At 71.7% G+C, this 41,936-nt stretch carries 36 protein-coding genes and 1 pseudogene; 22 read left to right on the top strand and 15 right to left on the bottom strand.

All coding sequences use genetic code 11. The features are described 5' to 3' along the window. Nucleotides 1–157 precede the first annotated feature (157 nt). The 5 genes from ACIPFH_RS33400 to ACIPFH_RS33380 all read right to left on the bottom strand — a co-directional run bounded on the left by ACIPFH_RS33400 (nucleotide 158) and on the right by ACIPFH_RS33380 (nucleotide 5,856). Nucleotides 158–1,387, bottom strand: coding sequence for a branched-chain amino acid ABC transporter substrate-binding protein (locus tag ACIPFH_RS33400; RefSeq protein ID WP_401832413.1), 1,230 nt, complete (start codon nucleotides 1,385–1,387; stop codon nucleotides 158–160). A 271-nt stretch (nucleotides 1,388–1,658) separates the two neighbouring features. Then, nucleotides 1,659–2,486 (bottom strand): Tat pathway signal sequence domain protein, encoded by an 828-nt coding sequence (locus ACIPFH_RS33395; protein ID WP_401832411.1) that lies wholly within the window; start codon nucleotides 2,484–2,486, stop codon nucleotides 1,659–1,661. Then, complete coding sequence (locus tag ACIPFH_RS33390) at nucleotides 2,483–2,908, bottom strand: hypothetical protein (RefSeq protein ID WP_401832408.1); 426 nt, start codon at nucleotides 2,906–2,908, stop codon at nucleotides 2,483–2,485. The genes ACIPFH_RS33395 and ACIPFH_RS33390 overlap by 4 nt, the downstream gene beginning before the upstream one ends. A gap of 81 nt (nucleotides 2,909–2,989) precedes the next feature. Next, nucleotides 2,990–3,478, bottom strand: a complete 489-nt coding sequence (locus ACIPFH_RS33385) for a hotdog fold thioesterase (RefSeq protein WP_401832405.1) — start codon at nucleotides 3,476–3,478, stop codon at nucleotides 2,990–2,992. An 83-nt stretch (nucleotides 3,479–3,561) separates the two neighbouring features. Continuing rightward, on the bottom strand, nucleotides 3,562–5,856 hold the full coding sequence (locus ACIPFH_RS33380) for an FdhF/YdeP family oxidoreductase (protein ID WP_401832403.1): 2,295 nt from the start codon (nucleotides 5,854–5,856) through the stop codon (nucleotides 3,562–3,564). A 187-nt stretch (nucleotides 5,857–6,043) separates the two neighbouring features. Between ACIPFH_RS33380 and polA the strand changes: the two genes are divergently transcribed. Next, complete coding sequence (gene polA, locus ACIPFH_RS33375; RefSeq protein WP_401832401.1) at nucleotides 6,044–8,770, top strand: DNA polymerase I; 2,727 nt, start codon at nucleotides 6,044–6,046, stop codon at nucleotides 8,768–8,770. Nucleotides 8,771–9,055: 285 nt separating this feature from the next. After that, nucleotides 9,056–9,457 carry a hypothetical protein gene (locus ACIPFH_RS33370; protein WP_401832399.1) on the top strand — a complete coding sequence of 134 codons (402 nt, stop codon included), beginning with the start codon at nucleotides 9,056–9,058 and terminating at the stop codon, nucleotides 9,455–9,457. Here ACIPFH_RS33370 and ACIPFH_RS33365 read toward each other — a convergent pair. Next, nucleotides 9,423–10,304 (bottom strand): DUF4184 family protein, encoded by an 882-nt coding sequence (locus tag ACIPFH_RS33365; RefSeq protein WP_401832397.1) that lies wholly within the window; start codon nucleotides 10,302–10,304, stop codon nucleotides 9,423–9,425. The genes ACIPFH_RS33370 and ACIPFH_RS33365 overlap by 35 nt on opposite strands. A gap of 362 nt (nucleotides 10,305–10,666) precedes the next feature. On the opposite strand from ACIPFH_RS33365, the gene ACIPFH_RS33360 reads away from it, so the two are divergent. The 3 genes from ACIPFH_RS33360 (at nucleotide 10,667) to ACIPFH_RS33350 (ending at nucleotide 13,736) form a co-directional block, all read left to right on the top strand. Then, nucleotides 10,667–12,409 carry a lytic transglycosylase domain-containing protein gene (locus tag ACIPFH_RS33360; RefSeq protein WP_401832394.1) on the top strand — a complete coding sequence of 581 codons (1,743 nt, stop codon included), beginning with the start codon at nucleotides 10,667–10,669 and terminating at the stop codon, nucleotides 12,407–12,409. A gap of 160 nt (nucleotides 12,410–12,569) precedes the next feature. Continuing rightward, nucleotides 12,570–12,704 carry an SPW_0924 family protein gene (locus ACIPFH_RS33355; RefSeq protein ID WP_401832652.1) on the top strand — a complete coding sequence of 45 codons (135 nt, stop codon included), beginning with the start codon at nucleotides 12,570–12,572 and terminating at the stop codon, nucleotides 12,702–12,704. Nucleotides 12,705–12,743: 39 nt separating this feature from the next. Continuing rightward, nucleotides 12,744–13,736: a DUF3068 domain-containing protein gene (locus ACIPFH_RS33350; protein ID WP_401832393.1), complete on the top strand. Its 993-nt coding sequence runs from the start codon at nucleotides 12,744–12,746 to the stop codon at nucleotides 13,734–13,736. Here ACIPFH_RS33350 and ACIPFH_RS33345 read toward each other — a convergent pair. Continuing rightward, nucleotides 13,726–16,488, bottom strand: a complete 2,763-nt coding sequence (locus ACIPFH_RS33345; protein ID WP_401832650.1) for an ATP-dependent RNA helicase — start codon at nucleotides 16,486–16,488, stop codon at nucleotides 13,726–13,728. The two genes, ACIPFH_RS33350 and ACIPFH_RS33345, sit on opposite strands and share 11 nt — an antisense overlap. Nucleotides 16,489–16,590: 102 nt before the next feature. Next, a complete protein-coding gene (locus ACIPFH_RS33340) occupies nucleotides 16,591–17,565 on the bottom strand; it encodes a class I SAM-dependent methyltransferase (RefSeq protein ID WP_401832391.1) in 975 nt (324 codons plus the stop codon). Nucleotides 17,566–17,793: 228 nt separating this feature from the next. Here ACIPFH_RS33340 and rpsA point away from each other — a divergent pair, with 228 nt between their 5' ends. From rpsA to ACIPFH_RS33320, 4 genes are all read left to right on the top strand, one after another. Continuing rightward, a complete protein-coding gene (gene rpsA, locus ACIPFH_RS33335; RefSeq protein ID WP_401832390.1) occupies nucleotides 17,794–19,299 on the top strand; it encodes a 30S ribosomal protein S1 in 1,506 nt (501 codons plus the stop codon). Between the two features lie 379 nt (nucleotides 19,300–19,678). Further along, entirely contained in the window at nucleotides 19,679–20,617 is a 939-nt protein-coding gene (locus tag ACIPFH_RS33330) for a PAC2 family protein (protein WP_356249797.1), read from the top strand. A 128-nt stretch (nucleotides 20,618–20,745) separates the two neighbouring features. Then, entirely contained in the window at nucleotides 20,746–21,366 is a 621-nt protein-coding gene (gene coaE / locus ACIPFH_RS33325; RefSeq protein WP_401832387.1) for a dephospho-CoA kinase, read from the top strand. A 50-nt stretch (nucleotides 21,367–21,416) separates the two neighbouring features. After that, nucleotides 21,417–21,797 (top strand): tetratricopeptide repeat protein, encoded by a 381-nt coding sequence (locus tag ACIPFH_RS33320; protein ID WP_356249801.1) that lies wholly within the window; start codon nucleotides 21,417–21,419, stop codon nucleotides 21,795–21,797. Nucleotides 21,798–21,855: 58 nt separating this feature from the next. On the opposite strand, the gene ACIPFH_RS33315 is transcribed toward ACIPFH_RS33320, so the two are convergent. Further along, nucleotides 21,856–22,122 carry a DUF6343 family protein gene (locus ACIPFH_RS33315; RefSeq protein ID WP_356249803.1) on the bottom strand — a complete coding sequence of 89 codons (267 nt, stop codon included), beginning with the start codon at nucleotides 22,120–22,122 and terminating at the stop codon, nucleotides 21,856–21,858. 259 nt (nucleotides 22,123–22,381) lie between these two features. On the opposite strand from ACIPFH_RS33315, the gene ACIPFH_RS33310 reads away from it, so the two are divergent. From ACIPFH_RS33310 to ACIPFH_RS33295, 4 genes are all read left to right on the top strand, one after another. Continuing rightward, the gene (locus ACIPFH_RS33310; protein WP_401832384.1) at nucleotides 22,382–22,681 is read left to right on the top strand and encodes an acyltransferase domain-containing protein; all 300 of its coding nucleotides are present in this window, start codon (nucleotides 22,382–22,384) and stop codon (nucleotides 22,679–22,681) included. 61 nt (nucleotides 22,682–22,742) lie between these two features. Further along, on the top strand, nucleotides 22,743–23,435 hold the full coding sequence (locus ACIPFH_RS33305; protein ID WP_401832382.1) for a class I SAM-dependent methyltransferase: 693 nt from the start codon (nucleotides 22,743–22,745) through the stop codon (nucleotides 23,433–23,435). 252 nt (nucleotides 23,436–23,687) lie between these two features. Continuing rightward, nucleotides 23,688–24,161, top strand: coding sequence for a DoxX family protein (locus ACIPFH_RS33300; protein WP_401832380.1), 474 nt, complete (start codon nucleotides 23,688–23,690; stop codon nucleotides 24,159–24,161). A 329-nt stretch (nucleotides 24,162–24,490) separates the two neighbouring features. After that, the gene (locus ACIPFH_RS33295) at nucleotides 24,491–25,138 is read left to right on the top strand and encodes a uracil-DNA glycosylase (RefSeq protein ID WP_401832648.1); all 648 of its coding nucleotides are present in this window, start codon (nucleotides 24,491–24,493) and stop codon (nucleotides 25,136–25,138) included. Between the two features lie 40 nt (nucleotides 25,139–25,178). Here ACIPFH_RS33295 and ACIPFH_RS33290 read toward each other — a convergent pair whose 3' ends face one another. Together ACIPFH_RS33290 and ACIPFH_RS33285 are read right to left on the bottom strand one after the other, a co-directional pair. Then, the gene (locus ACIPFH_RS33290; RefSeq protein ID WP_401832378.1) at nucleotides 25,179–26,198 is read right to left on the bottom strand and encodes an endonuclease/exonuclease/phosphatase family protein; all 1,020 of its coding nucleotides are present in this window, start codon (nucleotides 26,196–26,198) and stop codon (nucleotides 25,179–25,181) included. Then, nucleotides 26,195–26,875, bottom strand: coding sequence for a GntR family transcriptional regulator (locus ACIPFH_RS33285; protein WP_401832376.1), 681 nt, complete (start codon nucleotides 26,873–26,875; stop codon nucleotides 26,195–26,197). Before ACIPFH_RS33285 ends, ACIPFH_RS33290 begins: the two co-directional genes overlap by 4 nt. A gap of 153 nt (nucleotides 26,876–27,028) precedes the next feature. Between ACIPFH_RS33285 and ACIPFH_RS33280 the strand changes: the two genes are divergently transcribed. The 5 genes from ACIPFH_RS33280 (at nucleotide 27,029) to ACIPFH_RS33260 (ending at nucleotide 33,196) form a co-directional block, all read left to right on the top strand. Further along, a complete protein-coding gene (locus tag ACIPFH_RS33280; RefSeq protein ID WP_401832373.1) occupies nucleotides 27,029–28,507 on the top strand; it encodes an NCS1 family nucleobase:cation symporter-1 in 1,479 nt (492 codons plus the stop codon). Between the two features lie 12 nt (nucleotides 28,508–28,519). Beyond that, nucleotides 28,520–29,260 (top strand): aspartate/glutamate racemase family protein, encoded by a 741-nt coding sequence (locus tag ACIPFH_RS33275; protein WP_401832371.1) that lies wholly within the window; start codon nucleotides 28,520–28,522, stop codon nucleotides 29,258–29,260. Between the two features lie 156 nt (nucleotides 29,261–29,416). Further along, on the top strand, nucleotides 29,417–30,148 hold the full coding sequence (locus ACIPFH_RS33270; RefSeq protein WP_401832369.1) for a hypothetical protein: 732 nt from the start codon (nucleotides 29,417–29,419) through the stop codon (nucleotides 30,146–30,148). 596 nt (nucleotides 30,149–30,744) lie between these two features. Continuing rightward, nucleotides 30,745–32,634, top strand: coding sequence for an FUSC family protein (locus tag ACIPFH_RS33265; RefSeq protein WP_401832368.1), 1,890 nt, complete (start codon nucleotides 30,745–30,747; stop codon nucleotides 32,632–32,634). Between the two features lie 385 nt (nucleotides 32,635–33,019). Further along, nucleotides 33,020–33,196, top strand: coding sequence for a hypothetical protein (locus ACIPFH_RS33260; RefSeq protein ID WP_401832366.1), 177 nt, complete (start codon nucleotides 33,020–33,022; stop codon nucleotides 33,194–33,196). Between the two features lie 4 nt (nucleotides 33,197–33,200). On the opposite strand, the gene ACIPFH_RS33255 is transcribed toward ACIPFH_RS33260, so the two are convergent. The 3 genes and pseudogenes from ACIPFH_RS33255 to ACIPFH_RS33245 all read right to left on the bottom strand — a co-directional run. Next, nucleotides 33,201–35,066, bottom strand: coding sequence for an ABC transporter ATP-binding protein (locus ACIPFH_RS33255; RefSeq protein ID WP_401832646.1), 1,866 nt, complete (start codon nucleotides 35,064–35,066; stop codon nucleotides 33,201–33,203). Between the two features lie 277 nt (nucleotides 35,067–35,343). Beyond that, nucleotides 35,344–35,790 (bottom strand): hypothetical protein, encoded by a 447-nt coding sequence (locus ACIPFH_RS33250; protein WP_401832363.1) that lies wholly within the window; start codon nucleotides 35,788–35,790, stop codon nucleotides 35,344–35,346. Between the two features lie 281 nt (nucleotides 35,791–36,071). After that, a pseudogene (locus ACIPFH_RS33245) lies at nucleotides 36,072–36,773 on the bottom strand (ATP-binding protein); the annotation flags it as partial. Between the two features lie 260 nt (nucleotides 36,774–37,033). Here ACIPFH_RS33245 and ACIPFH_RS33240 point away from each other — a divergent pair. The 3 genes from ACIPFH_RS33240 to ACIPFH_RS33230 all read left to right on the top strand — a co-directional run bounded on the left by ACIPFH_RS33240 (nucleotide 37,034) and on the right by ACIPFH_RS33230 (nucleotide 39,149). Then, nucleotides 37,034–37,894, top strand: a complete 861-nt coding sequence (locus tag ACIPFH_RS33240; protein WP_401832360.1) for a helix-turn-helix transcriptional regulator — start codon at nucleotides 37,034–37,036, stop codon at nucleotides 37,892–37,894. Next, on the top strand, nucleotides 37,895–38,170 hold the full coding sequence (locus tag ACIPFH_RS33235; protein ID WP_356249827.1) for a DUF397 domain-containing protein: 276 nt from the start codon (nucleotides 37,895–37,897) through the stop codon (nucleotides 38,168–38,170). It abuts the gene before it with no gap. A 166-nt stretch (nucleotides 38,171–38,336) separates the two neighbouring features. Further along, complete coding sequence (locus ACIPFH_RS33230; RefSeq protein ID WP_401832357.1) at nucleotides 38,337–39,149, top strand: SAM-dependent methyltransferase; 813 nt, start codon at nucleotides 38,337–38,339, stop codon at nucleotides 39,147–39,149. Between the two features lie 539 nt (nucleotides 39,150–39,688). Here the strand turns inward: ACIPFH_RS33230 and ACIPFH_RS33225 are convergent. Next, a complete protein-coding gene (locus ACIPFH_RS33225) occupies nucleotides 39,689–41,167 on the bottom strand; it encodes a PLP-dependent aminotransferase family protein (protein WP_401832355.1) in 1,479 nt (492 codons plus the stop codon). A gap of 140 nt (nucleotides 41,168–41,307) precedes the next feature. On the opposite strand from ACIPFH_RS33225, the gene ACIPFH_RS33220 reads away from it, so the two are divergent. Beyond that, nucleotides 41,308–41,808, top strand: coding sequence for a carboxymuconolactone decarboxylase family protein (locus ACIPFH_RS33220; protein WP_401832645.1), 501 nt, complete (start codon nucleotides 41,308–41,310; stop codon nucleotides 41,806–41,808). Nucleotides 41,809–41,936: the final 128 nt, after the last annotated feature.

Genomic DNA, 41,936 nt, shown 5'->3' with positions numbered 1-41,936 from the left:
CTGCCGGCGGCGGTCGCCGCGGGGGGGGGGGGGGCGGGGCCCGGCGGGCCCCCCGGGGGGGGGGGGGGGTTGGGGGGGGGGGCGGGGGGGGGGCCGGGGGGGGGCGCGGGGCCCCCCCCCCCCCCCGCGGCTCAGCTTTGTGGTGCGGGTGTGGGTGTCAGCCGGTGTAGGTGCCGGACTTGACGGCCTTCCAGGCACCGTTCTCGATGGCGTAGACGGTGAGCTGCTTGTTGGTGGCGTCGCCGAACTCGTCGAAGGAGACCTTGCCGGTCACGCCGTCGAAGGAGACGTTCTGGACGGCGGCGGTGATCTTCGCGCGGGCGTCGTCGGGGAGCTTGCCGTCGTTGTCGTCGACGACCTTCTTGACGGCCTCGATGATCGACCAGGCGGAGTCGTAGGAGTAGCCGCCGTAGGCGCCGTACTCCTCCTTGTAGCCGCCGGCCTTGTAGTTGGCGACGAACTCCTTGGCGGAGGCGAGGGTTTCGACGGGTGCGCCGACGGAGGTGGCGAGGTCGCCGGCGGCGGAGGCGCCGGCCAGCTTGATGTAGTCCTCGGCGTAGATGCCGTCGCCGCCGACGACGGGGATCTTGGCTCCGGCGGCCTTGATCTGCTTGCTGAGGGGGCCGGCCTGGGGGTATTCGCCGCCGTAGTAGACGACGTCGGCGCCGGAGTTCTTCACCTGGGTGGCGACGGCGGAGAAGTCCTTGCTGTCCGGGTTGATGTGCTGGGTGCCGGCGATGGTGCCGCCGAGCTTCTTGAACTCCGCGGTGAAGGTGCCTGCGAGGCCGGCGCCGTAGGTCTTCTTGTCGTCGATGACGAAGACCTTCTTCTTCTTGGCGTCGTTGAAGACGTACTGGGCGGCGAACGGGCCCTGGATGGCGTCCGTGGTCGCGGTGCGGAAGTACGACTTGTAGGTGCGCTTCTTGCTGGTCGCCCAGTCGGTGCCCTGGGTGAGCGCCGGGTTGGTGTTGGCCGGGGAGACCTCGACCAGTTTGGCGTCGTCGAAGACCTTCTGCATCGACTCGGCGACGGAGGAGTTCAGCGGGCCGACCACGCCGAGGACGCTCTTGTCGGCGACGAGGGCGGTGGCGTTCTGCTGGCCCGCGGAGGGCTGCGCCTGGTCGTCCTTGGCGACGATCTTGAAGGTGACGCCGGTGACGTACTTCTGCTTGTTGGCCGTCTTGGCGGCGAGGTCGACGGAGTTCTTGATACCGAGGCCCAGCGCGGACAGGTCGCCGGTCAGCGGGGCGTCGACGCCGATGGTGACGACGGTGCCGTCGCCGGAGTCGCTGCCCTTGTCGTCGCTGTCACGCGAGCCGCAGGCGGTGAGGGTGAGAGCTCCCGCGGACAGCGCGGCGGTAATGGCGATGAGCGAACGTTGACGCACGTTCCAGTCCTTTCCCTGGGCGGCCCTCCCCCCTGGAAGAGGCCGAGTCGAGCGCTGCGCCGAAGGGGTATTCCGGTCGCGCGGTGACTGGGCGTGACTCTAAGCGGGTGAAGCTGACGGGGAGGAGGGTCTGACCGATGCTGTGACGCTCTTGTTATGACACGAGGTAATGCAGAGCGGTACTTGGTGGGTGGAAGGGCTGAATTCAGGCCGATTCGCCCTGTCCGCATGCTGAGAACGTGCAGGACGAACCCGGGTGGGTTCAGGCGTCTCAGGCGTTTTGGTGATTACCTGAATCGTTGCTGCAGGCGACTTGAAGGGCCTCTGACAGGTCGTGCGCATAGCGCGTGCCCAGGATGAAACTGTGAACCTGTATTGCGCGCGCATTACGTAGAGTTACGTCTATGAAAGGCAGTCCGGCGTCTCTCGGGACTTTTTCGCATTCCGTTGCGTGCATGGTGATGACGAGCTTGCGGACGGAACCCGCTTTCGTCCGGAACGGAGCCCGCGGGGCCGACGTCAGGGAAAGCCCGGCATACGGCTGGGCCACTCGCGTCACGGTGACCGGCGGGCCGGAGTCCACGCCGAGCAGCACCTCGAAGGCGAAGGTGTGGGGGCGGGTGCCGGGCGGCACGGCGACCTGGCCCAGGTAGGTGACGTCCACCACCTGGGACGGGAACGGCGGTGCGGGCGTTGCCTGTTCGGTGTCGTGCGGCCGGGTCGCGTAAAGGTAGCCGCCGCCCGCGAGGAGCAGGGCTGCGGTCAGGGCGGACAGGGTGGCCCGCCGGTGAGCGGCGTAGAGGCGGGCGGGGCGACGGAGCAGGCGGCCGAGGGGGGCCGGGGCGTGCGCGCCGAGGCGGCCGGGGAGGCCGAGGAAGCCGCGGAGGCCCGGGGCGCGGTGGGGACCGGGGAACTGCCGGGAGGCGGGGGAGTGGTGGGAACCGGAGGGGCCGAGGGCGGCGGGGGCGTCGGCGTGGCCGGCGAGGCGGGCGGCGTCGGTGGGGTCCGGGCCGCCGTGCGGGTCGAAGGCGCCGCTGGGGTCGGGGGCGTCCCACGCGTGCGTGCCCTCGCCGGGCTCCACGGGCCCTACGCCGCTCACTGCCAGGGTCCCTTGCCCGGGCCGCCGGAGCGGTACCAGGCGGCGCAGCCCTCGCCCGCCTCGCGGCCGATCAACTCGTCGGCGGCCTCGGCTCCTTGGCGCTTCTTCGCGGTCCGCGCGGCGTCCACGACGGTCCGCAGGATCTCGTACTGCCCGTTGGACAGCCCCATCGACTGGTAGTCGCCGTAGGTGGTGCCGTCCAGGACCTCGCGCGACCAGTGGGCCACGATGCGGGTGCACAGCTCCTCGGGCGAGGTCGTGGACGTCGGCATGGACGGGGACGGCGACCGAGGCGGCGAGGGGGTGCCGTTCGCGCCGGCGGTCGCGGAGGCTGCGCAGCCGGTCGCCAGCAGGCCGGCGAGTAACGCCGGTCCGAGCAGCCGTGGCGCGGCCCCCGCCCGTGGGGCTCCTCCCGTGGTCATGCCCTGACGCTAGGCCGCCGCGGTGCCGGGGGGCAACGGGTGTGCGCCCGTGCCCCCTGGAGCGCGCCGTCGGCGGGGCCGTCAGCCGGCGGTGCGTGCCTGCGGTCCGTCGCCGGGCCGCACGTCCCGCAGCAGACAGGTGAGCCGGGCGGTGCACACGCGGCGCCCCTCCGGGTCGCTGATGACGATCTCGTAGGTCGCCGTCGCGCGTCCTCGGTGTACGGGCGTGGCGACGCCGGTGACCAGGCCGGAGCGGGCCCCGCGGTGGTGGGTGCAGTTCAGGTCGACACCGACGGCGATCTTGGAGCTGCCGCCGTGCAGCATGGCGCCGACCGAGCCGAGGGTCTCGGCGAGGACCGCGGAGGCGCCGCCGTGCAGCAGTCCGTAGGGCTGGGTGTTGCCCTCGACGGGCATGGTGCCGACGACCCGGTCCGCTGAGGCCTCGACGATGTCCACGCCCATGCGGGTGCCCAGGTGTCCGGCGGAGAACAGGGCCAGGATGTCGATGCCGAGGGCCGCGTACTCGTCGATGACCTCTTGCGGGAACTTCACGTGCTGCTGCTCGCCCATGGGGCCCGGCTCCATTCGTCGATCACAGTCCACCGTGGACACGGTCCAGTGTGGATCACAGTTCAGCGAGGCTGAGCAAACGCTCAGTCGGTAGCCGATTGTTCCAGACGGACGACGACGGACTTGCTGGCCGGGGTGTTGCTGGTGTCGGCGGTCGCGTCCAGCGGGACCAGGACGTTGGTCTCCGGGTAGTACGCGGCGGCGCAGCCGCGCGTGGTCGGGTAGAACACGACCCGGAAGCCGGGCGCCCGTCGCTCCACGCCGTCGCGCCACTCGCTCACCAGATCCACGTAGGACCCGTCGGCGAGCGCGAGGGCGCGCGCGTCCTCGGCGTTGACGAGGACGACCCGGCGGCCGTTCTTTATGCCCCGGTAGCGGTCGTCGAGGCCGTAGATCGTGGTGTTGTACTGGTCGTGCGAGCGCAGTGTCTGCAGGAGCAGGCGGCCCTCGGGCAGCCGCGGGTACTCGACGGGGGCGGCGGTGAAGTTGGCCTTGCCGGTCGCGGTCGGGAAGCGGCGCTCGTCGCGCGGGGCGTGCGGGAGGGTGAACCCTTCCGGGCGGGCCACGCGCGCGTTGAAGTCCTCGAAGCCGGGGATCACGCGCGCGACGCGGTCACGGATCGTCGCGTAGTCCTTCTCGAACTGCTCCCACGGCGTCTTGCTGTCCTCGCCGAGCACGCGGCGGGCGAGGCGGCAGACGATGGCCGGCTCGGACAGCAGGTGCGTGCTCGCGGGTGCGAGGCGGCCGCGCGAGGCGTGCACCATGCCCATGGAGTCCTCGACGGTCACGAACTGCTCCGTGCTTTTCCCGTTCGGGCCGACCTGGAGGTCGCGTTCGGTGCGGCCGAGCGTCGGCAGGATCAGGGCCCGCGCGCCCGTCACGACGTGCGAGCGGTTGAGCTTCGTCGACACGTGCACCGTCAGCCGCGCGCGCCGCATGGCCGCCTCGGTGACGTCGGTGTCCGGGGAGGCGGAGACGAAGTTGCCGCCCATCGCGAAGAACAGCTTCGCCTCGCCGTCGCGCAGCGCGCGGATCGCGCGGACGACGTCGAAGCCGTGCTCGCGCGGGGGCGCGAAGCCGAACTCCTTCTCCAGGGCGTCCAGGAAGGCCGGCGCGGGCCGTTCGAAGATGCCCATGGTGCGGTCGCCCTGCACGTTCGAGTGGCCGCGCACCGGGCACACGCCCGCGCCCGGGCGGCCGATGTTGCCGCGCAGCAGGAGGAAGTTGACGACCTCGCGGATCGTCGGCACGGAGTGCTTGTGCTGGGTGAGGCCCATGGCCCAGCAGACGATGGTGCGCTCGGAGGCGAGCACCATGCGCAGGGTTTCCTCGATCTGCGCGCGCGTGAGGCCGGTCGCGGTGAGCGTCTCCTCCCAGTCGGCGGCGCGGGCCGCCTCGGCGAACTCCTCGAAGCCGTGGGTGTGTGCGCCGATGAACGCCTCGTCGAGCGCGCCGTCCGTCTCCAGGACGAGCTTGTTGAGGAGGCGGAAGAGGGCCTGGTCGCCGCCGATGCGGATCTGCAGGAAGAGGTCGGTGAGCGCGGCGCCCGCGGTGAGGCCCTTGGGCGTCTGCGGGTTCTTGAAGCGCTCCAGGCCGGCCTCGGGCAGCGGGTTGACGCTGATGATCTTCGCGCCGCCCGCCTTGGCCTTCTCCAGCGCGGAGAGCATGCGGGGGTGGTTGGTGCCCGGGTTCTGCCCGGCGACGATGATCAGATCGGCCTGGTAGAGGTCCTCGAGCAGGACGCTGCCCTTGCCGATGCCGATGGTCTCCGAGAGCGCCGAGCCGGACGACTCGTGGCACATGTTGGAGCAGTCCGGCAGGTTGTTGGTGCCGAGTTCGCGGGCGAAGAGCTGGTAGAGGAACGCGGCCTCGTTGCTGGTGCGGCCCGAGGTGTAGAAGACGGCCTCGTCGGGGGAGGCGAGGGCGGCCGTCTCCTCGGCGATGATGTCGAAGGCCCGCTCCCAGGTCACCGGCTCGTAGCGCTCTCCCCCTTCGGGGAGGTACATGGGGTGGGTGAGGCGTCCCTGCTGGCCGAGCCAGTAGCCGCTGCGGCCCGCGAGGTCGGCGACCGGGTGCGCGGCGAAGAACTCGGGGGTGACCCGGCGCAGGGTCGCCTCCTCGGCGACCGCCTTGGCGCCGTTCTCGCAGAACTCCGCGGTGTGCCGGTGCTCGGGTTCGGGCCAGGCGCAGCCCGGGCAGTCGAAGCCGTCCTTCTGGTTGACGCGCAGCAGGGTCAGCGCGGTGCGCTTGACGCCCATCTGCTGCCGGGCGATCCGCAGGGAGTGCCCGACGGCCGGAAGTCCGGCCGCCACGTGTTTCGGTTCGGCGACCTGGGGAGCGTCCTGGACCGGATCGGCCTTGGGCGGCTTCGTTGCCATCGCGCTCTCCTTCGCTCACCTCTGCCACACAACTCCGCGATCCTCGCACGAGGTACCGACACCGTTCACGTGCGGTCCGGCAGGCGAGCGGCGGCGCGGCCTGCGGCGGTCGGCCGGCGGCCGGGGGATCCGGGTGAGCCGAGGCGGCGGGGACCGGGTGTCAGTGGGGCGTGGCAGGATCGGGGGCGTGGCAGAGACAGCAGCGAAGAAGACCGACACCCGCTCCAACGAGAGCCGCCCGCGCCTGATGCTCATGGACGGGCACTCGCTGGCCTATCGCGCGTTCTTCGCGCTGCCCGCGGAGAACTTCACCACCGCGACGGGTCAGCCGACGAACGCGATCTACGGGTTCGCGTCGATGCTGGCCAACACCCTGCGTGACGAGGCGCCCACGCACTTCGCGGTCGCCTTCGACGTGTCCCGCAAGACCTGGCGCTCCGAGGAGTTCACCGAGTACAAGGCGAACCGCTCGAAGACACCTGACGAGTTCAAGGGTCAGGTCGAGCTGATCGGCGAGCTGCTCGACGCGATGCACGTGTCCCGGTTCGCGGTGGACGGCTTCGAGGCGGACGACGTCATCGCCACGCTCGCCACCCAGGCCGAGGCCGAGGGCTTCGAGGTACTGATCGTCACCGGCGACCGCGACTCCTTCCAGCTGGTGTCCGAGCACACCACGGTGCTGTATCCGACGAAGGGCGTCTCGGAGCTGACCCGGTTCACCCCGGAGAAGGTCGTCGAGAAGTACGGACTGACGCCCGCCCAGTACCCCGACTTCGCGGCGCTGCGCGGTGACCCGTCCGACAACCTGCCGGGCATCCCCGGCGTCGGTGAGAAGACGGCCGCGAAGTGGATCAACCAGTTCGGTTCGTTCGCGGAGCTCGTCGAGCGCGTCGAGGAGGTCAAGGGCAAGGCCGGGCAGAACCTGCGCGACCACCTGGAGGCCGTCAAGCTCAACCGCCGTCTCACCGAGATGGTCCGCACCGTCGAGCTGCCCCGGACGGTCGTCGACCTGGAGCGCGCCCCGTACGACCGCACGGCCGTCGCGATGATCCTGGACACCCTGGAGATCAGGAACCCGTCGCTGCGTGAGCGGCTGCTCGCCGTCGACCCGGGCGGTGCGGAGGCCGAGGCGACACCGGTGATCACCGGCGGGGTGGAGATGGACGGCACGGTGCTGGGCACCGGCGAGCTGGCCGGCTGGCTCGCCGAACACGGCACCGGGACTCTGGGCGTGGCCACCGTCGACACCTGGGGGCTGGGCGTCGGCTCGGTCGCCGAGGTCGCGCTCGCCGCGGCCGGGGGAGCCGCCGCGTGGTTCGACCCGGCGGAGCTGGACGAGGCCGACGAGAACGCGTGGGCGGCCTGGATCGCCGCCGAGGACCGTCCCAAGGTCCTGCACAACGCCAAGGGCGCCATGCGTGTCTTCGCCGAGCACGGCTGGTCCGTCGCCGGCGTGTGGATGGACACCGCCCTCGCCGCCTATCTGGTCAAGCCGGGCCGCCGCTCCTTCGACCTGGACGCCCTGTCCCTGGAGTACCTGGGCCGTGAGCTGGCGCCCGCCGCGGCGGCCGACGGCCAGCTCGCCTTCGGCGCGGACGACGGCGCCGAGGCCGAGGCCCTCATGGTGCAGGCCCGCACGATCGTCGACCTCGGCGAGGCGTTCCGCGGCCGTCTCGAGGAGGTCGGCGCGGCCGACCTGCTGCGCGACATGGAGCTGCCGACCTCCGCCCTCCTGGCCCGCCTGGAGAGGCACGGCATCGCCGCGGACCGCGCCCACCTGGAAGCCATGGAGCAGATGTTCGCGGGCGCCGTGCAGCAGGCCGTGAAGGAGGCGCACGCGGCGGCCGGGCACGAGTTCAACCTGGGCTCGCCCAAGCAGCTCCAGGAGGTCCTCTTCGGTGAACTGGGCCTGCCGAAGACGAAGAAGACCAAGACCGGCTACACGACCGACGCCGACGCCCTGGCCTGGCTCGCCGGCCAGACGGACAACGAACTGCCGGTCATCATGCTGCGCCACCGCGAACAGGCGAAGCTCCGGGTCACCGTCGAGGGCCTGATCAAGACGATCGCCGCGGACGGCCGTATCCACACCACGTTCAACCAGACGGTCGCCGCGACCGGCCGCCTGTCGTCCACGGACCCGAACCTGCAGAACATCCCCGTCCGCACCGATGAGGGCCGGGCGATCCGCCGCGGCTTCGTCGTCGGCGAGGGCTTCGAGTCCCTGATGACCGCGGACTACAGTCAGATCGAGCTGCGGGTGATGGCCCACCTGTCGGAGGACGCGGGACTCATCGAGGCGTTCACCTCCGGCGAGGACCTGCACACCACGGCCGCCTCCCAGGTGTTCGGCGTCGAACACGGCGCGGTGGACGCGGAGATGCGGCGCAAGATCAAGGCGATGTCCTACGGCCTGGCGTACGGTCTGTCGGCGTTCGGCCTGTCCCAGCAGCTGAACATCGAAGCGGGCGAGGCCCGCGGCCTGATGGACGCCTACTTCGAGCGCTTCGGCGGTGTGCGGGACTACCTGCGCCGCGCGGTCGACGAGGCGCGGGCGACCGGTTACACGGCGACGCTCTTCGGCCGCCGCCGCTACCTGCCCGACCTCAACAGCGACAACCGGCAGCGCCGTGAGGCGGCCGAGCGCATGGCCCTCAACGCGCCGATCCAGGGCACGGCGGCGGACATCGTCAAGATCGCCATGCTCAAGGTGGACGCGGCCCTGCGCGCGGCGGACCTCAAGTCCCGCATGCTGCTCCAGGTCCACGACGAAATCGTCCTGGAGATCGCCCCCGGCGAGCGTGCCGCGGTCGAGGAACTGGTCCGTCGTGAGATGGCCGCCGCCGTCGACCTGAGGGCCCCGCTGGACGTGTCGGTCGGCGCGGGCGCGGACTGGGAGTCGGCGGCGCACTAGATGCATGGGCCCGCAGGTTGTTCACGCGGGTGATGGGTGGCCGGCCGCCGAGTGCGGTGTGCCGGCCACGAGGGGCCGTGCCGCCCGCCTCCGGTCCCGGCTCGTCGAAAGGGGCCCTGCCGATGACGGCAGGGTCCCTTTCCCGTCGCGGGATCCCCCGTCTCGCGACGAAGAGCGACGCCCGGTGGGGACCTCCACGTCGCCCCGGGGCATCCCTGAAGGGCCCTCACCCGCGTGGCCCCCGAGAACAGGGCACCGCCCACTCCGGCCCGTCAGGATGCCGCCATGGGTATACGCATGCTTCACCGCCGTAAGGCCCCCGCACGCGTTCACGCGGCGGCGACCGCGGACACGCAGGCCGGCCCCGGCGCGGCTCCCCGGACGCGAGCGCGCCCCGCCCTCGCCCTTGCCGCGACCACTCCCCGCGTCCCGGGGACCCCGGTCACGGCCCTGCGCAAGGCCGCCGCACGGCTCCGGCGCTCGGCCCTCACCCGTTTCCTCGCCGCTTTCGTCCCCCGGGACGACAGTCGGCTGCGCCTGTGGGCCGGGGCGGTACGCGACCACCTGGTCGAGGCCCACGACGTCCTGGGCCGGCTGCTGCGACCCCGGACGGCCCGTCGTGTCCCCCTGTTCGTCGTGACGGCGAATTCCCTCACCGGACGCCCGGACGGCTCCGCTGCACGCTGACACCCTCCGGTTCCTCCCGCCCGGCGAACGGGTCCCGCGCGGCCGGTCGGGCCGGACGCCGAAGCCGCACGCCGACCGCGTACAGCAGCAGCCCCAGCACCAGCCCCGAGCCCGCCCCGAAACACACGGTCGGGACGAGTTCCCACGGCTTCGCCTCGCGCGGCCCCCAGTACGCCCACCACCGCATCGCCCGCAGGACCGCCGCGACCAGCGCGCAACCGCCGATCACGGCACCCGCCCACCACCGGTCCCGCACCGACAGCGACACGACGCCCACCGGCTCGCCGGCCGGCGCCCGGCGCAGCGCATACGTCACGAACAGGGCGATCACGACCGCGGCCACGGCCGAACCCCCGTACTGGAGATACCAGTACAGAGGTGAGCCGGCGACGCTCTCGCCGAGGACGGGGAACAGCCGCATGCCCCAGCGGTCGAGGTGCGTGAACGCGTCCCACACCACGTGGGTCAGCGCGCCGAGCGCCGCCGAGACGTACCACCACAGAGCCGTGGACGGCCGTACACGCGCGCGCGGCGCTCCGCAGCGCGTCAGAGCCGCCGTCCGGCCCTGCCGGGTCCGTGGCAGCAGTGCCACCAGCGGTTCGCGCACCAGCAGCCAGAGCCCCACCAGCGCCCAGGCCACGACCACGTCGACCGTGAACACGCCGGGGAGGGAATGCGTGACGTCGCCGAACTCCATGGCCGCGGACACGACGCTCGCCGCGTAGTAGGTCGTGTCGGGAGCGAAGGAACCCGCCACGAGGACGGCCGGGACAAGGGGGCCGCGGCCGGTGCCGTCGGTGCGCACGGCGGGCAGCACGGCCGCCGCGTGACTGAGGGTGAACGGCAACGGGGCTCCCCGGGGCGGACGTTGACGGGCCGGTCGGCCCGGTGATCGACGACGTCCAGTATGCGGGGCGCGATTCCCGGACAACGGCACATGGCCGCCCGGTGAAAACGACGCCCGAACGGGTGCCGGTGCAAAAGAAGTTGTCGTAGGGTCGCCTGGGTCGGCGTGCCCGAAAGCGCGTCGAACAGAAGGACGGAGCAGGGCAAACCGCCCACGAGTGCAACCCTCGGGGCGGGTTGATCGTCACAACGGTGACGACGGCAGTAGCGGCAACGGCTGCGGCAGCGGCAACAGCCGCGACGGCCGCGACGGCAGGTGCAGGCGAAGACGGGCGTACCGCGTCCACGGGAGGGTTTCACTTCATGTCGGCGCATTTCGGCACGAGGCTGCGCAAGGGAGCGGTCAACACGACCGTGGCCGCACTGGCGGTCGCGGCTCTGGCCGCGTCCCAGGCACCGGACGTCACGGCCGACGGCCACGGCAGACAGACCGCCTCCGACACCCCGTCGTCCGCCGACACCGGCACCGGGGACAGCGCCACCGGCAACTCGCCGTACTACACGGACCTGCCGCCGCTGAACAGTCCGAACCCCGCGCCGAGCGAGAGCTCCTCCACCACCCCGGCCGCCACCGGCGCCACGGAGGGGGGCATCCCGGCGACCGTCCTGGACGCCTACAAGAAGGCCGAGGCGGAACTCGCGCAGTCCAAGCCGGGCTGCAACCTGCCCTGGCAGCTTCTCGCCGCGATCGGCAAGGTGGAGTCCGGCCAGGCACGCGGCGGCAACGTCTCCGCCGACGGCACGACCATCTCGCCGATCCTCGGCCCGGTCCTCAACGGCGTCGGCTTCGCGAACATCAGCGACACCGACAACGGCGCCTACGACGGCGACAGCACCTACGACCGCGCCGTGGGCCCCATGCAGTTCATCCCCTCCACCTGGGCCTGGGCCGGCCGCGACGGCAACGCCGACGGCAAGAAGGACCCCAACAACATCTACGACGCCGCGCTCGCCGCCGGCCACTACCTGTGCCGGTACGACTGGGACATGTCCGCCACGTCCGGGATGCGCAGCGCGATCCTCAGCTACAACAACTCGACGGACTACCTCAACACCGTCCTGACGTGGCTGGAGTACTACCGCAAGGGCACGCACGAGATCCCCGACGGCACCGGCACCGTGCCGGCCAACCGCAGCGACGACGACGCCGGCTACACGCCCCCCTCGTCGTCCACCCCCTCGACGCCCAGCACGCCCAGCACGCCCAGCACGCCGTCGAAGCCCGGGAAGCCCAGCGCTCCCGGCACACCGCCGACCCCCAGCACGCCGTCGACGCCCAGTGCGCCGCCCGCGACCCCGACGCCCACCGAGACGGTCGACCACCTCGAGGACGCGGGCACGGCGACTCTCGCCGCCACGGCGGGCGACACGTACACCGACCGCATCAGCACCCGCGCGGAGACGGCGGCCGGCGAGGGCGTCGCACGGGTCAGGGTCCGCTTCACCGTCGTCGGCGACACCGACGCCACCTTCACCGGCGGCGAGAAAGTCTCCACGATCGTCACCGACACCAAGGGCGTCGCCCTCGCCCCCGCCCTGAAGGCGGGCGAGAAGACCGGCGACTTCACCGTCCGCGCCACGGTCCTCGGTCACACGCTCACCGCCCTCGACTACAAGGCCACCGTCACCGCCCGCGCCGCGGACGCCCTCGCCCGCACCGGCAGCGCCGCGCTGACCTGCGCCGCGGGCGGCGAGTTCGCCGACCAGGTCGAGGTCAAGGCCACCTACAAGGGCGCCGTGGCGGACAGGGTCGCGGCCACCGCCACCCTGATCAAGTGGGCCGACGACGCGACCACGAACGACAAGGGCCCCTACTTCAAGGACGCCGCCGGCGACCCCGTCCGCACACTGGACCTCCGGACCGACGCGAACGGCCTGCTGGAGCTGCCCAAGCTGTACGCGGACGACACCGCGGGCACCTACCTGCTCCGCGTCACCACCACGGGCGGAGCGACCCTGACGCTCGAACTCACCGTCACCGCCGCCGCGACCTCGACGCCGAGCCCGGCACCCAGCGAGTCGGAGCCGGCGACCTCCGGTTCGTGACCCCGCTTCCGACGACGACGGCGGCGCCCCTCTTCCGGGAGGGGCGCCGCCGTCGTTGTGCGACGTGTTCTCATCTCGGCCGCCCGTTGCTACCGTGCCCGACCTGACGACCCATCAGTTGCACGGTCGGATCCTGTGGCCGTTCCACCGGGAGGCCCGCATGCGCGCCCTGATCGCCGCCGCGACCGGTCTCGCCGTCGCGCTCGCCCTGGTCCTCACCCTCACCGCGCTGGGCACACCGGCCGGCAGGACCTCGCCGGAACCACTGCTCACGACCGTCCCCGCACACCCCTGACCGCCCCGCCCGCCGGCTCAGCCCGCGAAGGAGGCCGAGATGCGCCGCAAGGCCAGTCTGATCCTGCTCGCCCTCGCCGTGTTCTTCGCGGCGCTCTCCCCGCTGACGCGCTGGTACGCCTTCCCGCGCTTCGCCAAGATCCCCGCGAACGAGTACCAGACGATGGTGCTGGAGGCGAAGAACGCCACCCTCCTCGACTACGACGGCCTGCACGCCCGCACGGTCCCCAAGGTCACCATCGTGCAGACCCTCAAGGGCGACGTGGAGGCCTCCGAGAAGATCGAGAAGACGGCAGGGCGGGACGTCGTCGTCTGGGACGGCCTGTCCTACGTCCAGGGCCCCGACGGCAAGATGGTCTCCAAGATCCCCGAGCGGTACATCTTCGACGCCCACACCCAGGAACCCGTGCACGCCACCGGCGAGATGGTCGACGGCGACCCGGTGCGCCGGAAGGGCATCGAGTTCAAGTGGCCGTTCCTGACGGAGAAACGGGACTACGAGTACTTCGACGCGCAGACCCGCACCACCGCCCCCATCCACTACAAGGGCACCCGGACCTTCCGCGGCCTCGAGGTCTACTACTTCGAGCAGACCGTCCCCTGGACCAAGGTGTCCATGCCCAAGTCGATGCCGGTCAAGGGCATCACCCCGGCGGACATCGCCAAGACCGGCACCACCCGCTGGTACACCACGGTCCGCAAGTTCTGGGTCGAACCGGTCACCGGCGCACCCGTCTACGGCGAGGAGATCCACCGGGAGGAACTGCGCGGCGGCTCCCTGCTCGCCGGCCGCGCGAAGGTCACCGCGTTCGCCGGCCACGTGAAGATGCGCGAGGACTACATCGAACACACCGTGGCCATGGTCAAGTCCAACCGCACCCTGGTCCTGCTCCTGACCAGCTACCTGCCCTGGGGCTTCCTCCTGCTCGGCGTCCTCCTGACGTCCCTCTCCCTCTACCTGGAGGCCCGCTCCCGCCGCCCGGACGAACCCACCGCCACCGATCCAGCCACACCCCAGCCGGTCACCGCCTGAGCCGCGCGTTGGTGTACCGGGTCGGCTCGGCGCCGACCGGATCCTCGGGCCAGGGATGCTTCGGATACCGGCCCCGCAACTCCGCCCGCACCCCCCTGTATCCGTCCCTCCAGAAGGAGGCGAGGTCGGCGGTGACCGCCGCGGGCCGCCCGGCGGGCGACAGCAGATGCACGAGCACCGGCACCCCCGCCACCCGCGGTGACTCCTGGAGCCCGAACATCTCCTGCAACTTCACCGCGAGGACCGGCCGCTCCGGATCGGCATAGTCGACCCGGATCCTGGACCCGCTGGGGACGGCGATCCGCTCCGGCGCCAGCTCGTCCAGCCGGGCCGCCTCGCCGGACGCCCAGGGCAGCAGCCGTCCGAGCGCCTCACCGGCGTCGATCCGCCCGAGATCGCTCCGCCGCCGCGCCCGGCCCAGTTCGGGCTCCAGCCACTCGTCCACACGCGCGTGCAGCGACGCGTCGGAGACGTCGGGCCACGGATCCCCCAGCCGCCACCGCAAAAACGCCAGCCGCTGCCGCAGGACGCCCGCCTCGGGCGACCACCGCAGCAACCCCAGCCCTTCTCTCTCCAGCCCTTCGAGGAGCGCACCGCGTACGAGCGCGGCGTCGGCGTTCCTCAGCGGACGCGCCGCCAGCTCCACGGCCCCCAGCCGCTCCACCCGCCGCGCCACGACATCCCCGTCGGCCCAGTGGACCTCGTCCCGCTCGTCGAGCAGCACGCCGGCCGCGAGCCGGGCGACCTCCTCGTCCACGACCGCCGCGAGCTGCACACGCGCGTGCCCCTTCCCCACCGGCCGGTCGGCCACGGCCACGGCGAGCCAGGACGCACCCCGCAGGCCGGTGCCTTCCCGGACCTCGGCCCGGGTGCCGGAGACCATGAGAAAGGAACCTCCGTCCACCCTGGCGAGCCGCTCGGGAAAGGCGAGGGCGACGACGAGACCGACCAGGGCATCCGAGCCGACACCGGCTCCGGGCCTGCTCCCGGCACTGGGCCTGCTCCCGGCGGCGGACCTGCTGCCGACACCGGGGCTGCCGCCGACGTCGGGCTCCACGCCGGCGTCGGTCCCGCGCTTCGCGGCGGGCCCGGTGGCGGCGGCCCCGGGCTCCGTACCGGCCCTCGGCGACGAACGGACCGTGACACCCGCCTCGGTTCCCCCTCCGCCCCCGGAAGCCGGCCCGGCCGGCGCCGGCCCACCGGCGCCCGGATTCGACGGGGCGGCGGCACGGACGGAGCCGGGGGACAGGTCGGCGGCGACGGCTCGCAGCCGGCGCACCTCCGCCCGCCACCGCGCACCGTAGGCGTCACCTCCGCGCCGGGCCCTGCGCAGCGCGGCGGCCAGATCGTCGCCGTACTCGCGGGGGGCCTCCTCACTCAGCAGCGCGACCACCTCGACGGCCCGCTCCACACCCACCGACGCGGCCCCGTCCAGCAGAGCCCGGCCCAACCGCGGATGCAGTCCCAGCCGGGCCAGCCGCAACCCGCGCCCGGTGGCCCGACCGGCAGAGTCGACCGCACCGATCGCCGTCAGCAAAGACCTCGCCGCCGCCATCGCCCCGGCCGGCGGCGGATCCAGCAACGCCAGCCCGGAGGCATCCGGATCCCCCCAGCAAGCCGCCTGGAGCGCGAAGGCCGTCAGGTCGGCCACTTTGATCTCCGGGGCCGGGAACGACGGCAGACGGGCATCCTCCGCCTCCGCCCAGCACCGGTACACCGCACCCGGCGCCTCCCGCCCGGCCCGCCCCGCCCGCTGCCGGCCCGCCGCCTGCGACGCGCGCACGGTCGCGAGCGCGCTCAGCCCGCGCGCGTGGTCCACCCGCGGCTCCCGCGCCAGCCCCGAGTCGACGACCACCCGCACCCCGGGCACCGTCAGCGAGGACTCCGCCACGGAGGTCGCCAGGACCACCCGGCGCCGCCCGCCGGGCGCCAGCACCGCGTCCTGCACGGCCGCCGACGCCCGCCCGTGCACCTGGAGCACGTCCACGCCGCCCGGCTCACCCAGAAGCCCCGCGACCCGCGCGATCTCCCCGACGCCCGGCAGGAAGCACAGCACGTCCCCCGACCGCTCGGCCAGCGCCCGCCGCACCACCGACGCCACATGCGCCAACAGCGCCGGATCCACCCGGATACCGTGCGGCGGCCGCACGGGACGGGCCGGGGGCGCCCAGACCACGTCGACACCGAAGACGGACCCGTGGGCCTCCACCACCGGCGCGCCGCCCAGCAGCCGCGCCCACCCCGCCGTGTCCGTCGTCGCCGAGGCCGCCACCAGCCGCAGCTCGGGCCGCAACGTCTCGCGAACGTCCCACAGGAACGCGGCCGAGGTGTCCGCGTCGAGATGCCGCTCATGACACTCGTCCAGCACCACCACGTCGACGCCCGTCAGCTCCTGGTCGCGCTGGAGCCGCTGGAGCAGAACCCCCGTCGTGACGACCTCCACCCGTGTGTGCCGCCCGACGACCCGCTCCCCGCGCACGGTGTGGCCCACGCTCTCCCCGGGCCGCTCGCCCAGCAGCCACGCCATCCGCCGGGCCGCCGCCCGCGCCGCGATCCGCCGCGGCTCGGCCACCACCACCCGGCGCGCGGCCCCCTCGCCCAGCAGCCCGGCCAGTGCGAGCGGCACCAGCGTCGTCTTGCCGGTGCCGGGCGGCGCGGCGAGGACGGCGGAGCCGTGCCCGTCCAGGGCGTCGTTCAGAGCGGGCAGGGCGGCCCGCACGGGCAGCGCGTCCAGGGCGTCGTCACGAGGGATCACGCCCCCAGTGTCGTACGCCCCCGCATCCCTTTGTTCCGCACGCTCCCGCACGCGCGCGTGCGGGAGCGTGCGGAACAAAGGGATGCGGAAGGGAAAGCGCTAGTCCCGCTCGCAGACGAAGACGGCCGTCCCCGGGATCAGGTTCCCGCGCAGCGGGGACCAGCCGCCCCACACCGAGGAGTTCCAGGCCGGCCACTCCGGCTCGACCAGGTCCACCAGCCGGAAGCCGCCCGCCACGACGTCGCGGACCCGGTCGCCCAGCGTCCGGTGGTGCTCCACGTACACCGCGCGGCCCTCGTCGTCCTGCTCCACATAAGGAGTGCGGTCGAAGTACGAGGAGGACACCGACAGCCCCTCCGGGCCCGGCTCGTCCGGGAACGCCCAGCGGATCGGGTGGGTCACCGAGAACACGAAACGGCCGCCCGGGCGCAGCACCCGCCGCACCTCCTTCAGGACCAGCACCGGATCGGCGACGAAGGGCAGCGCCCCGTACGCCGAGCAGGCCAGGTCGAAGGAGGCGTCCGCGAAGGGCAGCGCGCCCGCGTCGGCGCACACCAGCGGAAACGATCCACCGATGCGCAGCGCGTGCTGGAGCTGGCGGTGGGAGATGTCCAGGGCCACCGGAAGCGCGCCCTGCGTGGTCAGCCAGCGCGAGCACTGGGCCGCGCCGGCGCCGATCTCCAGGACCGACCTGCCCTTCAGTTCCTCCGGCGGGCCGAGCAGCTCCGCCTCCACCTCGTCCAGACCCTCGGGACCCCACACGAAGCGGTCGTCGCCGAGGAACGTGCCGTGATCGGTCTGGTATTCGTCCGCGTTGCGGTCCCACCAGCCCCGGTTGGCCCGGGAGCTCTCGGCGACGTCGGCATCACGTCGGGTGGCTTCCGGCTCGAAGACCGGCTCGGACGATGCGGGCTCTTGGATGATCGGCTCCCTCGTCGTACTCTTCCGTGCAACCCGCCCGCCGGTGTCACCCCAGGTGTCACCGAAGAGGCTTCCTGCGGCCTGCGTGACCTCAGGAGAAAGGTTGTGTGCCGGGTATGCGGCGATCCGCCCCGGGTGTGCGCCTTCGCGCATTGACCCTGCCCGGCTGCCCCCGTATGCTACAAGTTGCGCTGTGGGCCTGCGCACCTCAGACGTAGCAGGCTGCGCTCGCATCTGTTGTATGTCCCCTCGGTTCTCGAGGTGCCATCACCAGTTCGCTGGTGAGGTGCCTCTTCAGCTGTCCGGCTTCTTCAGGGCGATCACGGGCTTCCGGCGTAGCAGTACCTACGACTCACTGTCCGTACCGGAGCCCTTTCCCACATGACGAGCAGCACCGAGACCACCGCCACCACCCCGCAGGTTGCGGTCAACGACATCGGTGACGAGGAAGCATTCCTCGCCGCTATCGACGAGACGATCAAGTACTTCAACGATGGCGACATCGTCGACGGCGTCATCGTCAAGGTTGACCGGGACGAGGTTCTCCTCGACATCGGTTACAAGACCGAAGGTGTCATCCCGAGCCGCGAGCTCTCGATCAAGCACGACGTCGACCCCAATGAGGTCGTCGCCGTCGGTGACGAGATCGAAGCCCTTGTTCTCCAGAAGGAGGACAAGGAAGGCCGCCTGATCCTCTCGAAGAAGCGCGCCCAGTACGAGCGCGCCTGGGGCACCATCGAGAAGATCAAGGAAGAGGACGGCATCGTCACCGGTACCGTCATCGAGGTCGTCAAGGGTGGTCTCATCCTCGACATCGGCCTCCGTGGCTTCCTGCCGGCCTCCCTTGTCGAGATGCGCCGCGTCCGCGACCTTCAGCCCTACGTGGGCAAGGAGCTCGAGGCGAAGATCATCGAGCTGGACAAGAACCGCAACAACGTGGTCCTGTCCCGCCGCGCCTGGCTGGAGCAGACCCAGTCCGAGGTGCGCCAGACGTTCCTCACGACCCTGCAGAAGGGTCAGGTCCGCTCCGGCGTCGTCTCCTCGATCGTCAACTTCGGTGCCTTCGTGGACCTGGGTGGCGTCGACGGTCTGGTCCACGTCTCGGAGCTCTCCTGGAAGCACATCGACCACCCCTCCGAGGTCGTCGAGGTCGGCCAGGAGGTCACGGTCGAGGTCCTGGACGTCGACATGGACCGCGAGCGCGTCTCCCTGTCGCTGAAGGCGACCCAGGAAGACCCGTGGCAGCAGTTCGCCCGCACCCACCAGATCGGCCAGGTCGTGCCCGGCAAGGTCACGAAGCTGGTTCCGTTCGGTGCGTTCGTCCGCGTGGACGAGGGCATCGAGGGTCTGGTCCACATCTCCGAGCTGGCCGAGCGCCACGTGGAGATCCCGGAGCAGGTCGTCCAGGTCAACGACGAGATCTTCGTCAAGGTCATCGACATCGACCTCGAGCGTCGCCGGATCTCGCTGTCGCTGAAGCAGGCCAACGAGTCCTTCGGTTCCGACCCGGCCTCGGTCGAGTTCGACCCGACGCTCTACGGCATGGCCGCGTCGTACGACGACCAGGGCAACTACATCTACCCCGAGGGCTTCGACCCCGAGACCAACGACTGGCTCGAGGGCTTCGAGTCGCAGCGTGAGGTCTGGGAGAACCAGTACGCCGAGGCGCAGACGCGCTTCGAGCAGCACCAGGCTCAGGTCATCAAGTCCCGCGAGGCGGACGCCGCTGCTGCCGCCGAGGGCGGCGACGCGGCGGGTGCGGCTCCGGCCGCGTCCGGTGGTGGCGGCGGTTCCTACTCCTCCGAAGGTGCCGACACGTCCGGCGCGCTCGCTTCGGACGAGGCGCTCGCCGCTCTGCGCGAGAAGCTGGCCGGTGGCCAGAGCTGAAAGCTAGCCCCTGAGGCCTAGCCCGCTTGACCGAGGGCCCGCACCTTTCGAGGTGCGGGCCCTCGGTGCTGCCCGGCAGCAGAACGCCGTCATGCCACCCAGCCGCCACCCAGCAGCAGGATCGCCGTCCGGCCGCGGACCGGTGGACCGGCGGACCGGCGGCCACCTGGACCCGTGACGCGGGTCGCGCGGCCAAGCTCCCCACGCCCGCGGGGACTTGCACCCCCGCGCGGCTCCGAGCACCCCGACCGGCCCCGAAAGGCCTCCTGGCCCGGTCGCCGAGTGAAGCCGGTAAGAGTCACCTGATCAGGGGCATGGCCCGGGAATACCCACGGTTCAGCGCGCGTTGGACAGTACGAACACGAGGGGAGCGGTCCAAGTGCTTGATCCGCAGGGTTTGTACGCATGGGAGCCGAAGGGCCTGGCAGTCGTCGACATGGCGCTGGCCCAGGAGTCGGCCGGACTTGTCATGCTCTACCACTTCGACGGATACATCGACGCGGGTGAGACCGGCGACCAGATCGTCGACCGGCTCCTCGACTCGCTGCCCCACCAACTCGTCGCCCGCTTCGACCACGACCGGCTGGTCGACTACCGCGCCCGCCGCCCGCTGCTGACCTTCAAGCGCGACCGGTGGACCGAGTACGAGGAGCCGGCCATCGAGGTAAGGCTCGTGCAGGACACCACCGGCGCGCCCTTCCTGCTGCTGTCGGGCCCCGAGCCGGACGTGGAATGGGAGCGCTTCGCCGTCGCCGTCAAGCAGATCGTGGAGCGGCTCGGCGTCCGCCTCTCGGTCAACTTCCACGGCATCCCCATGGGAGTCCCGCACACCCGTCCCGTGGGCCTCACCCCGCACGGCAACCGTACGGACCTCATGCCGGGCCACCGCAGCCCCTTCGACGAGGCCCAGGTCCCGGGCAGCGCCGAGGCGCTCGTCGAATACCGCCTCATGGAGGCCGGCCACGACATCCTGGGCGTCGCCGCGCACGTCCCGCACTACATCGCCCGCTCGGCGTACCCGGACGCGGCTCTGACCGTCCTGGAATCCATCACCGCGGCCACGGGCCTGGTCCTGCCGGGCATCGCACACGCCCTGCGCACGGACGCGCACCGTACGCAGACCGAGATCGACCGCCAGATCCAGGAGGGCGACGAGGAACTGACCTCCCTCGTCCAGGGCCTGGAGCACCAGTACGACGCCGCCGCCGGCGCCGAGACCCGCGGCAACATGCTCGCCGAACCGGTCGAGATCCCGTCCGCGGACGAGATCGGGCAGGAATTCGAGCGATTCCTCGCGGAGCGTGAAGGCGAGGGCTGAGCAGCCCGACCGCAGGCCGGCAGCAAGCAGACAAGCAGCAAGCGGCAGGCAGCAAGCGGCACACAGCGGAGAGCAGCGCGCAGGGCCTGTCGGGTGCATCGTCACCGGCAGGCCCTAAGCTTCCCGTCATGCTGAAAGTGGGCCTGACCGGCGGGATCGGCGCCGGCAAGAGCGAGGTGTCGCGGCTGCTCGTCCAGTGCGGGGCCGTACTGATCGACGCGGACCGCATCGCACGCGAGGTCGTCGCGCCCGGCACCCCCGGACTCACGGCGGTCACCGAAGCCTTCGGCGAGGACGTACTCGCCCCGGACGGCAGCCTCGACCGTCCCCGCCTGGGTTCGATCGTCTTCGCCGACCCAGGAAAACTCGCGCTCCTCAACTCGATCGTGCACCCCCTGGTCGGCGCCCGCTCCCGCGAGCTGGAGACGGCCGCCCCCGAGGACGCCGTCGTCGTCCACGACGTCCCCCTCCTCACCGAGAACGCCCTCGCCCCCCTGTACGACGTCGTGATCGTCGTCGACACGGCGCCCGAGACCCAGCTCGACCGGCTCGTCCGGCTCCGCGGCATGACGGAAGAGGACGCACGCGCGCGTATGGCCGCCCAGGCGACGCGCGAGAAACGCCGCGAGATCGCGGACATCCTGATCGACAACGACGTACCGCTGGCGGACCTCCAGCGGCGCGTGAAAGAGGTATGGGCCGACCTCGCGCGCAGAGCGCACACGCCGCACGGGACCACTCCGGAATAGCGGCCCTCGCTCCGCGCGTTGAACCCACCGAGCAAGGGAAGGATTTTTCCGTGCCCGATACCAGCGGTTCGACCGGACGTACTCCGGAGACAGACGTCATCGACTTCCGTGCCGCCGAGCATCTGCTCGCCGCACGGGACCCGCGGGGCGCGGTGAAGTTGCTCGACGCAGTCATCGCCGCGCACCCCGACAACACCGCCGCCCGGCTGCTGCGCGCGCGAGCCTTCTTCGCCGCGGCCCAACTGAGGCCTGCCGAGCTGGAGTTCACCGTCGTCCTGGAGCGCGAACCGGACAACGCCTTCGCGCACTTCGCGCTCGGCCGCACCTACGAGCGGCAGGGCCGCGGCGATCAGGCCAAGCGCCACTTCCGCCTGGCCGCGGCACTGGACCCGAACCCGCAGTACCTGAAAGCGGCGCGCTTCGAGAGCTGAGGTCGACCGCGGGCCCAGGTCCTGAGCAGGCTCAGGAGGCGGGCCTCCGTGGCGGCCCTCAGGGGTGACGCTGCTCGGGCGGCCGGTACGGCGGGATGTCGCGGCCCGGCTGATAGTGGGGACCCTGTCGCCGATGTTTGAGGATCATCGCCAGATCGACGGTGATCACCAGCCACAGCACTCCGCACGCGGCCGCCCATCCGGGACGCCCCGCGAGGATGAACGCGGCCGTCCCGAAGATCGCCCAGGCCAGGCCCCACAGGGTCAGCCACAGGCGCATCCTCAACGCACTGCGCGCCGTCGTCGGCTCACTGCCCGTACGCATCCCGATCACCGCTCCTCCCTGCAACGTACTCTTCGCTCCGGACGTTCTCCAGGGGACCGGGCGTTCTCCGGAAGGGCCCTTACGCCGACGAAGGGATTCGTTCCCGTGCCGCCGAACACCGACGAGTCGGCCGATTGCTCCTCGACCTCGGGGTACCCCACCAGGACATCGACGAAGCCGTGCGGCTGAGCCGGCCGCTGTCGGGTGACACGGCACACGGCGGTTCCCCGAGGACACGGTGGCTGCCCTCGTCCGGGGGATGGGAGAGATCCGCGGGAACGTTCGACTTCCCGGTGCCTCCCGGTGCCTCCCGGTGCCTCTCGGTGCGACCGGACCGTCGGCGCGCTTCTTCCCGCTGTACGTGTTCGTCGCCGCGCTGCCTGACGTGCGGGCCCACCACCGTGAGCGGAACATCCCCGACGAGATCACCCGACGCACGCTCGCCGATGTCGGCCGGGGCGTCGCCCGGCACCGGCATTCGCGCTGTAGGCGCCGCAGACAGCCGGTGATCTCGCCTCCTCCACAGCTCGAACAGAAGGGCCGTCCCTCGAACGGGTGAACCGGCGGGGACCGGGAACGGCCGTACGAGCGCTGGCCGTTGGACTGGCATGAGGATGGAAATGCGAGACGGATACGAGGGAACAGGCCCCGGTGCGATCACCCCGGACGGCTGCGCGGTCGAGCTGTACTCGCGCCTTCCGGTGGGGAACGAGCCGGAGGTCATCGCCGCGGCGGTGCCCGCAGGCGCACACATCCTGGAGCTGGGCAGCGGGGTCGGCCGCGTGACCCATGCCCTGCTGGAACGCGGGTTCACCGTCACGGCGGTGGACGAGTCCGCCGACATGCTGGAGCGCGTCCGCGGGGCACGCACCATATGCGGCCCCATCGAAGATCTCGCCCTGGGCGAGACGTTCGACGTGGTGATGCTCGCCTCGTTCCTCGTGCACACCGGGGAGGTCGAGGTGCGGCGAAGGATGCTGCGTGCCTGCGCACGGCATGTCGCGAAGGGCGGGTGCGTGCTCATCCAACGAGAAGGAGAGGACTACCACTCCACCGTGCCGCGCGAACGCGTCGACCCGAGCGGCTTCACGGTCAGGATCGTCTCGTCCGAGCCCGTAGGAGACGGTGCCCACTCCGTACGCGCGGAGTACGTCTTCCCGGACGCGGTGTGGACCCAGACCTTCCGGTCCCGCCCCCTGACCAAGGAGCAGTTCGAGGAGGCACTGGCGGAAGCGGGCCTGAGGGTGGAGCGCTATCTGACGGAGGACCGGATCTGGGTGAAGGTGGTGCCGGCCGTACCGGTGACGGCGTAGGGGGAGGGAGTGTGGAGGGAAGGGGACGGCGGGGGAGGCAGGTCACGGCGGGGACGGGAGCGCACGGCGGGGGAGGGGACGGGGGCAGGGGCGAGGACCGAGGGCCGAAGGCCGAGGGCCACGGGCACAAGGGTGGGGCGGACGGACAAGGGCAGAGGAGTGAAAAGACCCGGCGGGCTGCGATGAGTTTGCTGTCGGAGGACGGTCCACCTTCCTGACAGCACGACGGACCGCTCACCGCAGGAGACCCTCATGTCCGAAACCACGGTTCCCCTCCCCGCCACCCACTCCGCTGCCGCCGCGGCAGCGCCCCCGTCCGCTTCAGCGTCCGCGATCACACGCCGCCGCCGCGCTCGGATCGCTCTGAGGGGCCTGCAGGTGCTCCTCGCGCTCTTCTACGGGATCGCCAGCGCGCTGCCGAAGCTGATCGCGCACCCGTCGGCCTCCGAGGCCTTCGACAAGATGGGCTGGGGCAGCGGGGGCATGTACGCCATCGGTGCCCTGGAACTCGCTGGTGCGGTCGCCCTGCTCGTCCCGGTGCTCCAGTCCGTGGCCGCGGTGGCGCTGGGGGCGCTGATGGTGGGGGCGTTCGTCGTCCAGGTGGTCGACTTCGACGGCCAGAACGCGGCCACGCCGCTCGTCCTGCTCGTGCCACTGGCGCTCATCGCCTGGAAGCGACGGGAGTCGAACGCGGAGCTGCTGCGGCTGGCACGGCGAGGGGTATGACGGGCGGGGGGGAGGGGAGGGGAGGGGGAGGGGCCCCCGGCTGCTTGACCCAGCCGGCTCGGATCCATCCGGTGCGGTCTTACGGTGGACACATGGACGCCTCCAAGGCCCCCACCGATTCCGCCCCCACCTCCGCCCCTTCCGACCCCGCAGCCTCCCCCTCCGCAGCCTCCCCCTCCGCGTCCGCCGGCTCGGCCCTCTCCGGCTCCGCTCTCCCCGGCTCGGCCCTCTCTGGTTCGGCCGCCTCTGGCTCAGACGCCTCCGGCTCGGCCGCCTCCGCTCTCGCCGCGCTCGATCGGCGGGTCGCGGGCTGTCGGGCGTGTTCTCGGTTGGTGGCCTGGCGCGAGGAGGTCGCCCGTACCAAGCGGGCGGCGTTCGCGGACTGGACGTACTGGGGCCGACCCGTTCCAGGGTTCGGCCCGTCCGACGCGCGGCTGCTGATCGTCGGGCTCGCCCCGGCCGCGCACGGTGGGAACCGTACGGGCCGGATGTTCACCGGGGACCGTTCGGGCGACGTGCTGTACCAGGCGTTGTACGACGTGGGGCTCGCCTCGCAGCCCACCGCCGTTTCCGCCGACGACGGGCTCGAGCTGTACGGCGTGCGGATCACCTCGCCCGTGCACTGTGCGCCGCCCGCCAACAAGCCGACCCCGGGGGAGCGGGACACCTGCCGGCCCTGGCTGGTGCAGGAGTTGCGGCTGCTGCGGCCGACGTTGCGAGCGGTCGTCGTCCTCGGCGCCTTCGGCTGGCAGGCCGCGCTGCCCGCGTTCGCCGAGGCGGGGTGGGTCGTGCCGAGGCCGCGGCCCGCGTTCGCGCACGGAACCCGGGTGCCGCTCGACGGGCCGGACGGCGGCGACGGACTCGAGGTCTTCGGCTGTTTCCACGTCAGCCAGCGCAACACCTTCACCGGCCGGCTCACCCCCGAGATGCTGCGGGATGTACTGCGCACGGCTGCGGGAGCTTCGGGGGTGGCGTGAGCGCCGGCCATCGGCGCGGGCTTGTGGCCCGGGGCTTCCCTCAGCCCAGTGTGACGAGGGCGATGACCGGGAGATGGTCGCTTCCGGTAGAGGGCAGGGTGCGGATGTGACCGACGGGCGCCGAGCGAGCCATGATCTGGTCGATCCGGGCCAGTGGGAAGACGGCGGGGAAGCTGAAGGCGAAGCCCCGTGCCGGCACGTTCATCTGTGAGGTCAGCGGGTTCAGCCCGCGGTCGTCGACCGTGCTGTTGAAGTCGCCGAGGAGTATCACCGTCTGCAGCTTCTCGGCGGCGACTGCCTTGCCCAGCAGGTCGGCGCTTTCGTCGCGCCAGGACGAGGCGAGGCCGGACGCGTGGACGCGGACCGAGGGCAGGTGCGCGACGAACACCGCGATCTCACGGTGCTGAGTGCGGACCACGGCCCGTAGCCCGCGGCTCCAGGGTTCTGTGATCCCAGCGGGTTTGATGTCCAGCTTCCGGACGTCGGTGAGCGGGCGTTTCGACCAGAGTCCGACGGTGCCCTCCACCGTGTGGTACGGGTAGCGGGGGGCGAGGACTCTTTCGTAGACCGGCAGCGCCGGGGGCACCAGTTCTTCCAGGCCGATGAGGTCGGGCTCCGCTTCGGCCAGGGTGCGGGCTGTGCCCGCGGGGTCGGTGTTCTGGTCGCTGACGTTGTGCTGCACCACGACCAGGTCGTGCGCACCGGGCTTTGCCCCGGGCAGCAGCAGCCCGCCGAAGAGGTATGTCCAGGCGGCCACCGGCAGGAGCAGGGCCACCAGTGCGACAGCCGATCGGCGCAGCAGCGCCAGTCCCAGCAGCACCGTGATCACCAGACCGGACCAGGGCAGGAATGATTCCAGCAGACTGCCCACGTGTCCGGGGGTGTTCGGGACCAGCCGGTGGAACGCCGGCAGCACTGCGGTCGGCACCGCCGACGCGGCGAGCACCCGCCCCCGCGTCCACGACGAGAGGCCGCTCGCGTTCCCCCTTGCGGACCACCGCCCTGTTTCCGGGGGTGCTGCCGCCTTCACCGCCGCCGCACCGGTGTCCCGCTCACTCATGGCTTCCCGTCCGCACGGGTGTCCGGGTGGTTCGGATCGTCGAACAGATGTCGCACCGTGGAGCGGTGGTTGGCCTGCACGTGGTTCAGGGCGTGGGTGCGGGCGCGGGTGGGGTCGCCGGAGGCGATGGCGTCGTAGAGCTCCTGGTGTTCGGTGAGGAGTTGGGGCCATTCCTCGTTGCGCCGGGTGAGCCATTGCAGGCGGCCGGCGACCGGTTCCATGACCGAGATCAGCAGGGTGTTGCCGGCCATGGCGAGGAGGCGGTCGTGGAAGCGGGTGTTGATGTCGGTGATCGCCTCGGCGTCCCCGGCGTCGGTGGCGCTCGCCGCGCTCGCCAGGAGTTCCCTCAGTTCGGCGAGGTCCTCCGGGGTCGCTCGGGCGGCGGCCAGCCCGGCCGCGTACACCTCCAACGCCTCGCGCAGTTCGAAGAGTTCCTTCACGTCGGTGGGGCTCAGTGGTCGGACGACCGTACGGCGCGGGGTCTCGAACAGGACGAAGCCCTCGGCGACCAGTGCCCGGATGGCTTCCCGGACCGGGACCCTGGAGACGCCGAACCGCTCGGCGAGCTCACGTTCGACGAGCCGGTCGCCGGGACGCAGCCTGCCGGCGATGATCTCCTGCCGCAGGGCCCCCAGGACGCGCTCGCGCACCGCTCCGAGAGGTTCGATCTTCGTCATGGGCCCATCCTCGCCGATCCGAGGGGGCTTTTACGGAGCTGTAACGGGTCGGACATCGGTCAGAACGCTTGACGACGGGACCATGTCCGCAGTTTGGTATACCAAACGATCCGGTCAGTAGTCCTCCTCCGTCCCCTCGCCCATGGAGGCCCCGTGTCCCTCGCCGACAGCGCCGAAGCCACCGGCGCACCAGCGTTCGTCCCCGACCCCCGGCTCACCAACGAAGACCTCGCGCCCGCCGACAAGCGGAACTGGAAGGTCTTCGACCTCTTCGCCATGTGGATGTCGGACGTCCACAACCTCGGCAACTACACCTTCGCCGCCGGACTGCTGGTCCTCGGCATGAACGTGTGGCAGATCTTCACGTCCCTCCTCGTCGGCTTCGTGCTCATCTACATCGGCATGAACTGGATGGGCCGGATCGGCCAGCGCCACGGTGTGCCGTTCCCGGTGGTCAGCCGCATCAGCTTCGGTGTCTGGGGGGCCAACGTCCCGGCCCTCATCCGGGCCGTGATCGCCATCATGTGGTACGGCATTCAGACCTACCTCGCCTCCGTCGCCGTCAACGTGATGCTGCTGGCGGCGTGGCCGGGCATGGAGTCCTGGACGCACAGCTCCTTCCTGGGCCTCGACGCGCTGGGCTGGGTCTCCTTCGTGTCCCTCTGGCTGATCCAGGCGATGATCATCAGCCAGGGCATGGAGTCCGTCCGCAAGTTCCAGGACTTCTGCGGCCCGGCGATCTGGTTGGTGATGATCGCGCTGGCGGTGTGGGTGCTGTCCAAGGCCGGCTGGACCATCTCGCTCACCTCCACCCCGCACCCGGTCTCCGTGGGGGAGCAGTGGCGGCAGTGGTTCGGCGCGATCGGCCTGATCCTCGCCACCTACGGCACGCTGATGCTGAACTTCTGCGACTTCTCGCGCTTCGCGCCGGACTACAGGACGGTCCGCCGCGGCAACTTCTGGGGACTGCCGCTCAACTCGACGGCGTTCGTGGTGGTGTCCGTGATCGTCACCGCCGGCTCGCTCGAGGTGTTCGGCGAGGCCATCACCGACCCGGCGGAACTGGTCGCGAAGGTCGGCAACACCTGGGTGCTCGTCCTGGGCGCCCTCACCTTCGCGATCGCCACCATGGGCGTCAACATCGTCGCCAACTTCGTGTCCCCGGCCTACGACCTCGCCAACGTCTGGCCGCAGAAGATCACCTTCAGGGTCGGCGGCATGATCAGCACGGTCGCGGCGCTCGTGGTCACCCCGTGGAACCTGTTCTCCAACCCCACGGTCGTCAACTACTTCCTCGGCGGTCTCGGCGCCTTCCTCGGCCCGCTGTTCGGCGTGATCATGGTGGACTACTACTGGGTCAAGCGTGGCCGCGTCGACGTGAACGAGCTGTTCGACGCCACCCCCGGCTCCCGCTACTACTACCGCAAGGGCGTCAACCCCAAGGCGCTGTGGGCGTTCCTCCCCTCCGCGGCGGTCGCCGCGGTGCTCGCTCTGGTGAAGACCTTCAGCGATGTGGCGCCGTACTCCTGGTTCATCGGGACGGCCCTCGGGGCCGGCCTGTACGTGCTCCTGTGCCGCAGTGAGCGGACAGCCGGTTCCGCGGTCGCCGCCGAGAAGGTCGTGGAGGTCTGAGGAGTGCGGAGCGTGCGGATCGTCGTCACCAACTGCAACACCACGCAGGAGATGACCGAGGAGATCGTGCGAGGTGCCCGGGCCGTGGCAGGCCCGGGCACCACCGTGACCGGGATGACCCCCGTCTGGGGGCCCGAGTCGGCGGAGAGCTGGCTCGACAGCTATCTCTCCGCCGCCGCGGTCATGGACGCGCTGCGGACCTACGACGGAGCGCCCTACGACGCCGTCGTCATGGCCGGCTTCGGTGAGCACGGACGTGAGGGCGTCCGGGAACTGGTGGACGTGCCCGTCGTCGACATCACCGAGGCGGCGGCGCATCTGGCCTGTCTGCTGGGGCGCCGGTACGGCGTCGTCACCACACTGGAGCGGTCCTGCGGGCAGATCGAGGACAGCCTGGAGCTGGCCGGGGTGGGCCGCAACTGCGCCGCCGTCGTCGGCACCGGGCTCGGCGTCCTCGATCTGGGCGACCGGGACCGCGCCGAGGCGGCGTTCGTGGCGGCCGCCGAGCGGGCCCGGGCGGCGGGGGCCGAGGTGCTGGTCCTCGGCTGTGCCGGGATGACGGGGCTGGAGCGGATGGTGGGGGACAAGCTGGGCCTTCCGGTCGTGGACGGGGTGGGCGCGGCGGTGAAGCTGGCTGAGGGGCTGGTCGGACTGGGGCTGACGACCAGCCGGGCGGGGAGCTTCGCGAAGCCGGTGCCGAAGCGGAGGTCGTGGCGGGCCGAGCAGTCGGGAGGCGAATCCCACGAGAGGTGAGGCAGGATCAAGGCGATTCCCTCACGTCCCGGTGCCCGCGGAGCGCGTTCCTCTGACAATCGCTCCGGGGTGGACGTCCGTTGATGGATAGGCCCGGCGTCGGTTCGGTCAATAACCCTTTGGGGTGCCGGTGTCGCAGCCGATACCGTCTCCGTCGTGGCGAAACTCAATCAGATCATCGCGGTCGAGAAGGGCATCAAGTCCAAGGCCCACCAGGACCTGACCACGGCTCAGCACGGCCTCCACAAGCCCGCGCTGCTCGCCGGCATCTCGCGGACCTACCAGCCCAAGGACGAGGAGGGCGAGCAGTTGCCGCCCGAGTCGACGCGGGTGCAGGTGAAGGCGGAGGACGTGCTGCGCGAGACCGCGGCGACCCTGACCCGGCTGTTCGACGTGACCGCCACGAAGGACTGGGCCAACTGCACCGCCCGCGCAGACGTGACGGTCGACGGCCGTGTCCTCGTCGCCGAAGTGCCGGTGTCCTACCTGCTCTTCCTCGAGAAGCAGCTCGTCGACCTGAGCGCCTTCGTCCGCAAGCTGCCCGTGCTCGACGCCTCCGAGTCCTGGGCGCAGGACCCGTCCACCGACGCCTGGAAGACCGAGCCGGTACGGACGCTGCGCACCAGGAAGGTGCCGCGCAACCATGTCAAGGCGGAGGCGACCGACAAGCACCCGGCCCAGGTCGAGGTGTACTACGAGGATGTGCCGGTCGGTCACTGGACGACCGTGAAGTTCTCGGGAGCCCTTCCCGCCCGCCGTGTCAACGAAATTCTGGCGCGTCTGGAGAAGGTGCAGCAGGCGGTGAAGTTCGCCCGGGAGGAGGCGAACGGCGCCGATGTCGTCGATCAGCGGGTCGGTGACGCCGTGTTCGGCTATCTGTTCGGGTAGCCTTCGAGACTCCCCGGTCCGTCGGGACCGGGGTGCGCGAGGAGCGCAAACTGAAGCTGAAGCTTGTCGTGACGAGCGAACCGTACCCGCCGAGCAGTTCAGGGACGGATCGCGATGAATCTCAGACTCTCGCTCCAGACTCAGCATTCGCCGCCGATCGCCGGAGCGACCGGGCCCAGGCCCCAGGACGTCGAATTGCCGGTTCAAGTCCGGCCCGCGCAGCTCGATGCGCGGTGGTCCAAAGGCAGGACGCGACGACATCACGACTGACCTGGGTCCTCACATGCGCCGGCGTGCGACATGGGCGGCTCCACAGGGGCCGGGGGCAGGCTACGCCCCCGGTCCCGCTCCCGTTCGAGCCGTGAGAGCGGCCGGACGGCATCGCGTTCACGAAGCCGGACGACAGTGCGTAAATGAAGCCGGACGGCATTGCGTTCATAAAGAACGCGGGATTCGGGCCAGGCGTCACCTCGCTGAAACGTAACCGTCCCAACCTCTCCAAGACCGCCCCGTACCGTGGACACCACAGCTCACAGCTGACCGCCCCGGCCATCGTCGCCCGAAGGCAGACCCCGCCCTCGCCCGACAGGAGCTCCGTGTCACCGCGCCCGCACATTCCCGCTCGCGCATTCACCTCCCTCGCCGCCCTTCCGCCCTGGCTCACCCACGCCCTGCGCGCCCAGCGCGGGCCGGTGCCCTGGAGCGCGGTCACGCGGGGGGCGCTGGCCGCCGGGCCGTTGCTCCTCGTGTCCGTTCTCGTCGGCCGGGTCTCTCTCGGGGTGGTCGCCGCCATCGCCGCGATGCTCGCCGGGATCAACGACCGGCCCGGCAGCAGGCGGACCGCGGTCAAACGGCTCGGGGCGCCCGCGCTCGCGGGTGCGGCAGGACTGCTCGTCGGGACCTACGTCGGGGAGCACGTCGGGGCCCTCGCGCTGACGGCCGTCCTCACCGCGCTCGGGCTCCTCGCCGGCGGGACGAGCGCCATCGGGCCGGTCGCCTCCGGAGCCGGGACGCAGCTGCTCGTCGCGTCGGCGGTCGGGGCCGGGATGCCCGTCCCGGAGGCCGGATGGACGCGCGCCCTCGCCTTCCTCGCCGGGGCCGGATGGCTGCTCGCGCTGCGGCTCGTCCTGCCCACGCCCGGCGCGCTGACCGGCGACTTCCGGTTCGACGGCGAACGGGATGCGGTGGCTCGCGTGTACGACGCCGTCGCGGATTTGCTCGACGCCGCCGGGACCGAGCACGGCACCGCCCGCCGCGCCGCGCTCACCGCGGCCCTCGATCACGCGCAGGACGCTCTCGCCGGGCCCCGGCTACGGCGCTCCGCCGGCTCCGCGGCCGAACGGCGGCTGCATGCCCAGTACGCAGCCGCGCTGCCCCTGGCCGAGGCCGCGACCGCGCTCGCCTGGGCCGCGGAGCCCCTCTCCGGCCGGGCCTCGGCCGGGCCCCGACGGCTGGCCGCCGCCGTACGCGAGAACACCCACACCGGTCCCCTGCCCGCGCCCTCCCGGTCCGCCCCCGCGCTGCGTGCCCTCGACGACGCGCTGCTGCACGCCGCCGACGCCTTCGACCAAGGCGGCGGCGGCGAGCTGCACACCCGTCGGCGCGCCGCCCGCGACCTGCTGCGCCGCGCGTTCGGAGCGGGCGGCCGCGAGTACGGGCTACGGGTCGGCCTCTCCTTCGGAGCCGCCGTCGCCGTCGCGCAGGCCCTTCACCACTCCCAGTGGTACGGCTCGCACACGCACTGGTACTGGCTGCCCGCCACGGCCGTCTTCCTGGTCAAGCCCGACCTCGGGCCCCTGGTGTCCCGGGTGCTGTGCCGGGCCGCGGGGACCGTGCTCGGGGCGCTGCTCTTCGCCGGCTTCGCCGCCGTGCTGCCCCGGCCGGAGGGGCTCGTGGCGCTGGTCGCCCTGTGCGGGGCGCTCATCCCCGTGTCCACCCGGCACTTCGCCGCCCAGACCGCCGTCGTCACCGTGCTCGTGCTGTCGCTGGTGATGGTCGGCGGGGAGCCCCAGGCCTCCGCCAGCCGGATCGGGGAGACCCTGCTGGCCTGCGCGATCGTGCTGATCGTCGGGCATCTGCCGATGCCGGGGAGGCGCGGTGGCCAGGTACGCGCCCGGCTCGCCGCCGCCGCGGGCGCCGCGCAGGCCTACCTCACCCATGTGCTGGACGGCTCCGACGACCGCGCCGCCCGCTGGACCCTGCGCCGTGAGGCCTACCGCGCCCTCGCCGAGGCCCGTACCGCCATCGCCCTCGCCGCTCATGAACTGCCCGCCCTCGCGCGGCACACGGAGGGCACCGACGAGGTCGCCGCCGTCCTCGAACGGCTCGTCGACACGACCACCGCCTGCGCCGTCCACCTGGACGACACCGGACGGCTCACCGCGCGGCATCGGGAGCGGCTCGCCGAACTCCTCGGCGAACTCGCCTCGGGGCGGGAACGGGTGGGGCTGCGTGCGCCCGTGCCGGATCTGCGGGTGGCCGGGTAGCCCCGCCGTCGGCCGATCGGCCGATCCGCCCCACACCGGCGCGTGGTCCGACCGGACTCGTTCCTGCGGGTCGCCGGATCCGGTCCCACCGACCGCGTCTTCCACACCTACCGGGTGTTCGGGTGCGAGCTCGACCGGCTCGGTCCGGCGGCGGCCCCTGCTGGACCGCACGGCACCGGTGCCACCAGGGGGTGTGCGCGTCCACTACCACGATGAGTACGACTTCTGACACGGAGAGTGCCCGAGATGTTCGTAAGGTGACAGGATTCTCACACTCCGCGTTGAACTCGTGTCAACTAGGTCTCAGTCCGGCTACCGGGCGAGGCGATAGACCCTCCAAGAGCGTTAACTCCTACAAGTACGACGCTCAATCGGAGGTGGCGAGATGGTGAACGGGCGGACCGTGCTCGAGCGCTTTCCCGCGGGTGGGCCGCGGGGCTCGTGGCCTGCGGAGGAGTTCGCCCACGCGCGGCGCATGGAGGGACTGGCCGCCGAGGTCGTCATGGACCTCGCCACGGACACGTTCCTGGTGGTCGTCCAGGGCCGCGACACCGCGCGGTGAGCCGTCAGCCCGCCTGTGACGGGGCGGGCACCTGCGCCGTGAACTGCTCGGCCTGAAGCGTGTACAGCTCGGCGTAGACCCCACCGCCCGCCAGCAGCTCGTCGGGGGTCCCGGACTCCACCAGCCGGCCCTGGTCCAGGACGTGCACCAGGTCCGCGTGCCGGACCGACGCCAGCCGATGGGTGATCAGCACGACCGTCTGGCCGCTGTCGGCCAGCGCGCGGATCTTCTCGAAGACCTCCAGCTCGGCCCGGGCGTCCAGGGCCGCCGTCGGCTCGTCCACGATCAGGATGCGCCCGCGCCGGTAGGCCGCCCGGGCGATGCCGAGGCGCTGCCACTGGCCACCGGACAGCTCATGACCGCCGCTGAAGTGCCGGGCCAGCAGTGTGTCCAGACCGCGCGGCAGGTCCGCGACCACCTCCTGGGCGCCGGCCTCGGCGATCGAGGCGGCCATCCGTTCCTCGGTGAGCGGGGCGGCGGACCGGCCGATCGCGATGTTGACCCGGGCCGTGAACGGCCACCGCTTGAAGTCCTGCGCCACCATCGCGATGCGCTCGGCCAACTGGTGCCGGTCCGCGCCCGCCGCGTCCACGTCGTCCCACAGGATCCGCCCCCGATCCGGCTTGTACAGCCCCGCCAGCAGCTTCACCAGGGTGGTCTTGCCGGAGCCGTTCTCGCCGACGAGCGCGACGATCCGGCCGAGGGGGAGCGAGAGGCTGACGTCGTCGAGGGCGGGACGCGCCGACTCGCCCGGATAGCCGAACGTGACGTTCTCGAAGCGGATCTCCCGTGGCTCGTCCGGCAGGGCCGCGCCGCCCACCGGGATGGCCCGTTCGGCCGCCTCCACGTAGAGCCGTTGCAGGTCGCCCACGAACAGCGCCTCCTCGTGCAGCTGGTTGACCTCCAGGACCAGGGTGTTCAGGCTCGCGGAGCCGCTGCGGATGGCGATGACGGCCGTGCCCGCCACCGCCAGCGCCATCGTCCCGGTGAGCAGCAGCCCGCCCAGCGTGGCGTACGTCGCCAGCGTCGCCAGGCCCGTCCAGGTGGCCGCGAACAGTCCGGTGCGGGCCGCGAGCCGGGCCAGCCGGGCCTGCTCCGCCTCCGCGGTCTCCGACATCGCGCGGAAGTGCCGGAGCAGGAAGGGACCGACGCCGTGGACACGGATCTCGGGCGCGGCCGCCGGCTCGGTGAGGAGACCGGCGATCAGATGGCCCGCGCGCGCGTGCTGCACCCAGGTGTGGAAGGACTCGTAGCGGCGCCGGGCGTTGGTCAGGGCGCTCCAGGCGCTCGGCAGCGTCATCGTCACCAGCAGCGGCAGCAGGAGCGGGTGGAGCACGGTGAGGACGCCGGCCGAGGCGGCCAGCGAGATCATCGCGTTCACCACGCGCGTGCCGTGGCTGATCATGTACCGGCTGGAGCGGGCCCCGTACTGGGCGGTGTCCAGCAGCTTGTGGAAGGCGTGGTCCTCGATCGCGGCGAGCTCGACCGCGGCCGCCCGCTCCAGGTACAGCTCGGTGGCGACCCGCTCCACCTTGGGCTCGAGGCGCCCGGTGGCGTACGTGGACGTGGCCCGCAGCAGCGCCCCGACCAGCAGGACGAGGGTCATGACGGCCAGGGCGGGGGCGGCGCCGCGCAGTCGGTCCTCGATCGGGCCGCCGGTGATGAGCCGGGCCAGCACGCTGTTCATCGCGAGCAGACCGACCGCCTGCGCCACGCCCCGGGCGATCTCGGCGGACAACACGATCCGGGCGGCTCTCGGGTCGGCCTGCCGGGCCAGACGGAGGCTGGTGCGCAGGAGGGACGGCAGCCGGGTCACCATGGCGCGGACGTTCAGCTCCAGGAAGGCGTGCCCGTGCTGGTTCCAGCCCATGTCGTAGCGGAGCGGGCCGCCGAAGAGCAGCCGCTCCGACTCGGACACGTCACGCTCGTCAGGACTCTGCGGCTTCCGCGGCTTCCCCGCTTCCCGCGCCGTGTCCGCCCGTGCCTTCCGTGCCTCTGCCACCGCCGGCCTCCCCCGATCGCGATCGTCGACGAACGGCCACTATCGCGGGATGTGCCGCGTGCGGGCAGGGCGTGGGACGGGAGAGCGAGGACGCGCGGGCGTGCGCCGGGACGGCGTCGCGATCGCCTCGCCCGGGGGTGGCGGACTACGCGCTGATCGCCCGTGACCAGGTGGGCGTCGTGCCCGTGAGACGGCACAGGGCCAGGTAGAGGGGGATCGGCGGGGTGTACGGAAGCGTGCCGTCCGGTCGGTGGACGAGGCCGGGAACCTGCGGCGACTCCGGGAGCAGCGCACCCGTGGCGTAGTGCGCGGGGGCGGGCCATTCCAGGGCGTAGTCGGAGTCGGCGGGGACCAGCCACCACCAGCGCGACTCGTCGGCGTAGACGCAGCCCACGCGCGGCAGGCGCGGCATGAGCAGTGGGCCGAGACGGGCGGGGACGGACACGGCGTCGCAGCCCAGCGGGGCCGTCATGCCGACGGGCACGGCCAGTCGGCGCGGTGGTTCGGGAGCCTGGGCGCCGAGGGGCCCGCGCTTGAGACGGACGAGCGTGTCGAGGGTCAGCAGCGGAGCCCGACCAAAGACGGCGCTCATATCCTTCCCCGCTCGCGCCCGTGCTCGAGTGGGTGGGCGCCGACGGAGTGGCCGGCCGTCCATCCGTCGCGGCCGCCGTCGAGCCCGCCGTGGCCACCGGGGGTGCGGTGCCATTGCGGTGACACGCGGGGGGCCGGACCGTCGGGTGCGGGTGCGGGTGCGGGTGCGGGTGCGGGCTTCGCGGAGGAGGCCGCGGGGACGGGGGCGGCCGACGGCATGGGGTGCGGTCGTCGTACGGCCGGACGGAGGAGCCCTCGGTGCCACGACTCGGCCTGCTCGCCCTCGTCGCCGGGGCCGTCGGACGGCTCCGGCTTGGGGCGGGAGCCCCAGCCGAGGTCGTTGCGGGGTCCGGCCGGGTCGGTGTGCGGCTCGGCGTGGCCGTCGGAGAACTCGTCCAGGGTGTCGAGAAGCTCACCGAGGGCGGCGTGGTGCGGCTCGGCGGGGTCCAGGCCGAGGCTGTTGCAGGGTTCGGCGGGATCGCGCGGGACGGCGTCGGCCTTGCGGGAGAGATCGGCCCAGACCAGCAGGCCGGGCCCGTGCTCCTGAGCGCCCCAGGCGTGACAGAGGGCTTCGACGAGGAGCAGTCCCCGCCCGTGCTCCTCCTCGGGGCGCTGCGGGGAGGGATGAGGCTCTCCCGGCGCGCACCCCTCGTCCCGCACGGCTATGCGGACCAGGTCGTCGCCGTCGTGCAGCTCGCAGACGACGATGTCGCTCGCGGTGTGCACGATCGCGTTGGTGACCAGCTCGGATATGACCAGGGCGGCGGTGTCGCAGGTGTCCTCGCACACCGACCAGCCGGTCAGCCGGGCCCTCGTCAGGCGTCTGGCCTGGGCGGGGGAACCCGGGTGGGCGGCCAGTTCGAATCGGAACCGGCGCTCGGCAGCGGCCTGGTCTGGGCCTGCTCCCGCGCTGGCACCGAGACCCTGGGGGCGGCCTGCGGCGGCGTCTGTTCCTAAGGGCGCGGACGGAATCACGCTTGCCACTATCTCCCCGCCGTGCACACTTGGCAAGTGTCACTCTGAAAAATGCAGAGTGCTGTGTGACGCGGTGGGGGGCCGTGGCACACTGCTCGCAACAGCACGTTGAACGGCGCCAGTTGAGATCGCCGAAGATCCGTACGATTCGTACAGACTTTCGAACAGGTCATCGAGTGGCGCCGTAGGGCTGTCGGGATTCTTTCCGTGCCCGGCCGGGTCGGGGCCTGTGGGCCCGCGGCCGGCCGGGCTCTTCGTGGAGGTGGAGCGTGAGCGAACCGCGGTCCGCGCCGACGGTCGGGCAGGTCGTCCTCGGCCGGCGTCTGCTGGACCTGCGGGAACGCGCCGGGCTCAAGCGCGAGGAAGCCGCCCGCATCCTGCGCGTCGCGCCCGCCACGGTCCGCCGTATGGAGATGGCCGAGGTCAGCCTCAAGATTCCGTACCTCCAGCTGCTGCTGAAGGCCTACGGCGTCACCGACGAGGAGGCCGAGGGCTTCGTCCAGCTGGCCGAGGACGCGAACAAGCCGGGCTGGTGGCAGCGTTTCCACGACGTCCTGCCCGGCTGGTTCTCGATGCACGTCAGCCTCGAGGGCGCCGCCGCCCTGATCCGCCAGTACGAGCCCCATTTCGTGCCCGGCCTGCTCCAGACCAAGGACTACGCGCGTGGTGTCCTGAAGTCCGGCGCCATCGGCCAGACCCGCCCGGAGGACATCGAGCGCCTCGTCGACCTGCGCATACAACGCCAGGATCTGCTCACCCGTCAGGACGCCCCCCGGCTGTGGGTCGTGATGGACGAGACGGTGCTGCGCCGCCCGGTCGGCGGTCCGGAGGTGATGCGCGCGCAGATCGGCAAACTGCTCGAGGCCGCGAAGCTGCCCAATGTGACGCTGCAGGTCGCCCCGTTCGTCAACGGGCCGCACCCGGGCACGTACGGGCCCTTCGTGCTGTTCCGATTCGCCATGCCGGAGCTTCCGGACATGGTCTACAGCGAGTACCTGACCGGCGCCGTCTACCTCGACGCCCGCACCGAGGTGGCGACCCACCTCGAGGTCATGGACCGCATGGCGGCGCAGGCCGCTACAGCACATCGCACGAAGGAGATCCTCCGGGATCTCCGCAAGGAGTTGTGAATGAATCGCATCAAGACCCAGTCCGGGCCGCGGATCCGCGCTCAGCGGATCTACAACGGCATGCCGGCCCGGGAGCTGGGCAGCGAGGGCTGGCAGAAACCGTGGAGCGGCGGCAACGGAGGCAACTGCCTGGAAGCGATGAAGCTCGCCGACGGCCGGATCGCCGTCCGGCAGTCCACCGACCCCGACGGCCCGGCGCTGATCTACACCACCGACGAGATGACGGCCTTCATCGAGGGAGCCAAGGCGGGGGAGGCGGACTTCCTGCTGTCCTGATGGGACCTGACTGGCACCTTTTTTCTCAGCTCGCCTTCGCCCGCCCTCGTTCACCCGCATTCGTCCCCACTCGACTCTCTCGTCCTCACTCGACTCTCAACTTTCAACTCCCTTAATTTGGTGCTGACTTGAATACTTTCCGCGTCTCATGCCTACGGAGTGCCTCATGACCGGGCAGGGCCCCACCGGAGCCGTCGAGATCGACACCAGCAAGCCCCATCCCGCACGGATGTACGACTGGTACCTCGGCGGTAAGGACAACTACCCCGTCGACGAGGCGATGGGGCGGCAGATGCTCGCCCTCGACCCGCGAGTGCCGGTGATGGCACGAGTCAACCGGGCCTTCATGCACCGTTCCACCCGCTGGCTGGCCATGAACGGCGTACGGCAGTTCCTGGACGTCGGCACGGGCATCCCTACCGAGCCCAACCTGCACCAGGTCGCCCAGCAGATCGCGCCCGACGCCCGCGTGGTCTACTGCGACAACGACCCGATCGTCCTGGCCCACGCGGCCGCTCTGCTGCGCAGCACGCCCGAGGGCGCCACGGAGTACCTCCAGGCGGACGTCCGCGATCCGGACGCCATCGTCGAGGGGGCCGGGAAGATCCTGGACCTCAGCCGGCCGGTGGCGCTGTCGCTGGTCGCCCTGCTGCACTTCATCTCCGACGAGGACGGCGCCCACGAACTGGTCGACCGGCTGCTCGCGGCACTGCCCTCGGGCAGCTACCTGATGATGACCCACGCCACCGCCGACTTCTCCCCGAAGGAGTCCGCCGCGGCCACGGACAAACTGAAGGCGGCGGGCGTCACCCTCGCCCTGCGTTCCCGCGCGCAGTTCACCCGCTTCTTCGACGGGCTCGACCTGGTCGAACCCGGCGTCGCGGTGGTACCCGAGTGGCACCCCGAGCTCGGCGACCCGGTACCGGGACAGGACGACGGCGTGATCCCCGGGTACGGGGCGGTGGGCCGCAAGCTCTGACGGCCGGCCGGCCGGCCGCCGGATCCGGAACCACTTGCCGCGGCCGCACTCGGAACCACGTGCGGTGGCCGGATGCGGGACCTCATGCCGTGGCCGCATGCCGTGCCGGGTCCGGAACCACGTGCCGTGTGGCGTCCGGGGACATATGCCGTGGGGTCCGGAACTACGACCGTGAGGGTCCGGAACCACGTGCCGTGTGGCGTCCGGGGACATATGCCGTGGGGTCCGGAACTACGACCGTGAGGGTCCGGAACCACGTGCCGTGTGGCGTCCGGGGACACATGCTGTGGGGGTCCGGAATCACGCGCCCCGGGACGTCCGGGGACACATGCCGTGGGGCGTTCGACGGGCGCCCCACGGTGTTTCGCCATGAGGCCGGCCGCGGAGCACGGCCTGAGCGGCGCAGCAGTGCGGGGGAGCAGTGCGGCGAGGCGCAGGGGCGGTCGCTCGTTCGTTCTCGAGCCGGAGACGGCACGGGCGGCGGGCGGCCGCCCCTCCCGAAACCCACTCTCTGTCTTCCGGCACGGCACGTCCCTGCCTCATCCGGGGGCAGGACCCGGCCGCGTGTTCGGCGGCAGGATTCGGCACAGCGCGTCCAGCGCCGCCCCGTAGGCGTGCTCCGACGGCGTCGCGTAGCCGACGACGAGCCCGTCCTCCGTCGTCATGTCGCTCTCCGGGTGCCGGAAGGCCGCCAGGCCGTCCAGGGCGACTCCCTGCCAGGCGGCCGCCTTGAGCACGGACCGCTCGGTGCCGGGCGGCAGCCGCAGCACCGCGTGGAGTCCGGCCGCGACCCCGGTGACCCCGACCTGCGGCGCCTGCGCGGCAAGGGCGTCCACCAGCCGGTCCCGGCGACCGCGGTAACGCTGCCGCATACGCCGTACGTGACGGTCGTACGCCCCGGACTCGATGAGGTCGGCCAGACTCAGCTGGTCCAGGACGCTCGCCCAGGCCTCCCGCTCGCCCTTGGCGGCGAGGACAGCGTCGACATACCGCTCGGGCAGCACCATCCAGCCCAGGCGCAGCGCGGGGGACAGGCTCTTGCTGACCGAGCCGAGGTAGATCACCCGCTCGGGGTCGAGCCCCTGGACGGCGCCGACCGGCTTGCGGTCGTAACGGAACTCGCCGTCGTAGTCGTCCTCGAGGACCACCCCGCCACGCGCGCGTGCCCAGTCGATCACGGCGCTCCGACGGCTCGCGTGCAGGGGACCGCCGGTCGGGAACTGGTGCGCGGGGGTGAGCAGGACCGCCCGCTCCCGAGCCAACCGGTCCACTTGTGCCCCGTCCGCGTCCAGGGGCAGGGGAGTCGTCCGCACGCCCGCCGCCGCCAGCAGCCCCCGGTGGAAGTCCAGGCCGTACGCCTCCACGGCCAGCGGACCGCGCAGGACCCCGCCGCCCGGGGCGAACAGCAGACGCAGCGCATGGGCGAAGCCCGAGCAGATCACGATGCGTTCGGGCTCGGTGCGCACACCACGCGCGCGTGCCAAGTACCCGGTGAGGGCCTCCCGCAGTTCCCGGCGGCCGGCGGGATCACCGGGCCCGAACACCTCGTTGGGCGCCTGCTGTAGTGCCCGGCGGTAGGAGGTCAGCCAGGCCGCGCGCGGGAACGAGGAGGCGTCCGGGGTCCCCTGCCGCAGGTCGTGCCGGGGGCCACGCGCGCGTAGCGGCGCCTTGCCGGGCGGGTGCCCGGCGGGTCGCGGGGATCCGGTCCCCGCCCGTCGGCCCGAGGGAAGCGTGGGCGGTACCCCCATGGCGACCCGGGTGCCGGATCCCTGGCGGGCGGTCAGCCAGCCTTCCGCGACGAGCTCCGCGTACGCGTCGGCCACCGTGTTGCGTGCGACGCCGAGGTCGGCGGCGAGTGAACGGTACGGCGGCAGCCGGGTGCCGGGAGGCAGGCGTCCGCCGCGTACCGCCTCGCGCAGCGCCCGGATCAGGGCGGCCCGCCGGCCGCCCGGACCGGTCAGCTCCACGTGCAGGTCGGTCCCGATCCGTTCCGCGGAATTGACCCATGAATCCACCATGAAATTGCACCCTACAGGGGGTCTTTACCGCCCGTAGGTTGAGAGGCATGACGACGAACGCGACCCGAGCGAACACGAACGCGACCCGAACGAACGCGACTCGAACGGACACGGCCGGAACGGACACCGCCGGTACCGTCATGACCGGGACGAACACGACCGGTACGGACGTGGCGGCGACGGCGGCCGACCGGTCCCGCCTCGACTTCGGGAAGGCCGCCCCCAAGGCGTTCCGCGCCCTCATAGGCTTCGACGCCGCCGCCCGGGAGGGTCTCGACCCGGCGCTCGTCGAACTGATCCAGATCCGCGCGTCGCACCTCAACCACTGCGCGTACTGCCTCCACATGCACACGAGCGACGCCCGCAAGGCCGGCGAGAGCGAGGACCGGCTGCACATGGTCGCCGTCTGGCGCGAGGCCCGGCACTTCTTCACCGAGAAGGAGCAGGCGGCCCTGGCGTTGACGGAGGCGGTCACCCTGGTGGCCGACGGAGGCGTCCCGGACGATGTCTACGCCGAGGCCGCCGCCCACCTCGACGAGCGGGAGCTCGCGCAGGTCCTGGCCCTGATCTGCACGATCAACACCTGGAACCGGGTGGCCCTGGCGACGGCGAAGGTGGCGGGGACGGACGAGCGCCGCTGAAACGATCCGTCCCCGCCTGGGTCGGGATGTCCTCGGCCGGGGTCTGGATGTCCTCGGCCGGGGTCGGGATGTCCTGGCCGGGGCGTCCCGCCCGTGGCCCGGGCGTCCCGCCCCGGGGCATCCTTGCC

It is taken from the genome of Streptomyces sp. NPDC088157 (assembly GCF_044741545.1).
Classification (GTDB): Bacteria; Actinomycetota; Actinomycetes; order Streptomycetales; family Streptomycetaceae; genus Streptomyces.
The sequence above is the reverse complement of the archived record's forward strand: the minus strand, read 5'-3'. Positions and strand labels throughout refer to the sequence as shown.

Bases quoted from the DNA above. Each gene is read 5' to 3' on its own strand.
- ACIPFH_RS33390 (WP_401832408.1), bottom strand. From the start codon at position 2,908: ATGACCACGGGAGGAGCCCCACGGGCGGGGGCCGCGCCACGGCTGCTC.
- ACIPFH_RS33385 (WP_401832405.1), bottom strand. From the start codon at position 3,478: ATGGGCGAGCAGCAGCACGTGAAGTTCCCGCAAGAGGTCATCGACGAG.
- ACIPFH_RS33380 (WP_401832403.1), bottom strand. From the start codon at position 5,856: ATGGCAACGAAGCCGCCCAAGGCCGATCCGGTCCAGGACGCTCCCCAG.
- ACIPFH_RS33370 (WP_401832399.1), top strand. From the start codon at position 9,056: ATGGGTATACGCATGCTTCACCGCCGTAAGGCCCCCGCACGCGTTCAC.
- ACIPFH_RS33360 (WP_401832394.1), top strand. From the start codon at position 10,667: ATGTCGGCGCATTTCGGCACGAGGCTGCGCAAGGGAGCGGTCAACACG.
- ACIPFH_RS33355 (WP_401832652.1), top strand. From the start codon at position 12,570: ATGCGCGCCCTGATCGCCGCCGCGACCGGTCTCGCCGTCGCGCTCGCC.
- ACIPFH_RS33350 (WP_401832393.1), top strand. From the start codon at position 12,744: ATGCGCCGCAAGGCCAGTCTGATCCTGCTCGCCCTCGCCGTGTTCTTC.
- ACIPFH_RS33340 (WP_401832391.1), bottom strand. From the start codon at position 17,565: ATGCGCGAAGGCGCACACCCGGGGCGGATCGCCGCATACCCGGCACAC.
- rpsA (WP_401832390.1), top strand. From the start codon at position 17,794: ATGACGAGCAGCACCGAGACCACCGCCACCACCCCGCAGGTTGCGGTC.
- coaE (WP_401832387.1), top strand. From the start codon at position 20,746: ATGCTGAAAGTGGGCCTGACCGGCGGGATCGGCGCCGGCAAGAGCGAG.
- ACIPFH_RS33315 (WP_356249803.1), bottom strand. From the start codon at position 22,122: ATGCGTACGGGCAGTGAGCCGACGACGGCGCGCAGTGCGTTGAGGATG.
- ACIPFH_RS33310 (WP_401832384.1), top strand. From the start codon at position 22,382: ATGGGAGAGATCCGCGGGAACGTTCGACTTCCCGGTGCCTCCCGGTGC.
- ACIPFH_RS33305 (WP_401832382.1), top strand. From the start codon at position 22,743: ATGCGAGACGGATACGAGGGAACAGGCCCCGGTGCGATCACCCCGGAC.
- ACIPFH_RS33300 (WP_401832380.1), top strand. From the start codon at position 23,688: ATGTCCGAAACCACGGTTCCCCTCCCCGCCACCCACTCCGCTGCCGCC.
- ACIPFH_RS33290 (WP_401832378.1), bottom strand. From the start codon at position 26,198: ATGAGTGAGCGGGACACCGGTGCGGCGGCGGTGAAGGCGGCAGCACCC.
- ACIPFH_RS33285 (WP_401832376.1), bottom strand. From the start codon at position 26,875: ATGACGAAGATCGAACCTCTCGGAGCGGTGCGCGAGCGCGTCCTGGGG.
- ACIPFH_RS33260 (WP_401832366.1), top strand. From the start codon at position 33,020: ATGGTGAACGGGCGGACCGTGCTCGAGCGCTTTCCCGCGGGTGGGCCG.
- ACIPFH_RS33255 (WP_401832646.1), bottom strand. From the start codon at position 35,066: ATGGGCTGGAACCAGCACGGGCACGCCTTCCTGGAGCTGAACGTCCGC.
- ACIPFH_RS33250 (WP_401832363.1), bottom strand. From the start codon at position 35,790: ATGAGCGCCGTCTTTGGTCGGGCTCCGCTGCTGACCCTCGACACGCTC.
- ACIPFH_RS33235 (WP_356249827.1), top strand. From the start codon at position 37,895: ATGAATCGCATCAAGACCCAGTCCGGGCCGCGGATCCGCGCTCAGCGG.
- ACIPFH_RS33230 (WP_401832357.1), top strand. From the start codon at position 38,337: ATGACCGGGCAGGGCCCCACCGGAGCCGTCGAGATCGACACCAGCAAG.
- ACIPFH_RS33225 (WP_401832355.1), bottom strand. From the start codon at position 41,167: ATGGTGGATTCATGGGTCAATTCCGCGGAACGGATCGGGACCGACCTG.
- ACIPFH_RS33220 (WP_401832645.1), top strand. From the start codon at position 41,308: ATGACCGGGACGAACACGACCGGTACGGACGTGGCGGCGACGGCGGCC.